General features: G+C 62.4%; 50 protein-coding genes (2 of these 50 running past the window's edge). 26 read left to right on the top strand and 24 right to left on the bottom strand.

The features are described 5' to 3' along the window. Positions 1–394, bottom strand: partial view of an SDR family oxidoreductase gene (locus tag RAS12_RS25410; protein WP_306942594.1) — the 5' portion only. The gene continues 377 nt to the left of window position 1, outside the view; only the first 394 of its 771 coding nucleotides appear in the window; it begins with the start codon at positions 392–394; the stop codon falls past the left edge of the window. A gap of 190 nt (positions 395–584) precedes the next feature. Here RAS12_RS25410 and RAS12_RS25405 point away from each other — a divergent pair, with 190 nt between their 5' ends. Then, positions 585–1688 carry a mandelate racemase/muconate lactonizing enzyme family protein gene (locus tag RAS12_RS25405; RefSeq protein ID WP_306942592.1) on the top strand — a complete coding sequence of 368 codons (1104 nt, stop codon included), beginning with the start codon at positions 585–587 and terminating at the stop codon, positions 1686–1688. Here RAS12_RS25405 and RAS12_RS25400 read toward each other — a convergent pair whose 3' ends face one another. The 3 genes from RAS12_RS25400 to RAS12_RS25390 all read right to left on the bottom strand — a co-directional run bounded on the left by RAS12_RS25400 (position 1689) and on the right by RAS12_RS25390 (position 3156). Beyond that, positions 1689–2258, bottom strand: a complete 570-nt coding sequence (locus RAS12_RS25400) for an ureidoglycolate lyase (protein WP_306942590.1) — start codon at positions 2256–2258, stop codon at positions 1689–1691. Next, entirely contained in the window at positions 2255–2494 is a 240-nt protein-coding gene (locus RAS12_RS25395) for an Arm DNA-binding domain-containing protein (protein ID WP_306942589.1), read from the bottom strand. Before RAS12_RS25395 ends, RAS12_RS25400 begins: the two co-directional genes overlap by 4 nt. 143 nt (positions 2495–2637) lie before the next feature. Next, on the bottom strand, positions 2638–3156 hold the full coding sequence (locus tag RAS12_RS25390) for an Hcp family type VI secretion system effector (RefSeq protein ID WP_306942587.1): 519 nt from the start codon (positions 3154–3156) through the stop codon (positions 2638–2640). Positions 3157–3502: 346 nt separating this feature from the next. Here RAS12_RS25390 and RAS12_RS25385 point away from each other — a divergent pair, with 346 nt between their 5' ends. The 3 genes from RAS12_RS25385 (at position 3503) to RAS12_RS25375 (ending at position 10109) form a co-directional block, all read left to right on the top strand. Continuing rightward, on the top strand, positions 3503–3883 hold the full coding sequence (locus tag RAS12_RS25385) for a cupin domain-containing protein (protein ID WP_306942585.1): 381 nt from the start codon (positions 3503–3505) through the stop codon (positions 3881–3883). Between the two features lie 233 nt (positions 3884–4116). Beyond that, positions 4117–7212, top strand: coding sequence for a WG repeat-containing protein (locus tag RAS12_RS25380; protein WP_306942583.1), 3096 nt, complete (start codon positions 4117–4119; stop codon positions 7210–7212). A 2-nt stretch (positions 7213–7214) separates the two neighbouring features. After that, complete coding sequence (locus RAS12_RS25375) at positions 7215–10109, top strand: WG repeat-containing protein (RefSeq protein WP_306942582.1); 2895 nt, start codon at positions 7215–7217, stop codon at positions 10107–10109. 57 nt (positions 10110–10166) lie between these two features. Here the strand turns inward: RAS12_RS25375 and RAS12_RS25370 are convergent, their stop codons facing one another. Beyond that, complete coding sequence (locus RAS12_RS25370) at positions 10167–11027, bottom strand: isocitrate lyase/PEP mutase family protein (RefSeq protein ID WP_306942580.1); 861 nt, start codon at positions 11025–11027, stop codon at positions 10167–10169. Positions 11028–11131: 104 nt separating this feature from the next. Here RAS12_RS25370 and RAS12_RS25365 point away from each other — a divergent pair, with 104 nt between their 5' ends. Then, positions 11132–12016: a LysR family transcriptional regulator gene (locus RAS12_RS25365; RefSeq protein WP_306942577.1), complete on the top strand. Its 885-nt coding sequence runs from the start codon at positions 11132–11134 to the stop codon at positions 12014–12016. A 9-nt stretch (positions 12017–12025) separates the two neighbouring features. Here the strand turns inward: RAS12_RS25365 and RAS12_RS25360 are convergent, their stop codons facing one another. The 4 genes from RAS12_RS25360 to RAS12_RS25345 form a co-directional block, all read right to left on the bottom strand. Then, complete coding sequence (locus RAS12_RS25360; protein ID WP_306942575.1) at positions 12026–12841, bottom strand: siderophore-interacting protein; 816 nt, start codon at positions 12839–12841, stop codon at positions 12026–12028. A gap of 28 nt (positions 12842–12869) precedes the next feature. Beyond that, on the bottom strand, positions 12870–13619 hold the full coding sequence (locus tag RAS12_RS25355) for a PadR family transcriptional regulator (RefSeq protein WP_306942573.1): 750 nt from the start codon (positions 13617–13619) through the stop codon (positions 12870–12872). Between the two features lie 64 nt (positions 13620–13683). Then, entirely contained in the window at positions 13684–14577 is an 894-nt protein-coding gene (locus tag RAS12_RS25350; RefSeq protein ID WP_306942571.1) for a DMT family transporter, read from the bottom strand. A gap of 141 nt (positions 14578–14718) precedes the next feature. Continuing rightward, a complete protein-coding gene (locus RAS12_RS25345) occupies positions 14719–15567 on the bottom strand; it encodes a helix-turn-helix transcriptional regulator (protein ID WP_306942569.1) in 849 nt (282 codons plus the stop codon). Between the two features lie 107 nt (positions 15568–15674). Between RAS12_RS25345 and RAS12_RS25340 the strand changes: the two genes are divergently transcribed. Beyond that, the gene (locus RAS12_RS25340) at positions 15675–17120 is read left to right on the top strand and encodes an MFS transporter (protein ID WP_306942568.1); all 1446 of its coding nucleotides are present in this window, start codon (positions 15675–15677) and stop codon (positions 17118–17120) included. A 34-nt stretch (positions 17121–17154) separates the two neighbouring features. Here RAS12_RS25340 and proC read toward each other — a convergent pair whose 3' ends face one another. Together proC and RAS12_RS25330 are read right to left on the bottom strand one after the other, a co-directional pair. Then, positions 17155–17961, bottom strand: coding sequence for a pyrroline-5-carboxylate reductase (proC, locus tag RAS12_RS25335; protein ID WP_306942566.1), 807 nt, complete (start codon positions 17959–17961; stop codon positions 17155–17157). Positions 17962–17998: 37 nt separating this feature from the next. After that, positions 17999–19132: an alpha-hydroxy acid oxidase gene (locus RAS12_RS25330; protein ID WP_306942564.1), complete on the bottom strand. Its 1134-nt coding sequence runs from the start codon at positions 19130–19132 to the stop codon at positions 17999–18001. A 358-nt stretch (positions 19133–19490) separates the two neighbouring features. Between RAS12_RS25330 and RAS12_RS25325 the strand changes: the two genes are divergently transcribed. The 5 genes from RAS12_RS25325 (at position 19491) to dapA (ending at position 25951) form a co-directional block, all read left to right on the top strand. After that, entirely contained in the window at positions 19491–20918 is a 1428-nt protein-coding gene (locus RAS12_RS25325) for an FAD-binding oxidoreductase (RefSeq protein ID WP_306942563.1), read from the top strand. A 44-nt stretch (positions 20919–20962) separates the two neighbouring features. Continuing rightward, on the top strand, positions 20963–22045 hold the full coding sequence (locus RAS12_RS25320) for an ABC transporter substrate-binding protein (protein ID WP_306942561.1): 1083 nt from the start codon (positions 20963–20965) through the stop codon (positions 22043–22045). Between the two features lie 102 nt (positions 22046–22147). Further along, complete coding sequence (locus tag RAS12_RS25315; protein WP_306942559.1) at positions 22148–23227, top strand: ABC transporter ATP-binding protein; 1080 nt, start codon at positions 22148–22150, stop codon at positions 23225–23227. A gap of 4 nt (positions 23228–23231) precedes the next feature. Continuing rightward, positions 23232–25007 carry an ABC transporter permease subunit gene (locus RAS12_RS25310; RefSeq protein ID WP_306942558.1) on the top strand — a complete coding sequence of 592 codons (1776 nt, stop codon included), beginning with the start codon at positions 23232–23234 and terminating at the stop codon, positions 25005–25007. A 38-nt stretch (positions 25008–25045) separates the two neighbouring features. Next, positions 25046–25951, top strand: a complete 906-nt coding sequence (dapA, locus tag RAS12_RS25305) for a 4-hydroxy-tetrahydrodipicolinate synthase (protein ID WP_306942556.1) — start codon at positions 25046–25048, stop codon at positions 25949–25951. A 610-nt stretch (positions 25952–26561) separates the two neighbouring features. On the opposite strand, the gene RAS12_RS25300 is transcribed toward dapA, so the two are convergent. From RAS12_RS25300 to RAS12_RS25285, 4 genes are all read right to left on the bottom strand, one after another. Continuing rightward, entirely contained in the window at positions 26562–27389 is an 828-nt protein-coding gene (locus tag RAS12_RS25300; RefSeq protein ID WP_306942554.1) for an IclR family transcriptional regulator, read from the bottom strand. 120 nt (positions 27390–27509) lie between these two features. After that, positions 27510–28304 (bottom strand): phytanoyl-CoA dioxygenase family protein, encoded by a 795-nt coding sequence (locus RAS12_RS25295; RefSeq protein WP_306942552.1) that lies wholly within the window; start codon positions 28302–28304, stop codon positions 27510–27512. A gap of 119 nt (positions 28305–28423) precedes the next feature. Continuing rightward, positions 28424–29551, bottom strand: a complete 1128-nt coding sequence (locus tag RAS12_RS25290) for an AI-2E family transporter (RefSeq protein WP_306942550.1) — start codon at positions 29549–29551, stop codon at positions 28424–28426. A gap of 150 nt (positions 29552–29701) precedes the next feature. Continuing rightward, complete coding sequence (locus RAS12_RS25285; RefSeq protein WP_306942548.1) at positions 29702–30775, bottom strand: LysR family transcriptional regulator; 1074 nt, start codon at positions 30773–30775, stop codon at positions 29702–29704. Positions 30776–31156: 381 nt separating this feature from the next. Here RAS12_RS25285 and RAS12_RS25280 point away from each other — a divergent pair, with 381 nt between their 5' ends. From RAS12_RS25280 to RAS12_RS25270, 3 genes are all read left to right on the top strand, one after another. After that, positions 31157–32353: an efflux RND transporter periplasmic adaptor subunit gene (locus RAS12_RS25280; protein WP_306942545.1), complete on the top strand. Its 1197-nt coding sequence runs from the start codon at positions 31157–31159 to the stop codon at positions 32351–32353. Between the two features lie 26 nt (positions 32354–32379). Next, on the top strand, positions 32380–35595 hold the full coding sequence (locus RAS12_RS25275; RefSeq protein ID WP_306942543.1) for an efflux RND transporter permease subunit: 3216 nt from the start codon (positions 32380–32382) through the stop codon (positions 35593–35595). A 71-nt stretch (positions 35596–35666) separates the two neighbouring features. Then, positions 35667–37145 (top strand): efflux transporter outer membrane subunit, encoded by a 1479-nt coding sequence (locus tag RAS12_RS25270; protein ID WP_306942541.1) that lies wholly within the window; start codon positions 35667–35669, stop codon positions 37143–37145. A gap of 106 nt (positions 37146–37251) precedes the next feature. On the opposite strand, the gene relB is transcribed toward RAS12_RS25270, so the two are convergent. From relB to RAS12_RS25255, 3 genes are all read right to left on the bottom strand, one after another. Then, positions 37252–37461 (bottom strand): type II toxin-antitoxin system RelB family antitoxin, encoded by a 210-nt coding sequence (relB, locus tag RAS12_RS25265; protein WP_306942539.1) that lies wholly within the window; start codon positions 37459–37461, stop codon positions 37252–37254. 156 nt (positions 37462–37617) lie between these two features. After that, on the bottom strand, positions 37618–38160 hold the full coding sequence (locus tag RAS12_RS25260; protein ID WP_306942537.1) for a hypothetical protein: 543 nt from the start codon (positions 38158–38160) through the stop codon (positions 37618–37620). Then, positions 38160–39095: a LysR substrate-binding domain-containing protein gene (locus tag RAS12_RS25255; protein WP_306942536.1), complete on the bottom strand. Its 936-nt coding sequence runs from the start codon at positions 39093–39095 to the stop codon at positions 38160–38162. The genes RAS12_RS25260 and RAS12_RS25255 overlap by 1 nt, the downstream gene beginning before the upstream one ends. A 179-nt stretch (positions 39096–39274) precedes the next feature. Between RAS12_RS25255 and gtdA the strand changes: the two genes are divergently transcribed. The 8 genes from gtdA to RAS12_RS25215 are packed head-to-tail and all read left to right on the top strand — an operon-like array spanning position 39275 to position 46974. Continuing rightward, the gene (gtdA, locus tag RAS12_RS25250; RefSeq protein ID WP_306942534.1) at positions 39275–40327 is read left to right on the top strand and encodes a gentisate 1,2-dioxygenase; all 1053 of its coding nucleotides are present in this window, start codon (positions 39275–39277) and stop codon (positions 40325–40327) included. Between the two features lie 45 nt (positions 40328–40372). Beyond that, on the top strand, positions 40373–41071 hold the full coding sequence (locus RAS12_RS25245) for a fumarylacetoacetate hydrolase family protein (RefSeq protein ID WP_306942531.1): 699 nt from the start codon (positions 40373–40375) through the stop codon (positions 41069–41071). A gap of 19 nt (positions 41072–41090) precedes the next feature. After that, positions 41091–41729: a maleylacetoacetate isomerase gene (gene maiA / locus RAS12_RS25240; RefSeq protein WP_306942529.1), complete on the top strand. Its 639-nt coding sequence runs from the start codon at positions 41091–41093 to the stop codon at positions 41727–41729. Positions 41730–41743: 14 nt separating this feature from the next. Continuing rightward, a complete protein-coding gene (locus RAS12_RS25235) occupies positions 41744–42121 on the top strand; it encodes a chorismate mutase (RefSeq protein WP_306951612.1) in 378 nt (125 codons plus the stop codon). Then, the gene (locus RAS12_RS25230) at positions 42114–43115 is read left to right on the top strand and encodes a Bug family tripartite tricarboxylate transporter substrate binding protein (RefSeq protein ID WP_306942528.1); all 1002 of its coding nucleotides are present in this window, start codon (positions 42114–42116) and stop codon (positions 43113–43115) included. The genes RAS12_RS25235 and RAS12_RS25230 overlap by 8 nt, the downstream gene beginning before the upstream one ends. Before the next feature lie 54 nt (positions 43116–43169). Then, entirely contained in the window at positions 43170–44522 is a 1353-nt protein-coding gene (locus tag RAS12_RS25225; RefSeq protein ID WP_306942526.1) for an FAD-dependent oxidoreductase, read from the top strand. Positions 44523–44538: 16 nt separating this feature from the next. Beyond that, positions 44539–45762: a 3-hydroxybenzoate 6-monooxygenase gene (locus RAS12_RS25220; RefSeq protein WP_306942524.1), complete on the top strand. Its 1224-nt coding sequence runs from the start codon at positions 44539–44541 to the stop codon at positions 45760–45762. Between the two features lie 27 nt (positions 45763–45789). Then, positions 45790–46974, top strand: coding sequence for an ABC transporter substrate-binding protein (locus RAS12_RS25215; protein WP_306942522.1), 1185 nt, complete (start codon positions 45790–45792; stop codon positions 46972–46974). Between the two features lie 59 nt (positions 46975–47033). Here RAS12_RS25215 and RAS12_RS25210 read toward each other — a convergent pair whose 3' ends face one another. The 5 genes from RAS12_RS25210 to RAS12_RS25190 form a co-directional block, all read right to left on the bottom strand. Next, a complete protein-coding gene (locus tag RAS12_RS25210) occupies positions 47034–48050 on the bottom strand; it encodes a Bug family tripartite tricarboxylate transporter substrate binding protein (protein ID WP_306942520.1) in 1017 nt (338 codons plus the stop codon). 136 nt (positions 48051–48186) lie between these two features. Beyond that, positions 48187–48927 (bottom strand): amino acid ABC transporter ATP-binding protein, encoded by a 741-nt coding sequence (locus RAS12_RS25205; RefSeq protein ID WP_306942518.1) that lies wholly within the window; start codon positions 48925–48927, stop codon positions 48187–48189. A gap of 60 nt (positions 48928–48987) precedes the next feature. Next, the gene (locus tag RAS12_RS25200; RefSeq protein ID WP_306942516.1) at positions 48988–50088 is read right to left on the bottom strand and encodes an amino acid ABC transporter permease; all 1101 of its coding nucleotides are present in this window, start codon (positions 50086–50088) and stop codon (positions 48988–48990) included. A gap of 1 nt (position 50089) precedes the next feature. Beyond that, complete coding sequence (locus RAS12_RS25195; protein WP_306942514.1) at positions 50090–51280, bottom strand: amino acid ABC transporter permease; 1191 nt, start codon at positions 51278–51280, stop codon at positions 50090–50092. Between the two features lie 129 nt (positions 51281–51409). Next, positions 51410–52426, bottom strand: coding sequence for an amino acid ABC transporter substrate-binding protein (locus tag RAS12_RS25190; RefSeq protein ID WP_306942511.1), 1017 nt, complete (start codon positions 52424–52426; stop codon positions 51410–51412). Between the two features lie 324 nt (positions 52427–52750). Here RAS12_RS25190 and RAS12_RS25185 point away from each other — a divergent pair, with 324 nt between their 5' ends. The 3 genes from RAS12_RS25185 to cheD all read left to right on the top strand — a co-directional run bounded on the left by RAS12_RS25185 (position 52751) and on the right by cheD (position 55594). Beyond that, positions 52751–53527, top strand: coding sequence for a cell division ATP-binding protein FtsE (locus RAS12_RS25185; RefSeq protein ID WP_306942509.1), 777 nt, complete (start codon positions 52751–52753; stop codon positions 53525–53527). Next, positions 53524–54432 (top strand): cell division protein FtsX, encoded by a 909-nt coding sequence (locus tag RAS12_RS25180; protein WP_306942507.1) that lies wholly within the window; start codon positions 53524–53526, stop codon positions 54430–54432. The genes RAS12_RS25185 and RAS12_RS25180 overlap by 4 nt, the downstream gene beginning before the upstream one ends. A 400-nt stretch (positions 54433–54832) precedes the next feature. Beyond that, on the top strand, positions 54833–55594 hold the full coding sequence (cheD, locus tag RAS12_RS25175; RefSeq protein ID WP_306942505.1) for a chemoreceptor glutamine deamidase CheD: 762 nt from the start codon (positions 54833–54835) through the stop codon (positions 55592–55594). A 15-nt stretch (positions 55595–55609) separates the two neighbouring features. Here cheD and RAS12_RS25170 read toward each other — a convergent pair whose 3' ends face one another. Further along, a complete protein-coding gene (locus RAS12_RS25170) occupies positions 55610–56566 on the bottom strand; it encodes a GlxA family transcriptional regulator (RefSeq protein WP_306942502.1) in 957 nt (318 codons plus the stop codon). A gap of 254 nt (positions 56567–56820) precedes the next feature. Between RAS12_RS25170 and RAS12_RS25165 the strand changes: the two genes are divergently transcribed. Further along, positions 56821–57454: the 5' portion of a M24 family metallopeptidase gene (locus RAS12_RS25165; RefSeq protein WP_306942501.1), read on the top strand. The gene runs 53 nt beyond the window's last position; only the first 634 of its 687 coding nucleotides appear in the window; its start codon is at positions 56821–56823; the stop codon falls past the right edge of the window.

Here is a 57454-nt window from a genome sequence, read left to right as displayed (position 1 = left end):
CGCCGTCTTCCAGCATCGCTGGCAGGAAGGCGCGGATGGTGCGGTACATGGCCTTGGCGTTCAGGTCCATGCTGAAGTCCCATTCGTCTTCGGGGCAATTCAGGATGGTGCCGTCATGCACATACCCTGCGCAGTTGAACAACACATCAATGGGTCCGATCTGGCTGGCGCACGCGTTGACCGCGGCACCGTCGCGCACGTTCAACCTGCGCGTGTGCAGGCTCAGAATGCCGCTGGCTGCGGCGTCGCGAGCCAGGTCGGCCAGCGCTGCCTCGTTCACATCGGTAGCCCACACCTGGGCGCCTTCTCGCGCCAGGGCTAGCGCGCTGGCGCGGCCGATGCCATTGGCGGCGGCCGTGACCAGCGCGCGCTTGTCATGCAAACGCAGGGTCATATTTGCTCTCTGGAAGGGTCTGTTGATGGCCTTAGGGGAAATCCCGGGGCTATCAGAAAACTGGCTTGTACTTAAGGGTGAAAATTGATTTCATACCTAAAGCAACTACACCAGACATCACATCCCGAGACAACCCTGAAACCGTCTGATCCCTAACCATCGCGGGTCACCCGCGCCCCCAGGAGCCGACATGGCCCGCATCGCCTCTGTTGAAATTCTTCAAGCCGACTTGGTGCCCAAGGTCGTCCGCACCGACGCGGTACAAAGCTTTGAACGGCAAGAAACCCCCATCGTGCGCATCACCGATGCCGACGGCGCTGTGGGTGTTGGCTACAGCTACACGATCGGCACGGGCGGCTCATCTGTCATCCGTCTGCTGGACGACCATCTGGCGCCGCTGTTAATCGGGCGCGATGCCGAAGACATCGAGCGGATCTGGCGCGACCTGATGTACCGCGTGCATGCCACCACCGTGGGCGCGCTGACATCCATTGCACTCGCTGCCATTGATATCGCGCTGTGGGACTTGCGGGCCCAGCGCGCCCGCCTGCCGCTGCATCGTCTGGCCGGTGGCGCAAAGCCTGATATCCCGCTCTACTCAACCGAAGGCGGTTGGCTGCACTTGACACCATCGCAGCTGGTCGAAGAAGCGCTAAAGGCCAAAGAAGCGGGCTTTGGCGGGACGAAGCTCAAGGTTGGCAAGCCGCATGTGGCCGAAGATGTGCAGCGCATCGCCGCAGTGCGCGATGCCGTCGGCCCGGGATGGGACATCATGACGGACGCCAATCAAGGCCTGACGTTGCCGGAAGCCATCCGGCGGGCGCGCTGCTTTGAACCGCTGGATATCGCCTGGTTTGAAGAACCGGTTCACGCGGATGATGTCGCGGCGCACCAGCGGCTGTCGGCATCCACGACGGTGCCCATTGCAGTTGGCGAGTCTCTATACAGCCTTGCGCAGTTCAAAGACTACCTGCATAGCGGCGCCTGCTCGGTCGTGCAGGTAGACGTAGCGCGCATCGGCGGCATCACGCCCTGGCTGAAGGTCGCCCATATGGCCGAAGCCTACAACGTGCCGGTCTGCCCGCATTTTCTGATGGAGATCCACGTGGCATTGTGCTGCGCCGTGCCGAATAGCCAGTGGCTGGAATTCATCCCGCAGCTCGATCTGATCACACATAGCGGCATGCGCATCGAGAACGGACGCGCCATCCCGTCGGATCAGCCCGGGTCTGGGATCGACTGGGACTGGCAGCGTATCAACGCGATGACGCTGCACAAGACCTTGCATCGGTGATTACTGCGCCGCCTCTGCCTGCTCGCGTGCATCCACCCGGTTTTCCAGGCGCTGTACAGGAATCTCGGCAATGGCGCTTTCCGTGGCGCTGGCCGAGGTGGTCAGGTGCTGGATCAGGTCCAACGTTGTGGAACGGCGGGTCAGCATCAGGCAGGTCACTTCCGCATCAACAACTCGCGTTGCGTGCCAGCAACCCGGCCGCATGCAAATGCCCTGCCCCTGCGGCACGCGAAACGCGGTCAGGGTGCCAAGGTTGGGGCTGCCATCGGCGGCGCTTTGCGCAACCACCTGAATAATTTCGCCCGTCAGCGGCACGATTGCCTGCTGGGTCAGCAAGTGCTTTTCAAGGTTGGAAATTTCCGGCGATTGGCTACGGTAGTTGACCCACAGCAGTTCGGCGTCGCCGCCTGCGCCCGTATTGAACAAATGTTCCTGCCAGAAATCGGTGGCCGGGTTCGAGAACAGCGGAATGCCATTGCCGTCCGGCATAGGCTTGCCCAGCATCCAGCCATAAACCGCAAACGCCTGCGGCGTCAGGTCATTGATGTCCAACTGCGAATTGCTCGTCATGCAGATCCCTGTGATGGCTTGGGCGGCGCGCCGCGTTTGGGGAATTCGGCGTCATAGTCAAAATCGCCACGCGCGATGGCCTCCAGAATGCCCGCCCTCCGGTCGGCCGCGCGCTTCAGATTGGCGGCGGTAGGCTTGACCCGGATGCGTTCCACACAATGCCGGCCGTCAAAAAAGAAGCCGATCTCGATGGATGATTCGGAAGCGGGTCTGACCCCATCGAACCCCTGACTCATCGCCTACCCCGTTTTGTTTCTGATGAGCGACATGATATCGCTTTGGTATGACGGGGTTGATCGGCGAGTCTCGCCTTTGATCGGATGTGGGCGAATCCGACGAACGCCGCAGCCGTTGCCCAATCAACGGCCGCAGCAACCGCTTAACTTTCCAGCGGTTTGCGCCAGTCGTCGGAAGCTTCCGTTCCGGCGATTTCATGCGTCCACGTGATCTTGCGGTAGGCCATGGCCACCTTGATCAGCTGCGTGAACTCGGCCTTGCTGGGATCTTGCGCGTGCGGCAGGACGCTGGTGATGTCCACAATCGTCGCGTCCTCCAATGCGGTCGTGAAAAAGTGCTCTTGCTTGCCGTCGACCGACGTGCGGTACCACTTCACTTCCACTTCCGGCAGCATCTCGCCCGATGCCAGCGCCTGATACAGCAACGGCGTGGCCTTGTTCAGCGCGCTGGTGAAGGTGAAAGGCTTGTGTACACGCTGGCCTGACGGCTGGCCGCTTTGCGGATCGGTCGGGGTGTTGACGCGATGCTCGATTTCTTGGACCAGGATCTGGTCTTCGTGCCCTTCAACGTAAACGTTGCCGACAGAATCGGCAGTGAAAGCGCCTTCAGTGATGTTGCCCTGGGTTTTGCCAGAAATGCTGATATACGCGGGTGTAGGCATGACAGACTCCGTTGTCGTCGTTGGTGGTGGCCATTACGGCCGAATGGCTGCCCGAAGGAGCCCCTGCCACCCTTAACGCAACATCCGTGCCAACTTTGAAAAAACCAGAAATAAGACAATGAAATCAATGCTTTATCGCGGCACTGGACCACTATTGCGATATCGCCCGGCTGGGCGTCTGATGAAAAGGCCGGTTTTCCCCCAACAATCGGGCCAGAAGTGGCTCGCGCATAAATTAGTCACTTCAAATCAACGACTTAGATCGGGTCAAATTTGACTCAGGCAGGTCAAATCTGGCCCGCTTCGTTAATATGGCTTCCCGTCCCCCCACGCAAGGATGCGCACTATGGCTACCGATCTGTCGTCGCACTATGTCTTGCTGGAGGCCTCCGGCGCCGCAGCCACCGTCGCAGGCGGTGACGCCTTCTGGTCGCAATCGCCCGAGGAACTGGATCGTTATGGACGCGGATGGCTGGTGTCCGAATACATTTTTGCGGCGGACTGGCCTCAATGGGAAATGCATCCCGAAGCGGACGAGATCGTCCGGCTGATGTCGGGTGCAGCCGAGCTGCACTTGGAATGGCCCACGGGCATCCAAGTCGTGAAGCTCTTGGCCGATGACGCTCATGTGATTCCCAAAGGCGCGTGGCACACCGTCAAAGTGATGGAGCCCTGTCGCATGCTGCACATCACCATGGGCGCCGGAACGCAGCACCGGCCGCTATAGGCGCGGGGCAGCCCCGCGCCGGGCTGCCCCGCGCGAGTATCCAAACAGGGGATCGCGCCGGCGGCGGGAATGCGGCATTAACGCTTCGTCCGTTCTGGTTACATTTACCGTTTCATTCGCTGCTACTGCTAGTTACAGTGCTGCCTTCCCATCTTTCTTGGCAGGCAATCGACCATGTGGCACGTCCGGTTTGGTTTTTCCGCTTTTACGCTTCAACCCGGCGCCGCCGCACGATGAGCACTCAAACGCTTAAACCTTTGGTGCTGGCCATCGCGATGGCCGCCCTGCCCGGTTTCCACGGCGCAGCGCAGGCCGATTCGTGGATCGACCGTTGTACCGCCAGCTACTACGGCCAGGGGTCTGATACTTACTGCCATCAGTCCTACCAGGAAGGCCTTGCAGCCGTGCTGACAGGAACGGGCACCAACGATACCGGCGCATGGGGTTATCTGGACAAGCAAGGCCGCATGGCCATCACGCCCGCGTACACGGATGTCACACCGTTTCAGAATGGGTTGGCGGCGGTCGCCCAGGGTGAGCGCTGGGGCTACATCGACACCAAGGGAAATTGGGTCATCCCGCCACGCTTTGCCAGCGCCACAAGCTTTAACGCCGAGGGCACGGCATTGGCAGAGGAAGACGATCACGATGTGCTGATCGACCGCCAAGGCAAAGTCGTCAAAGTATTTGAGCTTGGCACGCGCACTTGGGGTTTTCAGCCGGGACAAAAATTGGCGGCGATGGAAACTCCCGCGCCGCCAAGCCTGTTCAATACGGCAACGGGCAAGGCCGTCGCCCTGCCCGCAGGCGTGATGGCGCTGGCCGCCCCCACTGGCGGCTACCTTCCCGCCCAGCTGCGCGAATCGCGATACAGCGGATGGTGGGGCTTGTTGGACACCGCCCGAGGCGGCTGGGCAATCGCGCCCGATGTCCTGCGGTCCAGAGATGCCCCCAAGCGCGACGGCAATGTGCTGGCCGTGCTGCGCGACCGCGAGTGGGAATTCGTGAACCCGAGCGGCGAACCGATATCAGCCACGCGCTACGAACAAATTGACTGGGTCGCGCCCGGCGTCTGGCTGGTCAAGCCTGCTCGCGGCAAGACGGCGCTATTGGACGGCCAGTTCAACACGCTGCATCAATTCTCGGCGCAGTATGTGAACGTGCAAGAACAGGGCGGTTGGCGTTTTATCGCCGACACCGCCATGGCGATGCTGATCAACACAGAGGGCGATATTGCCTGGCTTCCGCTGCACGAAGGCCGGCTTGAGATCAACCGCGGGCTGGCCTGGGTGTATGGCGTGCCGGCCAGGTCTGCGGGGTCTGCCGGGTCTGCGTCAGGTATGGCCATGGATGCCGCCGCCGACGCCACGACAGCAACCGATGGCGCCTCCGACGCCGTGAAAGAAATGTCTGCCACCGAGGCGCAGGCTGGCGACGCAGCTGTCGCGGCAGATACCGCCATAGCAGTGGATGCTGCGGCGGATACCGCAATGGCAACGGATACCGCCGTCGCGGACGCAGCAGCAGATACCGCGATGACAACGGAGGTGACCGTAGCGGAGGTCGCGACGCCGGCAACCAGCGTTGACGAGGATGATCAGGCTGCGGAGATTCCCGTGTCTGGCAACGAATCGCTGTACCAGATCTATGCGCCCGATGGCAGCGGCCTGCTTGACACATCAACCGTGGCGCGTTTGCGGGAATATCAGCTCAACGCCTTCACCGTGTCCAAGACGGCTCTGCGCGGCAAAGACGCCAAAGATGTCCCGTTGATTCTGCTGCGTCCGAATGACTACCAGCAACCTTTGGCCATTCTGACGGCAGCTGGCAAGATCGTATCGAATGCGGATTGGAGCAACATCGATAGCAATGACGTGACGATGCCGCTGGTTGTCTACAACCACGACAGCAAGGCCGGTGCGATTGACGGCCAAGGCAACTGGATCATTACGCCCCAATACACCAATATGCGCGCGTTCGCCGGAGCCTACGCCTGGGCGCTCTCCGACGACATGCAGGAAGGCAAGTCCCTGCTCGTCGATGCGCAAGGCAAGGCCGTGACGCCGCCCGCAGACGTGTCGGCCGCCTCCTCGAAACTGGATGGCGACCTGCTTGTCTACCGCGCGCCCGATGACAATCGCGAACGTCTCTGGGGTATCTGGAACATCCGCAAACGGGCAACCGTTTTGAAACCGGCTTACGAGCGCATCGAAGAATTCGAAGATGATTGGGCCCGCGTGGAAGACAAAGGCCGCTGGGGCGCCGTCAACCGCGAAGGCAAATGGGTCATTCCCGCTACGCATGACAGCGCCTACAAGATGGAATACTTGGGCGACGGGTTCATGCTGGTCGACGACGCTGCGGCCGAAGACAAAGCCAGCCGCTACGGAGAAAGCGCTTACCGCTTGGTGAACCTGCGCACTGGCAAGTCCAGCGATACGTTGTACGGCAAACCGGACAAGCTCAAGGACGGACGCTTCGTGGGTCAACTTGCCGACGCCAGCGCGGTGCTGTTCGACGCGCAAGGCGGCGTCACGCGCATCTCGGAAGGCCGGCCTGAAAGCAAGGAGCAATACCAGGACTGGATCTACGTCCGTAATGGCGAACGTGAAGGCGCCATCGACGCCCGCGGCAATATGAAAGTGCCGGCCATCTATGGCGAGTTCAATCCGTTCTTTGCTCAACCCGAGGGGTTGGCGCGCGTGAACCTGGGATCGGGCTACCGCGTCATCGACCAGAACGGCAAGACCGTGCTGGAAAAAATGGGCGATGGTTCGCCGCTGGCATCAATGCAACGCATCGTCTTCAGTGACAGCCGGTCCGCCAACAGCATCATGACTGACTTGCAAGGCCGGGAGATCACGCGTGTCGCGGGCCAGTATTCCGTAGAGGACCGCAACGCCAGCGAAGGCGTGGTTCCCTACAGCGTTCAAGGCGGAAAATCCGGCTTTCTTGACGCAAGCGGCAAGCGCGTTGTGGGCCCGCACTTTGATCAGCTGGGACCGTTGAAAAATGGACTGGCGAAAGCGCGCCGCCTGGACCGCACAGGCAAGCTCTATGGCTACATCGATTTAAGCGGACGTTATGCCATCGCGCCTGATTTCATCTGGGCGGAAAGTTTCAACGATGAACGCGCGATGGTCCGCCGAGGCAGCCAGATTCAGTTCATCGACACCAAGGGGCAGGTCTCCACATCGTTCGGTGTGGTGTGCAACACCGTGGTGATCCTGGACCCGCAAGGCAAACAGACCTGGCCGCGCCAGAAGCTGACCTGCCCTGAAGCCGCTGAATTGCAGCTGGCCGCCTTAGACAACGCCAAAGCAGAATAATCATGACGTCACGCGTGTTCCACATTACCCGCATCGCCCTCGCCCTTGCCGCCCTGGGCGCATCGCTGTCCGCCCAAGCGCAATCCGGCCATCTGTACTGCCTGGACGAAGGCAACTATCTCTCGTACCCCGAAGCCGACGACATTGCCGGCCGCAACCCATTTGCCAACGGCTGCATCCGTGATCTCGCGGACGACCGGGCCGCCGTTCTGCTGCCGTCGGCGCTGGAGCACATCAATCGCGTGCCGGTTGATGCGTCACTGCGCCGTCACGCCTGGGGCTTTCTGGATCAGAACGGCCGCCTGGCGATTCGGCCCATCTTCGAGTCCGTGCGCAACTTCCATCACGGCTTGGCTGCGGTGCAATGGAAGGGCAAATGGGGCTATATCGACAAGAAAGGCCGCATGGCCGTGGCGCCGCGCTTCGATGAGGCGCAGGACTACGTTGAAGCTGGCCTGGCCGTGGTCGTTCAGGACGGCCAGCCGCTGCTGATCGACCGGCTAGGCAAGCCAGTGGGCGAGCCCCTGGATGCCTCCATACAGTCCTTGACGCTGAATGACGGCTTGCCCGCGCGAGCCACCGTGCAATATAAGGCGGAGTATCGTTCTGCCACCGGCGAACGCCGCTTTGCCGTAGCGGGCGTCACGCTGTTCCAGCCCTACACACAAGGTCTCATCATTGCCACCAACGCTGACGGCAAATATGGCGTGCTGGACCGCGACTGGAAATGGCTGATTGAACCCACTTACGAAGACATCCAGGTAGAGCGCAAAGGCGGACTGGCGGTGGCTCAAGGACGCGACGGCGCGGTCCTGATTTCCCACCAGGGCGCCGTGATCGGCGCGGACCAGCAATACGACAACATCAACCCCATCGGCCGCGTGTTCTGGAGCGCCCGATTGGCCCGCGATGGTTTTGCCGTTCTGGACGCGGCTGGCGCGCTGGTCGTCAAAATGAGTGGCCAGGAGGCCCGCAGCTCCGAGCTCTTCAACGACACCATCGTCTACGCCACCGACAAAACACGCATGGCCCTCGTGCCGGGACAAGCCGCGCCGATCACATTGGGCCGGAGTCTCAGGCCATCGCAGAACGATGAAGGCTTCATCATGTTCTCCGACGGCGAAACGCCCAACGCCGGACTGTTGACCCCGACAGGCGTCTGGCTGCATGGCGACACCGCCCCCGCTTGGCTTGCGAACAGCGGTCAGATGGAAGTGCGGCAAGGCAAGCTGTGGATCATGAAGCCGGAAGGCGGTTTGCTGAACGTGGTGGACACGGATGGCCGCGCACTGCTGAAACCGGAAACCGTGGAAGCCGCGCAGACCATGCAGCTCAATCCCTTGCCGCTGAACGTGCCGGGCGGCCCGCTGGCCGTTCTGGCCCAAGGCCATTGCCAATGCGGACCTTCAGGCGCGGCGCTGCTGCTGGCGGACGGCAGTTTGGTGAGCGATGCCTCGTGGACGGAACTGACACCGCTTGAGGAAGGTGCGGATCAAGGCCAATACAACGATGCTGAGTCCAACGCGTCGCGACCCGATCCACTCAAGCCCGATCAACTGCGCTTTGCCGCAGAGACCCCGGACGGCATGCAATTGCTGGACGCCCGCGGAAAACCGATGGACTTGCCCTTGCAGCAACACATCGGCAAATTCCACTACGGTTATGCGCAGATCTACGCCAAGGGCGTCAGCCGCATGATCGACCGCAACGGAAAAACCTACGACTTGCCTGACGTGTTCGAGGCCCAGGTGGTGGCGCCGGGCGTGGTGCGTTTCTTGAAAGCCGCCGCCGAAGACGAACCTTGGGGTTTGTACGATTTCGTCGCCGGCAAGCAACTCGCCGCGCCCGCCTTCCGCGGCATCTCCGACTTCCATGACGGTCAGGCCGTGGCCACGCTGGGCCCCGATCGCGAGGGCGTGATTGATCTGCAGGGAAACTGGATCGTGCCTCCCAAGCACTACGCCGTTCAGGGCATCAACGACAAGCTCTGGAAGGTATTGCAGGCTGGCAAGCAGGAAGACGACTACAGCCGCCCAGCCGCCGTGTTCAACGACAAGGGCCGCGCACTGACCGCGTTTCTGCCAAGGCTGCAAGTGGCTGAGGACAGCGACGGCTCTATCAAGGCTGGCACCGATACCAACCGCTGGATCATCTCGCCCGACGGCAATGATGCACTGGACATGCAAGACGCCCGCTATGTGCGCATGGGCGACTGGATGCAAATTGACCGCCCCCCCCGTCAGGGTTATCTGAACAGCCAGGGCAAGTGGCAGATCGAAGCCAGTGTGGCGAACGGCTCGCTGTTCCAAGGCGTGCCCGCCCGCGCGCTGTCGACAGATGGCACGGTCACTCGAGTCATCGACGCGCAAGGCAAGGCCGTGGCGACACTGCCCGCAGGCAGTTGGAGCTGGGGCCTTGGGTCAAACACGCTGCAAAAACACTACTCCGTGCGCGGCAAGACAATGACGGACTACACCGATCTCACCGGCAAGACCCGGTTGACGGTAGCAGGCTTTGCCTCCGCCTATTCCGAGGGACGCGCGGTAGTCGAATTGTCTTCCAACAGCATGCGTGCGGCCGATGACAAGGGTGCGCTCATCGGCCCCGCCTTTGACGCCCTGGGCACCATGAGCAATGGTCTCGCGCCCGCCAGCGTGGGGCGCGACTATGGCTATGTGGATCGCAACGGCAAGTTCGCCATTGCGGCGGAGTTCAAGGCGGTCACACCGTTCCTGAACCAGCGCGCGGTGGCATCCAGCACGGAAGATTCGCGCATCATCACGCCCGACGGCACGCGTTTGGCTTATGTGGAATTGGTATGCGGCATTCGAACGCTGTACGGTGCGTCCGGCCAGCGGCTGTGGCCGGTAAACATGCCGAAGCGCTGCATGCGGTAAGCGCATGGGCCAGCGCGCCGGCCGGTTTGATGTCGGCCGTCGCGCGCGCCTTGTGGCTTATTGCGTGTCCAACGCCAGATATCGTTTGGTCTGCACGATTTCCTCGCGCTCCTTGAAACTGGTCAATTGGTCTGCCAGCGCGCTGCTGTCGCCCGTCTGCTTGATGGCGGCCAGCGTCGCTTGCATGGCGTGGATGGCGGCGCGCTGCAAGTCGGACGGAATGATGGCCAGGCGATAGCCCATGGCGGCAAGATCGGGCAGCGGTACGAGCGGCGTCTTGCCGCCGTAGAACATATTGATCAGCTTCAGACCGGGCAGACGGTCGGCAATGGCGCGGATCTGTTCCAGGGTTTCAGGCGCTTCGACGAAGATCATGTCGGCGCCTGCTTTTAAATAACGTTCAGCACGCGCGATCGCCGCGTCAAAGCCTTCGACCGCGATCGCATCGGTGCGCGCAATGACCAAGGTGTCGGCGTCGGCCAGCGTCTGGCGCGCGATGTGCACTTTGCGGCACATCTCTTCGGCGTCCACCAAGCTCTTATCGTCCAGATGGCCGCAGCGCTTGGGGAACGACTGGTCTTCAATGTGAAACGCGGCCACGCCGGCGCGTTCCATGATGCGCACGGTGCGTTCCACATTAGCCGATCCGCCAAACCCGGTGTCCGCATCCGCCACGACAGGCAAACCGCTGGCGTCGACGATTTTTTCCACGCGATCCATGACCTCCGTGAAACTGAGCAGCCCGATGTCGGGATAACCCGCCGCGCGCGCGATAGCGCCGCCGCTTGCGTAAACGGCAGAGAACCCGGCCGCCGCCACGAGCCGCGCGGACAGGCCGTCGTAGGCGCCAGGCGCCACGACGATGTCATTGGCCAACTGCTGACGCAGCAATGCGCCGGGTTTGACTGGGGTATTCATGCGAATTCCTTGGAGCGAATGAGGGGATGCGTTCATCATCGGCCTGACGCAATAGAATGTCCAATATATGGAATATAGATAATCAGTACTTTTAAGGTATCGATATGGAACTGCGTCATTTGCGCTATTTCGTCGTCACAGCCGAAGCGCAGCATTTCACACGTGCGGCTGAACAGCTGGGCATGGCACAGCCGCCGCTTAGTCAGCAGATCCGTCAGCTGGAAGAAGAAGTCGGCACGCCGCTGTTTGATCGCACCGGACGCGGCGTGGCGTTGAACGACGCGGGGCGCGCATTCCTCGCGTGCGCGCAAGACATTCTGCAACGCGCCGATGCCGCGGTGCGAACCGCGCAACGGGCCGCGCGCGGTGAAGTCGGTGAATTGAATCTGGGATTCACCGAGTCCGCGTCATTTAGCGAAGTCGTGACGGCGCTGATCCGGCAGTACCGGCAACAGTATCCCGACGTGGAAATGACGCTGTCGCAAGGCGATAGCGAAACGCTGGTGGCGCAGCTGCGCGACGGCGTGATTGACGCCGCGTTTGTGCGGCCGCCCTTCGCACTGGACGGCGGCCTGACGTTTACGCAGTTGGCAGAAGAGCCATTGGTGGTGGCGCTGCCGCTGGGCCACGCGCTGGCGCGGCGCAAACGGCTGGCGCCGGAAGATCTGACGCAGGAGCGCTTCATCCTCTATTCGCGGCGCTCAGGCTATGGCTTGAGCGCGGACATCATGGCGGCGTGCCGGCAGCACGGCGTGAACCCATTGATCGGCCAGCGCGCGCCACAGTTGTCATCGGCGGTGAATTTGGTGGCGGCCGGCATGGGCGTGGCGATTGTGCCCGCATCACTGCGCCACCTGCGCCCGGACGGCGTGGTCTACCGCCCCTTCGCGCTGGACTGGCCACGCGCGGTATTGGGGTTGGCTGTGCGTCAGGATGCTGCGGGGGGAAGGGTGGGAAATTTGCTGGCGTTGGCAGAGGGTTCGATTTGATCGATGCTCTCAATCCTCGTGCGATTCATGCACGGCGATAGCGCCGCGCTTCCAATAGCTGGCGGCGCGAATCCGGGCCTTGTCTATGTGGTGCTGCGACACCATGATTTCGCGCACGGCCTTGGCCACGGCAGATTCGGCTGCGACCCACACATACCCCTCGCCCGCAGGCAACGTCAGCTCGCGCGCGGCTTCCAGCAGCAAAGTGCTGTAGCCCGGCGCAGTGCCATCGCGATGCAGCCACCGCACTGACGCTTGTGCTTGCGTGGACAACGGGATTTCGTTGGCGGCGGACGGCACTTCCACCAACACCAGAGCCTGCGCAGCGGCCGGCAGTTCTTCCAGGCGGCGGGCAATGGCGGGCAACGCGGTTTCGTCACCAATCAGCACATGCCAGTCGAACGCCGTGGGCACCACGAAGGAGCCGCGCGGGCCGCCGATGCCTAGCGTCTGACCGGGTTCTGCCTGCTCGGCCCACGTGGATGCGGGGCCGTCGCCGTGCAGCACAAATTCAATATCCAGTTCGCGCGTGGCCGCATCAAAGCGGCGCGGTGTGTAGTCGCGCGCGGCGGGCTTGGGCGCGCCTTCGGGGAACTTGACGCCGTCGGGGCCAACCGTGGGCAGCGCCAGCGGCTGAGCCGGGTCGGTTGGGAAGAAGAGCTTCACGTGGTCATCGAAGGATGCGGAGACAAAGTCTTGCAGGTCTTCGCCAGTGAAGGTGATGCGGGCCAACAGGCCCGCGATGCGCTCAATGCGCACAACGGTCAACACGCGCATCTTCAGGTTATGGCGCACGCGTTCTACGTTCAGGTCGCTACGGGTCATCAATACTCCAGAAATAGGGGGGACAAGATCAGGCACAGGGCTTGGCGTTGATCTCGTCGATCGCACGCGTCAGGATGGCGGCAATGCGTCGTTGTTCGGCGGGGGACGCGTCTGTGCGTTCCAGCAGCGCTTGGCGTATGCCATGACGCGCTTGCACGAGTTCCGGCAACCAGCCGGTGCGCACGTCTTCGCCTTCAGGACCCAGCGTTCGCGGTTCGCCGCTCCAGGCCTGGCGCATCCAGTCCATCTTGCGGGCGATGTGCTTGAACCGGTTGAACATCAGATTCAGACGGTCTCGATTGGCTTGCAGGTATTCCCGGCCCGGTTCGGCCAAGTGATAGCGCTTTTTCGCGCCTTCCTGTTCGACGGTGGCGTAGCCCAGTTCTTCCAGATAGGTCAGCGCCGGATACACCATGCCCGGGCTGGGCGTGTAGAAGCCATTGCTGAGGGTGCCCAGCGCCTTGATCAGCTCGTAGCCGTGACTGGGATTCTGTTCCAGCAACCCCAGCAACATCAGTTGCAGATCATCCGCGGATACGCGGCGGCCGCGCGTGAAACCTCGGCCGCCTCCGCCAAAGCCATCCGCATCGCCCCGTCCATCGGACGGCCCGGAGAACCAGTCGCCGCCCGCACTGGCGTGGCGCTGGTGGTGATCGCGATGGTGATGGTGGTGATCCGAATGCCAGCCATGATGGCCGTGATGGGAATGGCCGTGACGTTGGTGGAAATCGTGTTCGCCCGGCTGATGGTCCGCGGCGCAAAAATTGGAATGGCGCATGATTTAGCTCTTACGATGTATCTTAAGATATATATCTTACGATACTCCTGCTGAAATCCGCTCGTCAAGCCCGGCGTTCCACAACCCCTGCGGCAATGCCGGCAATGATCAACCCCATACCCGCCAGCAGAGAGCCGTTGAGCGGCTCATGCAGGATCACCGCGGAACACAACAGGCCGAAGACCGGCACGCCCAGCAAACCGATGGCGGTAACGCCCGCCGGCAGCGAACGGTTCACGTTCACGGCCGCCCAGTACGCGACAGCGATGCCGAACACGCCGCCATATCCGAGCAGCCAGACCAGATCCGCACTCCACGTGAACACCGGCTTGCCCTCCGCCGCAAACGCCACGCCTGACAGCACTATCGAGGCCAGCAATGCCTGCCAGAACGCCAATTCAAACGGCGGCGTCACCCACCGGTGCGCACGCACGTAGACGATGTTGATGGCCCAGCACAGCGCCGCCAGCAATATCAGGCCGTTGCCCAGCAATGCGTCTTGATGGCTCCAATCGAATGCAAGCGGGTTGAAGATGACGGCCAGCCCCGCCACGCCCAAGGCCAATCCCCATTGCCGCCCCCGGCCGATCGGCTCCCCCAGGAACAGCCACGCAGCCGGAATCACCCACAGCGGCGTGGTGTAGGCCAAGACCACCGAACGGCCTGCGGGCACGTATTGCAGACCCAGGCTGACCAGCGCGGCAAAGGCGCCCATGTGCAGCAGGCCCACGCTCAGAATCACCGGTATATCTGCCTTGACCGGCCACGCAACTCGGCGCAACGCCAGGCCCAGCGCCAGCAGCGCGATGGTGCCGGTCATGCTGCGTGCGGCGACTGCCCAGATGGGCGTCATGTGTTGCAGCAGCAGCTTGCTGACCACCCACGTGAAACCCCAGGCCAGCACCACGACGCCCAACAACAACAAGGCATTGCGGCGGGAAAGCGCGGTGCTGGACATGGTTGGCGTAGCGGGCCGGGGTCGCGGCGCGCTGAATCTGATGTGGAAGAATCCGACTATATGGGCCGCATGCTGCGGCCCCTAGAACCACCCCGCGCCTATTCCCTGGAGCCACGAATCGCGGCAGATGCGCGATGCGGACTACGTTTGCAACCAGTGCGCGAATTCGGCGGCAAGAGGTTCATCGGGCGCAGGCGCGTAGACGACCAGCCGCAGATGCCGGCTTTCATCGACGGATAAGGTGGAGTGTTCGAACGTGAGTTCGCCCAAGGACTCGATCCACAGTTTGCGCAAACCCATGCAGTTGCCATGCACGTCGTGCTCGCGCCACCATGCTTTGAAGTCGGGTGACACGGCTTGCAGTTCGTCGACCAGTTCAGCAATGTCCGGCACGCCAGTGGCGCTGGCGAAATCGCGCCGGAACGTGGACAGCATCGCGGGCGCTTGCGCCTGCCAGTCCACAAAGACTTGGCGCATTGCCGGGTCGACAAACAGCATCCACAACAAATTGCGCCGGCCTGGCGCTTGCGCCGCGAAATTGAACACGCGGTCCGCAGCCGCGTTCCACACCACCACATCCCAGCGCAAGTTCAGGATATAGGCGGGCCGTGCGGGCAAATCATCCATCAAGCGGCGCACTTGCGGCGGCACGGTGCACCACGTGCGGCCAGCTTCCGCGGGCGGACGCTGGTGGGCCAGCAGATACAGGTGGCGGCGTTCGGCAGCGTCCAGCTTCAGGACGCGCGCCAGGTTTTCCAGAAATGTGGCCGACACGCTGATGTTGCGGCCTTGTTCAAACCACGTGTACCAAGCCAGCCCGACACCCGCCAGTGCAGCCACTTCTTCGCGGCGCAGACCCGGCGTGCGGCGGCGGCCGCCGGCCGGCAGCCCCAGATCTGTGGGACTAAGCCGTTCGCGGCGCAGCCGCAGAAATTCGGAGAGATCGGCGCGGGTGCGGTCCAGTCGCTGGGGGATCGGGGATTCAGACATAGGGAATGGGCGAGGCTATTGCAGGCAGTAATAGCATAAACAGCTAAATTGTATAAGGCTAAAAGCCTGTTCAGAATAGCGCCAATCTTGTTTTGATGGCGCTATTCATGACCTCAACCACCCTGCCCGCCGCGGCCCCCACCGCAGCATCACCGCCACCCGTTCCAGGCCGCATGGGCCTGGCCGTGCTGTTGTCCGGCGGCTTCATTACGATCTTCGACCTGTTCGTCGTGAACGTCGCGATCCCCAGCATGCAGGCCACGTTGCCTGCCAATTTTGCGCAGATCAATTTCATCATCGCAGCATACGAATTGGCCTATGGCGTACTGCTGATCGCGGGCAGCCGCTTGGGTGATCGCCACGGACGGCGGCGCTTGTTCATGCTGGGGATGGCGGGGTTTGCGCTGGCCTCCGCGCTCTGCGGGCTGGCGCCCACCGCCAACACGCTGATCGCCGCGCGCATCTTGCAAGGCATGGCGGCGGCGATGCTGTTCCCGCAGGTTTATGCGCTGATCCGCGTCAGTTACGACGGTCATGCCCGGCGGCGCGCTTTTGGTCTGCTGGGCATGACGCTCGGGCTGGCAGCCATCGCTGGCCAGGTGCTGGGCGGCTGGATTGTGCATGCTGACGTGTTTGGCCTGGCGTGGCGCACCATCTTTCTGATCAACGTCCCCGTGGGGCTCTTGGCGTGGCGGCTGGCGCGCCATATTCCAGAGTCGCGTGACGCCTCCGGCGCGGGCATGGACTGGCCCGGCGCGTTGCTCGTGGGCACGGGTCTGGCGCTGTTGCTGCTGGCGCTGATTGAAGGCCCGGCGCAGCATTGGCCGGTATGGACGATTGCTTGCGGCGTAGCGTCGGCCGGTGCGCTGGCCTGGTTCGTCCACATGCAACGGCGCATCGGTGCGGCCGGCGGATCACCCTTGGTGGACATCGCGTTGCTGACGCAGCCGCGCTTTGCGGCGGGCTGCCTGCTGGTGATGCTGGTGTTTTCCACCGCCAGCGCCATGTTTCTTTGCTATGCCCTGCTGGTGCAAACCGGCTTCGGTCTGGACGCGCTGACAGCAGGCCTGATCTTTGCGCCAGCCAGCGTGGGTTTCGTAGCCGGGTCGATGGCGGCACCTGGGCTGGTGGCGCGCTTTGGAACCCGCGCCATTGCGCTGGCTGCGCTGCTCTACGGCGGCGCGACCGCAGCGCTGATGGCACATGTGGAAATAGCGGGCGCGGCGCTTTCCCCTTGGTCGCTTGTCCCTGCGCTGGTGTGGCTGGGCGCCGCGCAAGGCGCTGTCAACACGCCGCTGGTGAACTTGGCGCTGGGGCTGGTCGAAGACCGGCAAGCTGGCATGGCGGCGGGCGTGATTTCCACCTTGCAGCAAGTGGGCGCGGCGCTTGGCGTGTCGGCAGCCGGGATGCTGTTTGGCGGCACGCTGCAAACCTATTCCGACACCGACGCGCCCGAGCGTTATGCACGCGCGTTCGCCTCGGCGTTGCAGTTCAACGTGGCGGCAATAGCGGCTTCGGTCGTGCTGCTGTGGTGGCTGGGCCGCAAACGCTAAGGGGTTCGGACAGCCGCCACTTGAAAACGCGCAACTACCCCGCTGACAACTCGCGAGCGCGCTGTTCGGCTTTGTGCACCGCCTGCGTAATCGCCACGGCAACGCCAGCGTCTTGCATGTGCGACAGCGCGGCATAGGTGGTGCCGCCCTTGGACGTCACGCGGTTTTGCAATTCGGTCAGCGGCACATCTTCACTGGCAGCCAGCCCGGCTGCGCCGCGGAAAGCAGACACCGCCAGACGACGTGCATCAGCAGCGGAAAAGCCCAGCTCCAACGCCCCTTTTTCCAATGCCGCCATGAAGTGAAAGACGTAGCCCGGGCCGCTGCCCGTCACGGCCGTGACAGCGTCGATCATCGCTTCGTTTTCGGTCCAGATGCGCTCGCCCACCGCAGCAAACAGCGCATCGACTTGTTCGCGTTGCTCAGGCCCGCAAGCGGGTGTTGCATACAGACCCGTCATGCCCAGCCCCACCTTGGCAGGCGTGTTGGGCATGGCGCGCACAATGCGAGTGTGCCCGCCCAGCCAAGCAGACAACGAAGCCAGCTCGACGCCAGCCGCGATGCTGACGACGGTGGCATTTGCGGGCAGATGCTGTTGGATTTGCCCGCAGGCTTCTTGCAGCACTTGCGGCTTGGTGGCCAGCACGCACAGCGCGGCATCGGCGATGTCAGCGCTGACGCTTGCCAGGCAGGTCAGACCGCGCGCGGTCAAGGCGTCGCGTGTGGGCGCATAAGGTTCAATCACCAGAAAATCGGCCAATTCACGGCCCTGGCCCAGCAGCCCGTCGATGATGGCGGAAGCCATATTCCCGCCGCCGACAAAAACAATTTTTTCACGCATATTGCTCTGATTCCACAAGGTTGGATTGCTAGGCGGATCAGCGCTTGCCGACCGCGCGGGCGTCCAGCGCGCCGATGCGGTTGCGGCCCAGCAGCCGAAGCGTATTTTCAAGTTCGGTACGCAGAATGGCCAGTACCTCGTGCGCGCCCGCCGGCCCCCGGCCCGCCAGCCCGTACAACGGTGCGCGGCCCAGCAACACAGCGCGCGCCCCAAGCGCCACCGCCTTGGCGATATCGCTGCCGCGCCGCACGCCGCCATCCACCAGAATTTCCAGCGACTGGCCCAATTCCGACGCCACTTCGGGTAACACCTCCAACGGACATGGCGCGCTTTCCAGCTGGCGTCCGCCATGATTGGACAGCACGATGCCGTCAACCCCATGCGCCTGCGCGCGGCGTGCGTCTGCCAACCCTTGAATGCCCTTGATCACAATCCGCCCGCGCCAGTGCCGCCGCAGCCAGGCGATGTCATTCCAACTCAGCGCCAGATCCATCTGGCGGCTCAGGGCCGAGGCTTGTTCGGTGATGTTCTCGCGCGCATTGGAGCTGACCGCCAGATTTTTCAGTTGCGGTCCGCCATGGCGCAGCATGCGCCAGCACCAGCCCGGATGCGCGGCCAAGTCCAGCAGCATGCGTCCAGACGGACGCAACGGTAGCTTGAAGCCGTTGCGTTTGTCGTGATCGCGATTGCCGTGAACCGGCACATCCACCGTCAGAAACAGCACCGTGTAGCCGTTCTGCCAGGCGCGGTCCATCAGGTGTTCAGCAATGCGCCGGTCGCGTTGCACATACAACTGCAACCAGAGTTCGCCGGGCGATGCTGCGCGCACGTCTTCCAGTAACGAGGTGGATGCGGTAGACAGCACGAACGGCACGCCCGCCTGATGCGCGGCACGCGCAAGATGCACATCGGCCTCGGGCCAGAACAAGCCGTTCAGGCCGGTTGGGCCCACGATGGCCGGCATGGCGGCCGTGGCCCCGAGCACCGGCACGTCCAGCTGGCAATCCGTGACGTCCACCAGCACGTCGGGACGAAATTGCACGTCGGCAAACGCTGCCGTATTGCGCGCCAGCGACAAGCCGCCTTCCGCCCCACCCTCCAGGTAGTCGAATGCCAGCCGGGGCAGCCGCTTTTGCGCCTGCCGCCGGTACTCCATCACGCTGGGAAGCATGTCCCTTCCTTGATTCGCGAGGTGAATGCAAGAATTGCATCACGCACGATATGATTGTATTTCGATTATTTTGTAGACTGCAATCAGGGAGACCCATTACGCCCTGTTTTCCGTTGCATGCGTTGGACGCAAAACCAGTCTGACCCGGCAAAGCCAGTCAAAATGCGGGTCTGCGGGGATAGGTCTGATTCAGCCCCCCGCCCGCTGCCGTGGGATCAGACCGTTTCACCCCTAGGATATACCCTAGAATCAATTGAAATACGATTAATCAAATCGAAAAGCGATTTAAGTAATCGTATGCTGTGCCCTAATGAACTCGGGGTTCTGACAACCCCAAGATCCATTCAGGACCACAGACATGACCAACGGCATCACCCTGCTAGACGCGTTGACCCAAGCCCTGGGCGCGGACGCCATCCTTCATTCCGAGGCCGACACGGCGGGCTACGTCGAAGATTGGCGCGGCCGGTACAAGGGGCCGGCGCTATGCGTCGCCCTGCCGGGCAATACGCAGCAGGTCGCCGACATCGTGCGCCTTTGCAACGCGCACGCAACGCCAGTGCTGCCGCAGGGCGGCAACACCAGCTTGTGCGGCGGCTCCGTACCAGCCGCGACGGGTGTGCCGCCTGTCATCGTCAACTTGTCCCGTATGCGCCGTGTGCGCCGGGTCGACGCCGCCAACAATTCCATGGAAGTCGAAGCGGGCTGCGTGCTGGCCACGGTGCAAAACGCTGCCGCTGCCGAAGGCCGCTTGTACCCGATCAGCTTGGGCGCCGAAGGCTCATGCCAAATCGGCGGCACCATCGCCACCAACGCTGGCGGCACCGGCGTGCTGCGTTACGGCAACACGCGCGACAACATCCTGGGCCTGGAAGTCGTGCTGCCAGATGGCGCCATCTGGAACGGCCTGACCGCCCTGCGCAAGAACAACACCGGCTTTGACCTTAAACATCTGTTCATTGGCGCCGAAGGCACGATGGGCATCGTCACGGCCGCGGTATTGAAGCTGCATCCGCTGCCCACGGCTCACGCCGTGGCGTGGCTGGCGCCAGACAGCCCCCAAGCCGCGCTGGACATTCTTGGCCTGTTCCAGCGCGCTTGCGGTTCGCGTCTGTCGGCCTTTGAAATGATCGACATCAATCAGCTGGACATCGTGATGGAGCACGTGCCGGGCCGCAAGAATCCGCTGGCGGGCAAGCATCCCTGGCATGTGCTGGTTGAACTGTCCGACACCGGCAATAGCGCTGAACTGCAAGACCTGCTGCAACAGATCCTTGAGCAAGCGTCGGAACAAGGCCTGCTGCACGACGCGGTGGTTGCAAGCAACGACACGCAGCGCGCCGCCCTGTGGGAAGTGCGCCACAGCGTGTCCGAAGGCAATAAGAAAGCCGGCGTGGGTCTGACCACGGACAGCGCCGTGCCCGTGTCCTGCGTGCCGCGCTTCATTGAAGACGCGACGCAAGCCGTGCGGCGCCTGGTTCCCGGCCTGCCCGTGCTGATCGTGGCTCACCTGGGCGACGGCAATGTCCATTTCATTCCCTTCTTCACGTTCGACGCCTGGAACGCGCTGCCCGAACGCGACGCCATGGCCGCGGCCATCCGCCGCGCCGTCAACGATGTGTCCGATGCACTGGGCGGCACGTTCAGCGCCGAACACGGCGTGGGCCGCACGTCCCTGGCAGAAATGGCGCACTACAAATCGCCCGTTGAACTGGCCATGATGCATGCGCTGAAAAACACGTTTGATCCCGCCAATCTCTTCAATCCCGGCCGCTTGCTGCCTTGAGCCGTCGTTCTTGATCCGTAGTCCCTGACCCGCAGGAGTCTTCCATGAAATCGACCTCCCCCAACACATCGCGCCGCAATGCGCTGAAAACCGTGGCCGCTGGCGCCGCCGCGCTGGCCATGCCCATGATCTGGACGCCATCACGCGCTGCTGCCAAGCGCATCGTCGTGCGCGACGACGGCGGCATCTACAGCAAGGCTTATGGCGCCGTGTTCTACAAACCGTTCACGGAAACCACCGGCATTCAGGTGGTAGGCGTGCAGGCCAATGCCGAACCTACTGCGCAGATCCGCAGCATGGTTGAAACCGGCAACTACACCTGGGACATGGCCAAGATCAGCCAGCCCGCCATCTTGATGCTGACCGAAGGCGGCAAGGTCTATCTGGAAAAGCACGGCCTGGAATCTGACCCGGTCATCGCCACCATTCCCAAGCAATACATGTCGCCGTATGGCGTGGGCAATAACGTCTACACCACCGTGCTGGCGTATCGTACCGACGCGTTCAAGGGCCGCCGCGCGCCCGCGTCGTGGGCCGACTTCTGGAACGTGAAAGACATCCCCGGCCGCCGCGGTCTGCGCAAGCATCCGTTCGACACCATCGAAGAAGCGCTGATGGCAGACGGCGTTGCAACCGACAAGGTCTACCCCTGCGACATCGACCGCGCGCTGGCCAGCCTGGACAAGGTCAAGCCGTCGGTAGACGTGTGGTGGAACACCGGCGCGCAGGTGGAACAGATGCTGGGCTCGGGCGAAGTCGACATGATCGCCACCTGGGTGTCGCGCGCGCAATCCGCGATTGCCAACGGCGCGCCTGTGCAGATCGTGTGGGACCAGAACATCTGGGGCTGCGACAACTGGTCCATCTTGAAGGGCACGCCCAATGCCGACGCTTGCCGCGAATTCATCAAGTTCGCATCCGACCCCAAGCGCCAGGCCGCGCTGGTCGAGTACTTTGCCGCTGGCGTGACGCAGCCCGCCGCCTTTGATTACATCAAGGCCGACATCGCCCGCAACTGCCCGACCCACCCCGACAACATCAAAACCGGGCTGCACATCAACGCCGCGTACTGGCTGGACAAGCAGCGCGATGTGCTTGAGCGCTTCAACGGCTGGGTCCTGAAGTAAGCCTTTTATTGACGGGTGCCCCGCGCAACCTGCTCTGACTCGGCAGCCCGCTCACCTCGGTGAGCGCGGCGCCGGGGCCCTTTCTCTCTTGTGTTGAACACCATGTCTTCTTCCAATCTGCAAATCTCGGGCCTGGGCAAACGCTACGGCGACTTTGTCGCCCTGGCGCCCACGCACCTGGACGTCGCCCGCGGCGAATTCCTGACCCTGCTGGGTCCGTCGGGCTCGGGCAAGACCACCTTGCTAAGCCTGATCGCTGGCCTGGCCCAGCCCGACGAAGGCCGCGTGCTGATCGACGGCGCCGATGTGACTTACGGCGCGCCGTATGAACGCGACATAGGCATGGTGTTCCAGAACTACGCGCTGTTTCCGCACATGAGCATCGAAGAGAACATCGCGTTCCCGCTGAAGATGCGCAAAGTGCCTGCCGCCGAAGCCCGCCGCCGCGCGCTTGAGGCCCTGGAAATGGTGCGCCTGCCGCACGTAGCGGCACGTCTGCCGCGTGAACTGTCCGGCGGCCAGCAGCAGCGCATCGCGCTGGCACGCTGCATGGTCTACCGCCCCGCGATCATCCTGATGGACGAACCGCTGGGCGCGCTGGACAAGAAACTGCGCGACCAGATGCAGCTTGAAATCAAACGCATCCACCGCGAGCTGGGCACCACCATCGTGTACGTGACGCACGACCAGGAAGAAGCCATGACCATGTCTGACCGCATCTGCCTGATGAACGGCGGCGCGATCGAACAGCTGGGCTCGCCTGCCGATCTGTATTTCCGCCCCCGCACGTTGTTCGTCGCAGACTTTCTGGGTGAGTCCAATCTGTTGCAAGCGGAAGTCACATCGGTCGATGGCGACACCTTGTCGGTCAAACTGGCCCATCAGGGCGTGACCGGTCAAGCCTTGTCCAACGGCGCCCCCATCAAGGCCGGCCAGAAAGTCACGGTCATGCTGCGCCCGCAGAACCTGCGCGTGAGCACGGCAGGGCCGGGCCTGACCGGCAAGCTGCTGGACGTCATGGTGACCGGCAGCCTGACCAAGCTGTACCTGGACAGCGGCGTGCCGGATGCCGCGCCCATCGTCGTGGCCTATCCCACTCAGCGCCAGGCCGAACAATACGCCATCGGCCAAGCGCTGACCGTCAGCTGGCAAGCCGCAGACGCGGTGGCTATTGCGGAGTGATGGCATGACTTCCCTTGCTACTCCTCGTAAGCGCATGAGCCAGGGCCGCCGCCATTTCCTGATGGCGGCCCCGCTGGTCGTGCTGCTGCTGGTGCTGCTGATCTATCCGGTCGGCCAGTTGCTGCTGTTGAGCGTCTTCGGCGAAAAGGGTTTCAGCCTGGCGCAGTACCACCGGCTGTTTGAATCGTCTGTCTACGTGAATGTGCTGCTGATCACATTGAAGATATCGTTGTGGACAACGTTCTTCGCCGTGGTGGCGGGCTACCCCGTGGCCTACCTGATCTCCAGCCTGACAGCCAAGCGCAAGACATCGCTGCTGTTCTGGGTGCTGCTGTCTTTCTGGACCAGCTTTTTGGTACGCACTTTCGCCTGGGTGGTTCTGCTGGGCCGCAACGGCGTCGTCAATCAGTTGCTGCAAGCGCTGGGCATTCTGGATGCGCCTGCCAACCTGCTCTACAACTTCGGCAGCGTGCTGGTAGGCATGGTGCATGCGCTGATGCCGCTCGCCGTGCTGACGATGCTGTCCGTCATGGAGAACATCGACCGCAACCTGCCGCGCGCCGCCTCCACCCTGGGCGCGCGTCCAGGAACTGCGTTCTGGAAGATCTACTTTCCCTTGTCGATGCCCGGCGTCGCTGCCGCCGCCATCATGGTGTTCGTGACCGCCATCGGCTTCTTCATCACGCCCGCGCTGTTGGGCGGACGCAAGGAAACGATGATCACGCAGATCATCATCGACCAGGTTCAGCAGACCATGAACTGGGAGTTCGCCGGCGCGGTGTCGGTGCTGCTGCTGGTAGTGGTGCTGGTGGTGTTTGCCATCTATGACAAGGTGCTGGGCCTGTCCACGATGACAGGCGGCGCATCCACCCGCGTGCGTGCGTCGGGCAAAGAAGGCCTCTCCCGCCGCGCCGGCGACGCCGTGCTGACGGTGCTGGCCAATGTGTCGGACGCCCTGTTCGCGCTGCTGCCCAAACGCTTGCGCCGCTCGGTTTCAGGCACCGGCCAATCGCGCACCTTGTGGTGGATCGTGCTGGGCATTCTGGCATTTTTGAGCGCCCCGGCTTTCCTGATGATCCCGCTGTCGTTCGATTCGGGCTCCGGCCTGACATGGCCGCCCAAGGGCTTCTCGCTGCAATGGTACGAGCAGATGTTCACCTCGCCCGTGTGGATGCAGGCGATCACACGTTCGCTGATTGTGGGCGTAGGCACGGGTTTCCTGGCCATGTTGATCGGCACGCCCGCCGCCTTCCTGCTGGTTCGCGCCAACATGCGGGGCAAGTCAGCCATGCTGGCCTTCGTGCTGTCGCCCATCGTGGTGCCGCGCATGATCATCGCCGTGGGCATGTTCTATTTCTTTGCCCGTGTCGGTCTGGTCGGTTCCACCATCGGCCTGATCCTGGCGCATACCGTCGTAGCGGTGCCCTACGTGGTGATCACCATGATGGCAGTGCTGCGCAACTACGACACGCGCTTGGACCTGGCCGCGCAAAGCCTGGGCGCGGGTCCCTGGTCCACGCTGCGCTTTGTGACCTTCCCGATTCTCAGCGCCGGTCTGATGTCGTCGTTCCTGTTCGCATTCGCGACGTCGTTCGATGAATTAACGATTGCGCTCTTCGCCTCCGGCGGTCTGAACGCCACCTTGCCTAAGCAGTTCTGGGACGAGGTCACGTTGCAAATCTCCCCGGTGATTGCCGCCGTCTCCACGTGCTTGTTCATCTTCATTGCCGCGCTGATCTGGCTGGCTGACCGGCTGCGCCGCCGCAGCCTGGCCAACTGATCTCATGCGCGTTTGTTTCACCTTCTAGGATTCGCAACATGCTGAACGCAACCCACTTGCGCGGTGTCTTCCCCGCCATCCCCACCCCCGTCAACGCCGACGACACCATCAACGTCCCGGCAGCCAAGGCGCTGATCGCCTACCTGCTCAAGCAAGGCATCGACGGCATCGTCCCGCTGGGCGGCACCGGCGAATACGGCGCCCTGGCCCGCGCGGAACGCATCCGCATGTGCAAGCTGACGGTAGAAGCCGTCGAAGGCCGCGTACCCGTAATCCCCGGCGTGCTTGACCCCGGCTTCCACGACGCCCTGCAAGCCGGCAACGAATTCGCCGACGCCGGCGCCGACGCGCTGATGGTGCTGACCCCGTACTACACCACGCCCACGCAAGCCGGCATCCGCGAGTACTTCCTGCGCTACGCAGACGCCTCACCCCTGCCCGTCATGATCTACGAGATCCCGTACCGCACCCGCATCGCCATCGCACCAGAAGTGCTGCACGAGCTGTCGCGCCACGAGAACATCATCGGCATGAAGGCCTGCAATACCGACATGTACCACTTCCTGCGCGTGGTCGCCGGAGTGGACGACTCCTTCGCAGTCTTCAGCGGCGAAGACACCCTACTCCCCGTACACCTGGCCGCAGGCGCCCGCGGCGGCATCGTGGTGACGGCAAGCCTGCTGCCCACCGCGTGGCGCAAGGTCTACGAACTGGCATCCGAAGGCCGCACGAAAGAGTCGATGGAATTGCACCGCCGGCTGATCCCGTTGATGAACCTGGCATTTGCCGAAACCAACCCCGGCCCGATGAAGTCGGTAATGGATCTGATCGGCGTAAACGCGCCAGAAGTCCTGGACCCCCTGGTCGCCCCCGCCGATGGATTGCAGGCAGCTTTGCGCGCCGAATTGAAGCCGCTGCTAAAGGAATTCGAGGGCATCGCCTAAGCGAGCCGCGTTGCGATGAGTAATAAAGGGACCGTCAAAAGACGGTCCTTTTTTACATAAAAAACGAAAGAAAAGTCCGCCCCAAACCCATCGATGAATTACGAACGATCCTCATCAGAACCGATGGGCGGCGCGCGAACCGATCAGCATACGAGCGCAAATACCCAACGCGCGCCGCCCATCGCTTTTCCCCAAAAAAAACGTCGGCACCACTAGCAAACGCCTCAACGCATTCGCGAAGCGTCCACCGCCCGACGCACAACAACGCGTAAGCCGATAGCGCGCCGCCCGGGCGGCCGCAGAGGCGGGCAACGCAAATCTCGTCAGTAAACGCGAACCTAGCAGCGCGGCGGCTTAAGACAGCGAGAGCCCCTCGACGCGGGCGACGTGGCTGCGAGCAACCTCGATGCGCCCGAGGGAATCTGAAGGGAGCCGAAGGCGGACGAAGATGACGAAGGGGCAGTCCGGAGCGAAGGCTCCGGACCGCAATCGTGGGCGCGAGCAGTCACGGCGCCCGCGGCGAGGGGCGGCCTACGAAGCCCCCCAGCCGCCCTCAAAAGCGAAAATCACCTACGTAGCAATAAAAAACCACACAAGCAATAAACCCCACCTACCGAGAATAAGCCGAAAACTTAGACTTAGAAATCGACGTAGCCGCCACCTGCACATGCGGCGCCAACTCCGCCTCAACCCTCGCCACTGTCCACCGCGTCGTAGGCACCGAGATATTGATAGCCGCCACCGCCAGCCCCCGATGATCAATCACCGGCGCCGCCACCGAAATATCCCCCAGCACCGTCTCGTTCACGATAATCGCGTAACCCTTCTCAGCCACGCGTTGCACCCGTTCCAGCAGCTTGTCCGGGCTGACCTCGGTATAAGGCGTAATCGCCTCCAATCGCGTCTGCGCCAGAATCTCCGCGCGATGCTCATCCGACAGGCGCGACAGAATCGCATTGCCTGACGCCGTGAAAAACGCCGGCAGGCGGCTGCCCACAGCAATATCGACATTCACCAAGTGGTGCCCAGGAAACCGCGCCACGAAAACAATCTCGTGGCCATCCAGCTCTTGCAGATTCGTCGTCTCGCCCAGCGTGCGGCTGATGTCCAGCAAATAGGGCGACGCCTTGTCGATCAGCTCGTTGGCTCGCACATAGTTGTACGAGAACTGCAGCACCTTGGGCGTCAGACCGTAATTGCGGGTGTCAGGTATGCGGCGCAGATAACCCAGCGTTTCCAGCGTATAGACCAGCCGCTGCGTGGCGCTGCGGTCCAGGCCCGAAGCGCGGGCAATATCGGCCAGCGTCATGTGGCGCTTCGAACCGTCGAACGCGTGCAGCACCTGAAAGGCTTTTTCAGTGGAACCGACAAAAAGCGAAGACCGGGTCTCGGTCGGCGCCTGCGGTTTTTCCGTGTCGTCGATGGGTGATGTGCGCACAGGGAACAGCCTATTGAGTTCTTGGGATGCCACGCAAGAAACAACGTGATGCGGGAGTTGCCGGCCCCAGACCGCGTATTGCGCTTAATTTAATTGTAATTCAATTATTAATAGCAAATTTCAATTACTTCCCGTGTTGTCAGCCGCCCCCGCGTCCATCGGCACGCCGGGCTGCGAGGCCGAGCGAGAACCCGGCAGCGGATGACACGATTGCGGGTGATACGTGTGAACCACAGACAGCTTCACGTGTTCGCTGCGATTGCCTTGGGCGGCGTGCAGCGTGCGGCAATGAAAGAACACGACGTCACCGGCCTGCAAGTCCGGGCAGACTGCCCGGCCGATCCACTCTGCGTTTTGCGGCGCATCGTCACGGAAAAACTTCTTGTCGTCGAATTGCTCGGGCGTGAAAGCGGCCGCGTGCGATCCCGGGATAAAGGACAGGCCGCCGTTAGCGCGGGTTTCCGGCCCCAGGGCCAGCCAACAGGACACCAGGTCCGTGTCGGAAAACGACCAATAGCGTATGTCTTGATGCCAGCCAGTCAGACTGCCATAGGCCGGGTGCTTGGTCATCACGCAGTTGTGATGCACGGTGGACAACACGGCCGGCTCACCGAAATAGCGGGACAGCCATCCGCCGATACGCGGATCTGCCGCCCAGCGGGCGAATAGCGGATCACGCGCGTAGGCGCTCAACAGACGGCGCACCGTCAGGCCGCCTTCGGCGCTGCGTGACTCGGGCGCGCCGGGATAACGCAGATCCGCTTCATATTCGATGGGCGCCACGTGGTCGCGCAAATGGCGTTCGGCGAGCTCACGCAACGCCGCGACCTGCTCGGGGCTTACGAACTGGCGCGCCACCACAAACCCCTGCTGGCGCAGGACGGCTATCTGATCATCAGGCAGTAACCCGGACATCTCAATCCTCACACCCCGCGGCGTATGCGAGGCGTCTGCGTGCGCGGCAGGCGCGTACCGGCAAAGGCGCCGGTGTACGCGGGGATGGCTAGATTACCAAAACCGCCAGCCCATCCGGGTCAGGCGGACGGTGTTTTTTCAGCTGATACCGATGCCGCAGCCGGCACAGGGGGAGGCAGGCGGGCCGCGTCACGTTCTTGCACTTCGTGATGCACCCATTCGCGCCACACCGCCACCAGCAGCGCCATCAGCACCGGCCCCACAAAAAGGCCCACAATGCCCATGGTCTTCACGCCCCCGACCAGACCGAAGAAGGTCGGCAGGAAAGGCAGTTTGACGGGGCCGCCCACCAGACGCGGACGCAGCGTCTTGTCGACGATGAACAGCTCCACGCTGCCCCAAACCATCAGCGCAATACCCGCCACCACGTGGCCCGAGCCCACCAGGTACAGCGACACCAGCGTGAACGACAGCGGCGCGCCGCCCGGGATCAGCGCCATAAAACCCGTGACCACGCCCAGCAGTACCGGCGACGGCACACCCGCCACCCAATACGCAACGCCCAGCACAAAGCCTTCGCCCAGAGCGATCAAGCCCATGCCCGTTACGGTGGAATTGATAGTGGCCGGCACTACGCGCGAAAAACGCTGCCAGCGCGCAGGCAGAATGCGTTCGCCCAGCACGTCCAGCTGGGCCGTCATGCGGATGCCGTCCTTGTAGACGAAGAACAGCGTGATCAGCATGAACAGCACGGTCAGCAGCAGCTGAAACACGTTGCCGGTGGCCGCCAGGACCATGCGGTAGATATTGCCCAAATGTTCGCCGCTGACCGCTTCGACCAGCGCGCCCAGCGCATGGGGCTGCCCGATATAGGATTCCCAATATTGGCCCAGGCGTTCGCCAACCGCCGGCATGGAGGTGATCCAGGCCGGCACCGCCACACCGTGACGATTGGCCGCAATGGCCCAGGCGAAGAAGGTGCTGGCTTCCTTGATGGCGTAGGACAGCGCCAATGACAAGGGCACGATCAAGACGACGATCACGACCAGCAGCGCAAGCGACGCCGCAACTGCCGTTCTGCCGCCGCAACGCACCACCAGGCGCTGATACAGGGGCCAGCTGGCCAGGCCGATAATCAGCGCTGCCAGCACGGGCACCAGAAAGCCGCTAAGAAAATAAACCCCTGCCAAAAGCACGAGCAGCAGCAGCCAACGGGCGATCAGGTAAGCGGGTAGAACAGGCTGCATAGAGCGGATCGACAGTAAGGGCGTTGTAGGCTTTGACTGTCGGACTATACAGACGTTTCATGAAATACGAGGGACGCAAGGGCTGTATTTACTACGGGGTTTCCCGTGTTTTCCGGCATGGCGGGCAGATCTGCCCGCCATGCGGGGCCCTTATAAGGCGTACTCGGCCGCTTCTTCCCGGGCCGTGCGGCGGCGCGCAGGCGGCGCCTCGGCCAGTACGGGCTGCTGCTGGGGCGCTGCCATTGTCATCGCGCTGGGCATGCCGAGCTGGCGTTGATAGACGCCGCAGGTACCGGCGGCCGGATCGGTTTCGTCGCGGCCACTGAGCAACGGGCAACCCGCGAACAATTCCGCCACCCAGTCGGTGAATGCGCGGACCTTGGGCGACAACTGACGGCTTTGCGGATACAGCACCGAGATCGCCGTGGGGCTGGGTTTCCATTGGGGCAGCACTTCAATCAGTTCGCCCGTTTGCAGGTGCGGCAAAGCCATATAACGGGCGACCTGAATCAAACCAAAGCCCTTCAACCCGCAATCCAGGTAGGCGCCCGCTTCGTTCACGGATACCGTGCCCTTCATGTCCACTTCCTGGTGCTTGCCGTCCACCTTGAAGTCCCACGCGCAGTTGCGGCCGCTGCGGCTGGAAAAATAATGCACGGCGTGGTGGTCGCGCAGGGCTTCAATGGTTTGCGGCATGCCGTGGCGCGCCACATAGGTGGGCGATGCGCAGGTGACGGTCTGCAGGGTGCCGATGCGGCGCGCAACCAGGCTGGAATCTTCCAGGTCGCCTGCGCGGATCACGCAGTCGACGGCCTCTTGCACCATATCCACAGGCCGGTCGCCCAAGCCCAGCACCAGCTCGACATCGGGGTACTTGTCGTGGAAATCGCACAACGACGGAATCAGGATCAGGCGGCCGATACAGGTCGGCACGTCGATGCGCAGCCGCCCCTTCAGGCGCAAAGCCGCTTCCTGGAAGCAGGCCTCGGTTTCTTCAACGTCGGCAAGAATGCGCACGCAATGTTGGTAATAGCCCGCGCCGTCTGGCGTCAGGCCAATACGGCGAGTGGTGCGATTGAGCAAACGTACGCCTAGAAGGCGTTCAAGATTCTGGATGATGGTCGTGACGGTGGTGCGCGGAAGCGAGAGGCTGTCGGCTGCCCGGGTGAAGCTATTGGCATCCACGACGCGCACAAACACCTGCATAGCCTGAAAACGGTCCATGGCGTCGGTGTCCTTTTGGGCAAATAAGTCGGGGTGAACGGAGCATAACCTGAATTCATCGCTGATTAGTCAAATCTGCCGAACAGTGTTGCCGGATAACAAGTGTTTATCCGCCCCCGTAAAACACTCAGAATGCGATACATCTTGAAGTGCCCTTGCCTCTCGGCGCCTCCACAGGGCATGTCAATCCTCAGCTTCCGACGTTGCAAAGCACCGCCCCGCCAAGGCGGCTTTGACTGGGACCCGCAACACTGTTGCATGTTGCATCGCAACAACTCCAGGGAAGTTAAGGACTGCCATACCCCGGAACGCCGCTGCCGCCTGCCGCCCCCAGGCCCCATGCAAGCGCGCTTTCGCACCTACTCTCCTCAAGGAAACATCATGGTTTCGCGTAATCGTATTGCTATGCTCGTCGTCTTTGCAGCCGTGCTTGCGGCCGGAGGCGGCTACGCCCTCACACACGGGCCTGCCCGCGGCAACGCCGCAATGGCCCAAGGCGCCCCCACCGCCGCGCCCGTCGAAGTAGCCGAAGTCGTCACCAAAACCATCGTGGACTGGCAGCGCTACTCGGGCCGCCTGGAAGCCATCGACCGCGTTGATATTCGCCCGCTGGTTTCCGGCACCCTCACCGCCGTGCACTTCCAAGACGGCAGCATCGTCAAAAAGGGCGACGTGCTCTTCACCATCGACCCGCGTCCGTATGCGGCCGAGGTGGATCGCGCTGCCGCGGCGCTGACCGCCGCGAAAGCGCGCGCCTCTTACACCGCGACCGATCTGGCCCGCGGCCAACGCCTGCTGACGGACAACGCCATCGCCCGCCGCGACTTTGAAGAAAAGCAGAACGCGTCGCGCGAAGCGGCCGCCAACCTGCAAGGCGCGCAAGCCGCTCTGGACTTTGCCAAGCTGAACCTGGGTTACACGCGGATCGAAGCCCCCGTGGATGGCCGCGTCTCGCGCGCCGAAGTCACCGTGGGCAACGTGGTGGCCGCTGGCGCGACCTCGGTGCCGCTGACGACCTTGGTGTCGGTGTCGAAGATGTACGCATCGTTCGATGTGGACGAACAAACCTTCCTGAAGTACGTCAACCCAGCGCGCAACGGCAAGGCGGGCTCGGTGCCGGTCGAATTGGGCCTGGCCAACGAAGATGGGTATTCGCGCACGGGCTTTGTGCAATCGGTGGATAACCGCCTGGACGCAACGTCAGGCACGATCCGCGTGCGCGCAGAGTTCAACAACGCCGACGGCGCGCTGCTTCCGGGCTTGTACGCCCGAGTCCGCCTGGGCGGCAGCGACCCGCGTTCTGCCGTGCTGATCGATGAAAAGGCCATTGGCACCGATCAGGACAAGCGTTATGTGCTGGTGCTGGATGACAAGAACCACGCCGTCTACCGCCAAGTGAAGCTGGGCGCCAATCAGGAAGGACTGCGCGTCGTTGATTCCGGCCTTGCCGCCGGTGAACGCATCGTGGTCAACGGCCTGCAACGCATCCGTCCCGGCGATGCCGTGACCCCGACCGTCGTGCCCATGGTTGCTGCCAAAGGCGCAACCGTCAAGACCGCCGCGGCTGAGCTGAAGTAAGGCCGGCGCGTCTACAGAGAACGTCCATGAATATCTCAAAATTCTTCATCGACCGGCCGATTTTTGCCGGCGTGTTGTCCATTCTGGTGCTGCTGGCTGGCCTGTTGGCCATGTTCCAGCTGCCCATTTCCGAATACCCGGAAGTCGTGCCGCCCTCCGTGGTGGTGCGCGCGCAGTATCCGGGCGCCAACCCCAAGGTCATCGCCGAGACCGTCGCATCGCCGCTGGAAGAATCCATCAACGGCGTCGAAGACATGCTGTACATGCAGTCGCAGGCCAACAGCGACGGCAACCTGACGCTGACGGTCAACTTCAAGCTGGGCGTGGACCCGGACAAGGCCCAGCAGCTGGTGCAAAACCGCGTATCGCAAGCGCTGCCGCGTCTGCCGCCTGACGTGCAGCGTCTGGGCGTGACCACGGCCAAGAGCTCGCCCACGCTGACGCTGGTTGTGCACTTGATCTCGCCAAACGACCGCTACGACATCACCTACCTGCGCAACTACGCGATCCTGAACGTCAAGGACCGCCTGGCCCGCATTACTGGCGTGGGTGAAGTGACGGTATGGGGTTCGGGCAACTACTCGATGCGCGTCTGGCTGGACCCGCAAAAGGTGGCCCAGCGCGGCATGACCGCGTCTGAAGTGGTCGCTGCCATCCGCGAACAAAACGTGCAGGTGGCTGCTGGCGTGATCGGCGCGTCGCCGACGCAAGGCGACGTGCCGCTGCAATTGAACGTGAATGCGCGCGGCCGTCTGCAAAGCGAAGAAGAGTTCCGCGACATCATCCTGAAGACCTCGCCTGATGGCGCCGTGACGCATCTGTCGGATGTGGCCCGCGTGGAACTGGATGCGCAGGAATACGGCTTGCGTTCGCTGCTGGACAACAAGCCCGCCGTCGGTATGGGCATCATGCAATCGCCGGGCGCCAACGCGCTGGATGTGTCCAGCAAGGTGCGCGCCGCCATGGCCGAGCTGTCGCAAGACTTCCCGCCGGGCGTGGAATACCGCATTGAATACGACCCCACGCAATTCGTGCGCTCCAGTATTGAAGCCGTGGTGCATACCCTGCTGGAAGCCATCGCGCTGGTCGTGCTGGTGGTGATTCTGTTCCTGCAAACGTGGCGCGCGTCCATCATTCCGCTGCTGGCGGTGCCCGTGTCCATCGTGGGTACGTTCGCGCTGCTGCTGGTGTTCGGCTATTCCATCAACGCCCTGTCGCTATTCGGGATGGTGCTTGCCATCGGGATTGTGGTGGACGATGCGATCGTGGTGGTCGAAAACGTCGAGCGCAACATTGCGGCGGGATTGAGTCCACGGGATGCGACCTATCGCGCCATGCGCGAAGTCAGCGGCCCCATCATCGCCATTGCGCTGACCTTGTGCGCCGTGTTCGTGCCGCTGGCGTTCATGACGGGCCTGACTGGCCAGTTCTACAAGCAGTTCGCCATGACCATCGCCATCTCGACGGTGATCTCGGCCTTTAACTCGCTGACCTTGTCGCCCGCGCTGTCGGCGCTGCTGCTCAAGGGCCATCATGACAAGCAGGATTGGCTGACCCGTGGCATGAACCGCGTCTTTGGCCGCTTCTTCAACTGGTTCAACAATATGTTTGGCCGCGCATCCGAGTCCTATGGCTCGGGCGTGTCCGGCGTGATCCGCCGCAAGGCAAGCGCCATGGGCGTGTACGCGGTGCTGGTTGCCGCAACGGTCGGCGTGTCGTATCTGGTGCCCGGCGGTTTTGTGCCCGCGCAGGACAAGCAGTATCTGATCGGTTTTACGCAGCTGCCCAACGGCGCGTCGCTGGACCGCACGGAAGCGGTAATCCGCCGCATGAGCGACATCGCCTTGAAGGAACCCGGCGTGCAGTCCGCCATCGCCTTCCCCGGCCTGTCGATTAACGGCTTTACCAACAGTTCCAGCGCAGGGATTGTGTTCGTGGCCTTGAAGCCATTCGACGAACGCAAGGGCGCGGCGCTGTCCGGCAATGCCATCGCGGCGTCGTTGAACCAGAAGTTTGCCGCCATCCAGGATTCCTTTATTGCGGTGTTCCCGCCCCCGCCTGTGATGGGTCTGGGCACGCTCGGCGGCTTCAAGCTGCAACTGGAAGACCGCGCGGCGCTCGGCTATGCCGAACTGGACAAGGCCAAGCAGGCGTTCCTGGAAAAAGCGCGTCAAACACCCGAGCTCGGCCCCGCGTTCTCAAGCTATGAGATCAACGTGCCGCAGCTGGATGTGGATCTGGATCGCGTGAAGGCCAAGCAGTTGGGCGTGCCGGTGACGGAAGTCTTCGACACCATGCAGATCTATCTGGGTTCGATGTACGTCAACGACTTCAACCGTTTCGGCCGCGTGTTCCAGGTGCGGGCCCAAGCCGATGCGCAATTCCGCGCGCATGCGGATGACATCCTGCAACTGAAGACCCGCAATGCCGCGGGAGACATGGTGCCGCTGTCGTCGCTGGTGAAGGTGAACCAGACCTTTGGTCCGGAAATGGTGGTGCGCTACAACGGCTACACCGCCGCCGACATCAACGGGGGTCCTGCGCCCGGTTACTCGTCCGACCAGGCGCAAGCCGCAGCCGAACGCGTCGCCGCCGAAACGCTGCCACGTGGCGTGAAGTTTGAGTGGACCGACCTGACGTATCAGCAGATTCTGGCGGGCAATGCCGGCTTGTGGGTGTTCCCGATCAGTGTGCTGCTGGTGTTCCTGGTGCTGGCCGCCTTGTATGAAAGCCTGACCTTGCCGTTGGCCGTGATTCTGATCGTGCCGATGAGCATCCTGGCCGCGCTGACAGGCGTCTACCTGACGGGCAACGACAACAACATCTTCACGCAGATTGGTCTGATGGTGCTCGTGGCGTTGTCAGCGAAGAACGCGATTCTTATCGTGGAGTTCGCCCGCGAGCTGGAAATGAATGGCCGTACTCCGCTGGAAGCCGCGATTGAAGCCAGCCGCCTGCGTCTGCGCCCGATTCTGATGACGTCGATTGCCTTCATCATGGGTGTGGTGCCGCTGGTGCTGTCCTCGGGCGCCGGCTCTGAAATGCGCCACGCCATGGGGGTCGCGGTGTTCTTCGGGATGTTGGGCGTGACCTTGTTCGGCCTGTTCCTGACGCCAGTGTTCTATGTGCTGCTGCGTTCGCTGGGCAGCAAGACGCTGCACTCCGCCGCGCCGCATGAAGCGCCGGTGTGCGTGCCGCACATCGACCCGAACGCGCCGCCCGCGACGCAACCCCACGCGTAACGCCGCAGACCAGAAGAGAAGCCAGCGCGCCTTGCCATGACAGGCGGGGCGCGCGCCAAAGAGAATTCATCATGATCCAAAGACTGAGCCGCGGTTCCGCCCTGCTTGCCATCCTGCTTGTGCTGGCTGGCTGCGCGGTGGGCCCCACTTACGAAAAGCCTTCCTCAGCCGCGCCTGCGGCATTCAAGGAAGCCGCATTGCCCGCCGCTGAAGCCGGCACCTGGAAACCCGCCGAGCCGTCGGAAGACGCGCTGCGCGGCGCCTGGTGGAAGGTATTCGGCGACGAAGGTTTGAACCAGCTGGAAGACGAAGCCCATCAGGCCAACCAGAACCTGCAAGCCGCTGCGGCCCGTTTGACGCAATCGCGCGCGTTGCAGCGGGAAGCCCGCGCCGGTTTCTTCCCCAGCCTGGATGCGGCCTTCGGCCCGAACCGCCAGCGGCCCTCCGCCGTGTCGCAAGGCCTGCCTGATGGCACGTCCACAACGCCGGTCACCACGTGGCGCGCGCAAGGCGCGGTGTCGTACGAAGCGGATCTGTTCGGCCGCGTTGCGTCCACGGCTGATGCTGCCACGGCGGATGCCCAACAAAGCGAAGCGCTGTACCGTTCGGTGCTGCTGGCTTTGCAGGCCGATGTAGCCACCACGTATTTCCTGGTGCGTGAGCAAGACGCCGAATCGCAGCTGTATCGTCAGACGGTAAAACTGCGCACCGACACGTTGCAATTGATCCAGCGCCGTTATGACGCCGGAGATATCAGCGAACTGGACCTGGCGCGCGCCAAGGCCGAACTGGCTTCCGCGCAATCCGAAGCCTTGGGCATCGACCGCCGCCGCGCCGTGACCGAACATGCACTGGCCGTACTGCTGGGCCGTGCTCCGTCCGAGTTCACGATGCCGCCGCAACCGATCCAGAAGGTCGCGCTGTCCGTCCCGGCCGGCCTGCCGTCGACGTTGCTGGAACGCCGCCCTGACATTGCCGCAGCGGAACGCGCCATGGCCGCCGCCAACTCTCGCGTGGGCGCAGCCAAGTCCGCCTTCTTCCCGCGTTTGGACATCACCGGCGCGTTCGGCTATGAGTCGTCTGACCTGGGCAACCTGTTCCAGTGGTCCAGCCGCACCTTCCTGCTTGGTCCGCTGGTGGGCGCCGCGCTGTCCATGCCCATCTTCGACGGCGGCCGCCGTCAGGCAGGACTGGACCGCGCCCGCGCCGTCTACGAAGAAGATGTGGCCGTGTACCGTCAAACCGTGCTGAACGCCTTCCGCGAAGTGGAAGACAACCTGGCCAACCTGCGCATTCTGGCGGATCAGACCAAGGCCCAAGACGCCGCCGTCGACGCATCAGCCCGCGCCGCCAAGCTGTCCCACACGCAGTACCGTGAGGGGTCCATCAGCTACCTGGACGTCATCGAAGCTGACCGCAGCGTGCTGCTGCAACAGCGAGTGGCCGTCCAACTGAGCGGCGAACAAGCCCGCTCAACGGTAGACCTGATCCGCGCGATTGGCGGAGGCTGGGACAACCCCGTGCCGCCGGAATCGGTAGCGGCGAAGTAAGGCCGCAGCACTGGAAAGAAATGCGCGATGAACGCCGGTGGAGGAGCCGGCGTCATCGCGTTATAGCCATGATGTGAAAGAACGAACTGTGTCCAAAGGCCCACGTTTATCGGCCGAGTCTCTTTTCCGCCTCATCCAGCGTGTAGACCTTGGACGAGCCTGTTCTAACGGCGTCAAGCTCACGTTCGGCCGACTGCAGATCCTCCAGGTCTTCCAGAGCACTCATCATCAATTCGCTCGGGTAAAACGACTTGCTGCGCCCCGCAACTTCTGCCAGATGCTCAAGCCGCAGGATGAGCCGGATGGATGTAGGCATAGCCACTCCGTGAATACATATGTTCAATTCGGACATGATGATCGGCCATACGCAATGAACGCCGAGACAGAATCAGACTAAATCAAGCGTTTCAAGCGGTGCTCTGCGCCAGGTCACTTCAACGCACTTTGCCGCGTCACACCCCCCAGCCACCCACTATCGACACGCCATAAACCGCCGAGCCACCCTGTATCCCGCGAACACATAAAAACCGCTGCTGTTCAACACCAGCCACGCCCCCAGGCCGGCCAACAACGCCACGACAGGCCCGACTGCTCTGACATCCCCCTGCGTCCAGGCCACCAAGCCCAAGACGCCCACTGTCACCCATCCCACCACCAGCCACTTCACCACCACGACGCCCAACACGCGTCCCGCCATCAGCAGCACGATCCCGATGGCCAGGCACAAGGCGGTCGCGGCACAGATAAGCACCAGCGAAAATGCCGCCATCGCCGCGCCAACGGCGGGCAGCAGCAGACTCAGCACCTCTATCCCCACGCCCAGCCCGCCTGCCATGACCAGCACGGACAGCGCCAACGGCGACCACATCCCGGGCGGCGTGCCTTTGGCATCCATGTCCGCCACAAACCGGTGCATGGCCACGGACGCGGACGGATCGGCCTCTGCGGCAAGCGCCGCCTCCAGCTTGCGGCACTGCGCGATCAACCCGTTCACGCCGGCGCCGGATTCAGCCATCACAGCCTCGTGACGCCGGGCGCGTGTTCCGCCACCGTATTGCGTAGTGCCGCCATCGCTTCTTGCACCGCGATCGGGCGGAACGCATCTTCGCGCCAATACATGGCCACTGACCCGAACCCCGACAGGCGCACGGGAATAATGCGCATCGCCCGCATTTGAGAAAAACGCAGCGCCGCCCGATGGGAAGCTACGCCAATCATGTCGCTGTTGTTAAGCAGGGTGAGATTGATCGTGACCGAATTCGATTCCACGTGATCCGCAGGCGGCGCCTGCCCCGCAGCCGCCAACGCCGCGTCCACGGCATTGCGGATCGGCGTGCCCTTGGGCCACAAGATCCAGCGGTAAGACAGCAGGTCCTGCCAACTGGGTTGCTCATTGGCGAACAAAGGATGCTTGGGCCGCGCCACCAGATGAATCGGTTCCAGGTAGAGCGCCTCGAAGCGGATCGCGGGATCATGGTGTTCTGGCGCGGACCGCCCCACCACAATATCCAAATCCCCTTGCGCCAATTGCGCCAGCAACCGGTCGGTCGTGCCTTCAACCAGCTTCACGCGAGCCTGCGGCATGCGCGCCAGCAGCTTCATGACCGCAAGCGGCACCGTGTCGGACGCCGACGCGCCCGACGCGCCGATGACCACCCGGCCTCCGCCGCCCTCGCGCAGCGCGGCCATGTCGGCGCTGGCGCGGTCCAGTTGCGCTTCCATGCGCTGGGCGTGCGCGATCAGCACGTCGCCATGCGGCGTCGTGCGCAAACCCCGCGCATGCCGTTCAAACAGCGGCAGGCCGATATCGTCTTCCAGGTCCTTCAACCACTTGGATAAGCCAGGCTGCGTTGTGTTGAGCATCGCGGCCGAATGGCTGATGTTGCGAGTCTGCGCCAGGCTGAGCAGCATTTTCAGATTGCGAAGGCGCAATCGGTGGGTCCAATCCATGGAGGCCCTCGTCTTGGATTTGTCTCGTAGATATATAGTTATTGGTATGGATAATAAGATAATTTCATTATCAAACACATAGCTGCTTACGCATAATCGTCTCCATTACTGGACCAGCCGCGAACCACGCGGCGGCCACCCGTAGAAGCCGGCATCAGCCGGACATACAGGAGACAAACATGCCCGACGGTCATCCCCCTGGCGCGGATCGCGCTGCCTATTACGCGCGTATCGCCAAAAAGCACATGGCTCCCCTGTGGGAGTCGCTGCATAACCTGGTGCCGCGTCAACCAGCCCCGCGTTGCGTCCCCGCCCTTTGGAAGTACGAGGACGTGCGGGACGACGTCATGGCATCCGGCACGCTGATTACCGCCGAGGAAGCCGTGCGGCGCGTGCTGATTCTGGAGAACCCGGGCCTGCCCGGCCAGGCCAGCATCACGCAAAGCCTGTATGCCGGGCTGCAACTGATTCTGCCCGGCGAGATCGCGCCCAGCCACCGGCACACGCAATCGGCGCTGCGCTTTATCGTGGAAGGCCGCGGCGCCTATACCGCCGTCAATGGTGAACGCACCACGATGCACCCCGGCGACTTCATCATTACGCCGTCATGGACCTGGCACGATCATGGCAACGCGGAAACAGTCGAAGGCGGCGAACCCGTCGTCTGGCTGGATGGCCTGGACATTCCGCTGATGCGTTTTCTGGACGCGGGATTTGCCGAGAACTATCCGTCGGCCACGCAGCCCGTCACGCGGCCGGAAGGCGACAGCATGGCGCGCTTTGGCCACAACATGGCGCCGGTGCGCCATCAGCCGGCAAGCGGAACCTCGCCCATCTTCAACTACCCCTATGAACGCAGCCGCGAAGCGTTGGACGAGCTCTACCGCCACGGCGAGCTTGACCCCTGGGACGGCGTAAAGCTGCGCTACGTGAACCCGGCAACCGGCGGCTACCCCATGCCGACCATGGGGACTTTTATGCAGTTCCTGCCGGCCGGATTCCAAGGCAAGACGTTCCGCACCACCGACTCCACGGTTTACAGCGTTGTTGAAGGACGCGGCACCGCCCGCATCGGCGACCAGGAATTCCACTTTGAACCGCGTGATGTCTTCGTGGCGCCTTCGTGGTTGCCGGTGCAATTGGCCGCTCTGGAAGACGCGACGCTGTTCAGCTATTCAGACCGCCCCGTGCAAGCCGCGCTAGGCGTGTGGCGCGAAGAGCGCGTCGACTGATTCCCCCTGCTTCCATTTCCCCCTCACGCCTTCAAAGGGTGACCCATGCCGTTTGTGTTTGCTCCCGCTGCTCCCGCCGCCGTGCCCATCGTGGGCACTCAGGACACCTTTCCCGTGCGCCGCGTCTACTGCGTGGGCCGCAACTATGCCGCCCACGCACGCGAAATGGGTTTCGACCCTGACCGCGAACCGCCGTTCTTCTTTTGCAAGCCCGCCGATGCCGTGGTGCCTGTAGCAGAAGGCTCCACGCTGGCGCTGCCCTATCCGCCTGAAACATCCAATCTGCATTATGAAATCGAGCTGGTCGCGGCCATCGGCAAGGCCGGTTCCAATATCGCCGTAGAAGCTGCGCTGGAACATGTGTGGGGTTACGCCGTCGGCCTGGATATGACGCGCCGCGACCTGCAAATGAAACTGCGCGAAGCCGGCCGGCCCTGGGAATTGGGCAAGGCCTTCGATCAGAGCGCGCCCATCGGTCCGCTGCATCCCGCAAACACGGTGCGCGGCATAGATCAGGCTGCTATCTGGTTGCAGGTCAATGGCGCGGACAAGCAGCGCAGCGACACAGGTCAGCTCATCTGGTCCGTCGCCGAAACCATCGCCTACCTGTCCAGGTACTTCCGCCTGGAAGCCGGCGACCTGATCTACACCGGCACGCCAGAAGGCGTAGGCCCTGTCGTGCGTGGTGACACGATGAAGGGCGGCGTGGATGGCCTGGGCACCCTTAGCGTCCAGATGGTCTGAGTCTTTGCGGAACCCCCAGATGAAACTCCACACCTTTTTCAACAGCTCCACGTCTTACCGCGTGCGCATTGCGTTGGCACTTAAGAACGTGCCCTACGACACGCTGCCCGTGAATCTGCGCAAGCAGGAACAACGCGCCGCCGGCTATGTGGCCAAGAATCCATCGGCCGGGGTTCCCTTGCTGATTGATGAAGACGTGCAGCTGTCGCAGTCGCTTGCCATCATCGACTATCTGGACGCCACACACCCCGAGCCGCGCCTGATCCCCGCCGACACGCTAGCCCGCGCCCGGGTGCTGGAATTGTCAGATGCCATTGCCTGCGACATCCACCCCGTGAACAACATGCGGGTTCTGCGCTATTTGCAGGATGTGCTGGGTGCGACTGACGATCAGAAAAACGCCTGGTATCAGCATTGGATACGCGAAGGGCTGACCGCCGTGGAAGCCCTGCTGGCCCGTTACGGCCACGGCGTCAATTGCTTTGGCGACGCGCCGACGCTTGCCGATTGCTGCCTGGTTCCGCAGGTGGCCAACGCACAACGCATGGGCTGCGATCTTTCGCCCTATCCCCGCGTTATGCGCATCTTTGAACACTGCAATACGCAGCCCGCCTTCCAGCAGGCCGCGCCTGCCCAGCAACCGGATTACAGCTTGTGAGCACGCCTACCCCCATGCAAGAACCCGACACCCAAGGCGCCCCGCTGCGCGAATACACCGATCCCGCCTACCGCCCGCTGTGCGCCAATCTGGCCGACGTGCGCGCCAACATCGACCGGCTGGATGACGAGATCGTCCGGCTGATTGCCGAGCGCGCCATGTACGTAAAAGACGCCGCGCGCTTCAAGCGCGACGCCTTCCAGGTCAGCGCGCCTGCGCGCCAGGCCCAGGTCTTCGAGAAGGTCCAAGCCCTGGCCATGCGGCACAACCCGGGTTTTTCCAACCTGGAACAAGTGGTGGACGCGACGTATCGAGCGATGGTCGCCGCCTTCATCGCCAACGAACAAACCTATTTCGAAAAAATGAAAAACGTGGGAGACACAAATGCATAAGTCCTTGCCATTGGCGCTTGTTCGCAAACTGGCCCTGTGTCTGCCCGTTTGCGCAGCTGCGCTTGCGCCCTACGCTGCGGCTCAGGCTGCGGATGCCTGGCCCGCGCAACCGCTGAAGGCCGTTGTGCCCTTCGGCCCGGGGTCCAGCCCCGACCAGGTTGCGCGCATCGTCGGAGAAAAGGCTGGCGCGATTCTGGGCCAAACCATCGTCATTGAGAACAAGCCCGGCGCCAGCGGCAATATCGGCACGTTCGCCATTGCCAACGCCAAACCCGACGGCTATACCTTCGGCGTCTCTATCACTGGCCCGCTGGTGAACAACACGCTGCTGTTCGACAAACTGCCCTACGCACCTGCAACCGATCTGTCGCCACTGACCCTGGCCGTGCACCAGCCCAACGTGCTGGTCGTGCCCGCCAGCGCCGGCATCGCCAATGTGAGCCAACTGCTGGACGCGCTGAAGAAAAATCCTGACAAATACAACTTCCCGTCGCCGGGCGCGGGCACGGTGTCGCACCTGGCGGTGGAATTGCTGCTGCAACAGATAGGCGCCCGCGCCACGCACGTACCGTATCCCTCTTCACCCGCGGCGCTCACGTCGCTGTTGTCCGGCGATACGCAGTTCGCGGCGTTGCCGCCCATTGCCGTCATGCCGATGGTCAAAGATGGACGGTTGAAGGCACTGGCCGTCACCTCGTCCAAGCGCTCGGCCTTGCTGCCAGACATCCCCACACTGGCCGAAGTGGGCGTGCCCGGTATTGAAGGCTCGGCGTGGATCGGATTTGTGGTGTCGTTCAAAGTGCCCGCCGACATTCAGAAGAAGCTGTCCGACGCGTTGATCCAGGCCATACGCGATCCCGAAGTCACCAAGCGGCTGCAAGCGCAGTTCATGGACCCGGTAGCCAGCACGCCTGCCGAATTCCGCAGCTATATGGATGAAGAACTGACGCGCTGGGAACCGCTGATCAAGAAGCTGGGCATCAAAGGCCAATAGTTCAGGCCCAATACGGCAACACCGCAACACCGCAACACACGCAAGGAGCATTGCATGGTCATCACCGAACCCGCCCGCCAGATTCCTCTGTATGGCGAATATGACATCGTCGTACTGGGCGGCGGCCCGGCAGGCATCCTTGCCGCCGCCAGCGCGGCACGCAATGGCGCTCGCGTGCTGCTGGTGGAACGCTACGGATTCCTGGGCGGCATGGGCACCGCGGCGGGCGTGTCCAATTTCTGCGGGCTGCACGCCAACATTCATGGCGATATCCAGCAAGTCGTGCATGGCATGACGGACGACTTGCTGGACCGCATGCGGGCGCTGGATGGCCTGAACGAACCGCACCTGATCCTGGGCAAGATCCACGCACAGGCTTACGACATCTCGGCCTTCAAATGCGCTGCCGACGGCCTGGTGCAAGACAGCGGCGCGCAGGTGCTGTTCCATGCCTTGGCCACCGGCCTGACTCGAAACGAACAGGGCAATGTGGACGCCCTGTTCCTTGAGACCAAGTCGGGCCGATGCGCCGTGCGCGCCAAGATATTCATCGATTGCTCGGGCGACGCCGACATCGCGCAATGGGGCGGACTGCCTTTTGAAAAAGGCGATGCGCAGGGCCACATGCTGTACCCCACGCTGATGTTCAAGGTGGGCAATGTGGATGGCGTCCGCGCGCAGGAAGCCTGGAAAACCATACCTCAGCTGATGGACCAGGCAGCGGCCAGCGGCGAGTTCACTTTTCCAAGGCGCGGCGCGATTGTCCGCCCGCAAAAACATGACTACGAATGGCGCGTCAACGTCACCCAGCTGGCCAACGCGGATGGCAGCGCTGCCGATGGCACCGACGCCGGATCGCTATCCGCCGGCGAACTGGAAGGCCGGCGCCAGATCGTGCAGTACCTCGCCTTTCTACGCGCCAAGGTGCCTGGTTTTGAACAGGCATATGTATTGGACATTGCACCGCAACTGGGCATACGCGAAACGCGCCGTATTGTGGGCGAAGTGATGCTGACGAAGGAAGACGTGCTGGGTTGCGCCGACTTCACCGACAGCATCGGCGTTAATGGCTGGCCGCTGGAGATGCATACGGCAGGCGATGTGCAATGGATATGGCCGCCCATTCCCGAGTCGCGCGGCTACAACCAGTTGCCCTTTCGCATGATGGTGCCGCAACGCGGACCGGAGGTAGCCGGGAATGTGCTGGTGGCAGGACGCTGCGCGTCCATGACGCACGAAGGCCAATCCGCCGCGCGCGTCAGCGGCAGTTGTTTTGTCATGGGTGAAGCCGCGGGCACGGCATCGGCGATGGCCTTGCGCGCAGGCATTGCGCCCGCCGACGTTTCCATTCCTGCCTTACAAGCGCAACTCAAGCAGCAAGGCGCCTTCCTGGGCGGCCAGGACTGAACGGACGGGAACAGAGATGAATGGCACCTTGGAAACCAAGCAGACGGGGCAATCCGTCATCGTGGTGGGCGGCGGCATCGGCGGTCTGGCCGCCGCACTGGCGTTGACGCGGCAAGGCATTGCCGTGCAGTTGTTGGAGCAGGCCGCGCACATCGGCGAAATTGGCGCCGGCATTCAGCTGGGGCCCAATGCGTTCGCGGCGCTGGATGCGCTGGGCGTGGGCCAGACGGCACGCACGCGCGCAGTGTTCACGGACCACATCATCATGATGGACGCTGTTGATGCCCGCGAAGTCGTGCGCATCGACACGGGCGAGGCATTCCGCGACCGGTTCGGCGGCCCCTACGCCGTGATCCATCGTGCGGACATACACCTGGCTATTCTTGAAGCCGTGCAGCAGAACCCGCTGATCCGCTTTCGCACATCTACCCAGATCGCCAGCATGTCGCAAGACGAGCACGGCGTGGAAGTGGTGGACACGCAAGGGAACCGCTATCGGGCAGATGCCGTAGTGGGCGCGGATGGCGTCAAGTCCGTGATCCGCGAACGCATGGTGGGTGACCCTGCGCGGGTGACCGGGCACGTCGTCTACCGCGCGGTGGTCGAGCGCGAGCACATGCCCGAAGAGCTGCGCATCAATGCGCCAGTCTTGTGGGCGGGTCCGCATTGCCATCTGGTCCACTATCCGTTGCGCGGCGGCCAGCAATACAACCTGGTCGTCACCTTTCACAGCCGCGAACAAGAAGAATGGGGCGTGCGCGAAGGCAGCAAAGAAGAGGTGCTGTCGTATTTCCAGGGCATCCACCCGCGCCCGCATCAAATGCTGGACCGCCCGACATCCTGGAAGCGCTGGGCCACTGCCGACCGCGAGCCGGTGGAACATTGGGGCCAAGGCCGCGTCACCATCCTGGGCGATGCTGCGCATCCCATGACGCAATACATGGCCCAAGGCGCATGTATGGCGCTGGAAGATGCCGTGACCCTGGGTGTCGCGATCAAGCATTGCGATCACGACCTTGCAGCCGCTTTCCGGCTGTATGAGTCGGTCCGCATTCCGCGTAGCGCGCGTGTGGTCTGGTCCACGCGAGAGATGGGCAGGCTCTATCACGCACAAGGCGTAGAACGCACCGTGCGCAACATGCTGTGGACCGGCCGCAGCCAGTCCCAGTTCTACGACGCGTTGCAGTGGCTCTACGGCTGGAAGGTGGAGAACTGTCTCGCGGGGCAGGTTCCGCAGTAAGCCAACCAGGGCACAGGAGGAGACACCATGAAAAAAATCAGAATCCAGAGCGCCGCCGCTATCTCGCTGACACTGGCCGCACTTGCGGCGTCCACAGCGATCGCACAACAGAAACCCGTGGACATCGGATTTATCGGCACGCTATCCACGCCTGCCGGCTACATCGGCGAAGACGAGCGCGACGCCTTTCTGCTGGCGGTCAAAGAAGGCGGCGGAAAACTGGGCGGCGTTCCGGTGAATGTGCGCGTCGAGGACGATGCATTGAAACCCGCCAACGCCAAACAGATTGCAGACAAGATGGTGCAGGATGGCGTGCGGTTATTTACCGGCGTCAATTTTTCGAATGTGATGGCGGCAGTGGGCCCTACCGTGCTGAATGCTGGCGGCTTCTACGTCAGCCTGAACGCGGGGCCATCAAACTACGCGGGCAAGGCCTGCAATCCCAACTATTTCTCGGTGGCTTTCCAGAACGACTCTTACGCCGACACGGCGGGCATGGCGGCCAACGAGCTGGGAGCCAAACGCGTCGTCATCATGGCGCCGAACTACCAGGCGGGACGCGATGCCGTCGCCGGATTCAAGCGCGCATACAAAGGCGAGATCGCGGAAGAGATCTACACCAAGCTGGAACAAGCGGACTTCTCGGTGGAACTGGCGCGCATCCGGTCGCTGAACCCCGACGCCATCTTCCAGTTTCATCCGGGCGGTGCAGGCATCAACCTGACCAAGCAATTCGCCAATTCCGGGCTGTCCGACAAGATCAAAATGATCACGCCCATTTATTCAATGGACGACCGCATGCTGGCGGCCACAGGGACGGCGAGCAAAGGGTTCTACTTGAGTTCATTGTGGAGCGCCGATCTGGACAACGCGCAGAGCAAGCACTTTGTTGAAGCGTTCACCAAGGCCTACAAGCGTCCGCCCACGGCCTACGCAGCGCAAGCCTACGACACTGCCAACCTGATTGCCTCGGGCCTGAAGGCCGTCAATGGCGACGTGACCGGCCGCGCCGATGATTTCCGCAATGCGCTACGCAAGGCAGATTTCGCGAGTGTGCGAGGCAAGTTCAAATTCGGCCCGAACCAGCATCCGATTCAGGACTGGTATCTGCTGCACATCGAGGCAGGCCCGGACGGCAAGCTGATCTACAAGAACATGAAGGTACTGGCGCGCGACCATACGGATGTGCACGCTGTGGACTGCAAGATGTAGGCAGTGGCTAGCTCGTTCGGGTGAAACGCAACTCCTGCGCTTCACCCGAACCGGTCCTATCAGTTCAAGCTGGCGCCCGAGATCTTCACGATCTCCTGATACTTCGCCTTTTCACCCTTTACGAACTCGGCAAACGCCTCGGACGTCATCGGCGGCGCTTCCGAACCCATCGTCAACAGACGCTGCTTCACGTCTGCCTGTTGCATGGCATCCGAATACGCTTTGTTCAGCTTGGCCACTACCGGCGCAGGCGTGCCGCCCGTCGTGAACACGCCAAACCACGTGCCCAGATCAAAGCCCTTGACGCCCGACTCTTCAACCGTCGGCACGTCCGCCAGCAACGACGAACGCTTGGCGGTCGTCACGGCCAAAGCCTTGACCTTGCCATCCTTGATCAACGGGGCCGATGCCGCCAGATTGTCGAACATGAAATCCGATTGGCCCGACAACAGCGCCAACTGCGCAGGCGCAGCACCCTGATACGGAATGTGCTCAACATTGATGCCGGCACGCGCCTTCAACAGTTCGCCCGACAAATGGCCCGCGCTGCCGTTGCCGCCCGAACCGTAGTTCAGCTTGCCCGGGTTCTTCTTTGCGTAGTCGATCAGATCTGCCAGCGTGGCGATCTTGTTCTTTTCCGCGAACTCAACGTTCATCACCAACACGTTCGGCACCGACGCCACGATCGTGACCGGCGCAAAATCCTTCACCGGGTCGTACGGCAGGTTGGCGAACAGCCAGGGATTGATCGCGTGCGTGGCAACCGCGCCCATCACCAGCGTGTAGCCATCGGCCGGGGCCTTGGCCACCAGGTCAGCGCCAATATTGCCACCCGCGCCCGAACGGTTTTCCACAATCACGGGCTGACCCAAGGAACCGCGAACCTTCTCGGCCAGCATGCGGGCCATGGTGTCCAGCGGGCCGCCAGGCGGGTAAGGCACGACAAAGCGGATCGGCTTGGTCGGAAAATCAGTAGCCTGAGCCAGCGCAGGCGCGCCGAAAGGCAGGGTTGCGGCCAGCGCAACAGCGCCTTGCAACAAGGTGCGGCGCAGAGCGCTGCGGGGGGCTTTCGTCATGATGTTGTTCTCCTCACTCCGGATCTATGGCGGTCAGTAGCATACCGCAGCGGGATGAACGGCGTAACAAAGGGATACGGCAGCGGCCGGCACGGCACCCACAAAAAAGAAACCGCCCGAAGGCGGTTTCTGTAGATCAGTGCAAGATCTGGCTCAGGAACAGCTTGGTCCGTTCGTTCTGCGGGTTATCGAAGAACTCATCCGGGCTGTTCTGTTCGATGATCTCGCCGCGGTCCATGAAAATCACACGGTTGGCGACCTTGCGCGCGAAACCCATTTCGTGGGTCACGCAGATCATCGTCATGCCGCTTTCCTGGGCCAGGCTCACCATCACGTCCAGCACTTCCTTGACCATTTCCGGGTCCAGGGCCGAGGTGGGCTCATCAAACAGCATGATCTTGGGGTTCATGCACAACGACCGCGCAATCGCCACGCGCTGTTGCTGGCCGCCCGACAACTGGCCGGGAAACTTCTTGGCCTGTTCGGGAATGCGCACACGCTCCAGATACTTCATGGCCGTGGCTTCGGCTTCCGCGCGCGGCTTCTTCAGCACCCACATGGGGCCCAAGGTCAGGTTCTCCAGCACGGTCAGGTGCGGGAACAGGTTGAAGTGCTGAAACACCATGCCCACGTCCTTGCGGATCGTCTCGATGTGCTTCAAGTCATTGGTGAGCTCCGTGCCGTCCACGATGATGTGGCCTTTCTGGTGCTCTTCCAGACGATTGATGCAACGGATCATCGTGGACTTGCCCGAACCCGAAGGCCCGCACACCACGATGCGCTCACCTGGCGCCACGTCCAGGTTGATGTTGCGCAACACGTGGAACTGGCCGTACCACTTGTTCACGTCCTGCAAACGAATAATGGCATCCGACATGCCTGTACTCCCGTAAATATCTCTGTGCGCGCCCGCGTTTCGGCGGGCGCACGGCAGTGGCTAGCGTTTGTGATCAGTCGCAAGACGTTTTTCAAGCGCCTGACTGTACTTGGACATGGAAAAGCAGAACACGAAGTAGATGAGCGAGATGAACAGATACGCCTCTACGCCGAAGCCGCGCCATGCCGCGTCGGACAAGGCCGCCTTGGCTGCCAAAGTCAGGTCGAAAATACCGATGATCACCACCAGCGACGTGTCCTTGAACAAGGCGATGAAAATGCTGACCAGCGGCGGAATCACGATCTTCAATGCTTGCGGCAGGATGATCTTGCGCATCTGTTGCCAGTAGTTCAGGCCCAGCGAATCCGCGCCTTCGTACTGCCCTTTCGGGATCGCCTGCAAACCGCCGCGCACCGTTTCGGCAATATAGGCCGCGGCGAACAGGATGATCGCGATTTGTGCGCGCAACAGCTTGTCGATCGAGAAGCCTTCGGGCAGGAACAAGGGCAGCATCACCGACGACATGAACAGCAGGCTGATCAGCGGCACGCCGCGAATCAGCTCAATGTACACAACGCACAGCGCTTTGATGGCGGGCATCTTCGAGCGCCGGCCCAGAGCCAGCAACACACCGATCGGGAACGCAAAGGCAATGCCGAACGTGGACAGGATGAGCGTCAGCGGCAGACCGCCCCAACGCGCATTTTCCACATACGACAGGCCAAACACGCCGCCCCACATCAAGAGCGCGACGGCGGTCAGGCCCACGGTCCAGATGACGGCAAGCTTCCAGTTCCAGAAACGGCGGATACCGCTGCAAATGATCACTGCCACCAGAATGAGCGTGGCGATCAGCGGACGCCATTGCTCATCGAAGGGGTAGGTACCGAACAGGATCAGCCGGTGCTTCTCGATGATGAACGCCCAGCAGGCGCCGCCAGAAGCGCGGCATTCCTGGGCATTGGCTGCGTTGAAATCGGCTTTGATGAAAGCCCATTCCACCAGCGCCGGCACCGCCATCAACAAGAACCACGCGAGCAGAACCGTGATGAGGATGTTCAGCGGCGACGAGAACAGGCGCGTCTTGAACCATGGCCATACGCCCACATGCGTGCTGGGCGGCGGCAGGGCTTCGCTTGGAGTATGCGTAGTGCTGCTCATCTCAACGCTCCACCAGCGCGATGCGCTTGTTGTACCAGTTCATGAATATCGAGATCGACAGGCTGACCGTCAGGTACGCGCCCATGATGATAAGAATGCCCTCGATGGCTTGGCCCGTCTGGTTCAACGTGGTGTTCACAACCGACACGATATCGGGGTAGCCGATAGCGACCGCCAGCGAACTGTTCTTGGTCAGGTTCAGATACTGGCTCGTCATCGGGGGAATGATCACGCGCAGCGCTTGCGGCAAGATCACCAGACGCAGCACCTGCTTTCTGCGCAGGCCCAGCGAACCCGCGGCTTCCCACTGGCCGTTGTTGACGGCTTGAATACCCGAGCGCACCACTTCGGCGATGAACGCCGACGTGTAGATCACCAGACCCGCCAGCAAGGCAGCGAATTCCGGCGACAAGGTCAGACCGCCCGAGAAGTTAAAGCCCTTGAGTTCCGGCATGTCCAATGTCAGCGACGCGCCGCTGACCAGCCAGCCCACAAACGGCAAACCAATCAGCAGACCGATGGCGACGCGGCCCAGCGGGAACATGTGGCCGGTGGCCTCATGGCGCTTCTTGCCGTAGTGTCCCAGGTAGATGATGGCGACGATGGCCAATCCCAGGCCAGCCAGCATCCAGTCCAGAGAATTGCCTTCCAGCCCAGGCACTTTCAGGCCGCGGTTGGAAATGAACACGCCCGGCAGCGGATTGTGCGCCTGACGCGGACCCGGCATGTTTTCCGTGATCAGCGCGTACCAGAAGAACAATTGCAGCAACAGCGGCACGTTGCGCATCACCTCGACGTAGAACGAGGTGATCTTTGCGACCAGCCAGTTCTTGGACAGGCGGCCGATGCCGATCAAGGTGCCAAGGATTGTCGCCAGCACGATGCCGATAACGGCGACGCGCAGCGTATTGAGCAGACCGACCAGGATGGCGCGGCCGTAATCATTTGCGGGGGTGTAGGCGATAGGCGTTTCGCCAATCGCGAACCCGGCCTCACGGCTTAGAAAACCGAAACCCGTGGCGATGTTGCGCACGGACAGGTTGTGTAGCGTGTTGGAAACCAGGAACCACACGGCCCAGGCTACCGTCGCCAGCGCGAGCACCTGGTAGACCACGGAGCGTACGCCGGGGTCATTCCAGTTGAGCCGCCGGCGAGGCGCCGAAATCGGGGGGGTTTTATTGGAAGTCGTCATGATGAATCTACAGAAGTCGTACACCGGGTGGCAACGCCGGCAAGGCCACGCCCCCCACTCCTGCCGCCCGCTCTGTGGCGGGCTAGGCAAAACGGAGCCCGAGGCTCCGTTTTGCCAGGCAGCCGTGTGTTAACGCACCGGCCAGCCGTACATCAAACCGCCTTGCTTGTACGACGCATTCAAGCCACGCTCCAGCTTCATCGCGCTGTTCTTGCCCAGCGTGTTTTCGAAGCTTTCACCGTAGTTGCCCACGTTCTTGATGATGTTGAATGCCCACTTGTCGTCAACGCCCAGGTTCTTGCCCATGCCCGGGGTCACGCCCAGGATGCGCTGAATGTTGGGGTTGGGGCTCTTGGTCATTTCTTCGACGTTAGCCTTGGTGATGCCGTATTCCTCGGCTTCGAGCATGGCGTTCAGCGACCAGCGGACCACGTTGAACCATTGCTCGTCGCCCTGGCGGACCAAGGGACCCAACGGCTCTTTGGAGAAGTCTTCCGGCAGGATGACGAACTTGTCCGGATTTTCCAGCGTCGTGCGGGTCGAGGCCAATTGCGACTTGTCGGTCGTGAAGGCGTCGCAGCGGCCGGCCGAGAAGGCGCGGATGATTTCGTCGTACTTGTCGATCACGACGGGCTTGAATTCAATCTTTTGGCCACGGAACCAGTCAGCCAGGTTCAGCTCGGTGGTGGTGCCCGGCTGCACGCAGATGGTGGCGCCGTTCAGCTCCTTGGCGCTCTTGACGTTCAGGTCCTTGGAGACCATGACGCCTTGGCTGTCGTAGTAGTTCACGCCCACGCCGATCAGGCCCAGCGTCGTGTCGCGCGTGAGCGTGACAGTGGTGTTGCGGGTCAGCACGTCCACTTCGCCGGATTGCAGCGCGGTGAAACGTTGTTGCGTGTTCAACGGGGTGAACTTGACCTTGGTGGCATCGCCAAACATGGTGGACGCGATAGCGCGGCACAGGTCCACGTCGATGCCCTTGTACTCACCCTTGCTATCCGCAATGGAGAAACCCGGAATGCCGGTCGAAACCCCGCATTGGACAAACCCTTTCTTCTTGACGTTATCGAAGGTCGCGCCCGCATTGGCTGCCGAGGAGGCAGCAAACAATGCAGCGCCAATAGCAGCGAGTTTCAGTACTTTCATCGTGATCTCCGTGTGGGATAAAGCGAGCCTTACGCGGGCCGGGTTGGGCCGACGCATGGGGCGGATGGTAGCGTCCGCGCAGCAGGCGGCGCATCCGGGAATTCCCTTGAAATATAGGGACACTGGCGAAATCAAACGCTGTTTTCGTTCAAAAACGGGGACGCTTTTTGGGGGCTTAGGACGGGTCCGAAAAAGCGCCTGGGCATCATTCAAAAACGTGGCCGGGTGGTCACACAGATACGCTTTTTCACAGGACTGCCTGAAACGGGCTTCGCTTACCTTACTGTCCCCGAGTTACTATGGCGGCTTCATCTGACAGCCGCCATGATCGAATTCCAACACGTATTCAAATCATATGGTCGCGGCCGCAATATCCTGGCCGACATCAACTTCCGCGTAAGCGCGGGAGAATTCGTTTTCGTCTCCGGGCCGTCCGGCGCCGGTAAATCCACGCTGCTCAAGCTGATCGGCGGGCTCGAGCCCGCCAGTCGCGGGTCCATCCAGGTCAACGGCCAGCGGCTGGACAAGCTGCCGCCTCGCGCCCGGCCGTATCTGCGCCGCGCGGTCGGCGTCATCTTGCAAGACACCCATTTATTGTTCGATCGAAGCGCATTCGAAAACGTGATGCTGCCGCTTGCCGTCCAGGGACACCCCTGGGATGCGGCGGCGTCCCGGGCACGCGCCGCGTTGGACAAGGTGGGATTGTCTGGCAAAGAAGACATGAACCCGATCGAACTGTCAGGCGGCGAACAGCAGCGTCTGGCGATTGCGCGCGCCATCGTGAACCGGCCCGCCATCCTGATTGCGGACGAACCCACCGCCAACCTTGACCACGACAACGCGCAACGCATCATGAATGTGTTTCGCGACTTCAATCGCGTCGGCGTGACCACGCTGATCGCTTCGCACGACCAGGACCTCATGGCGCGTTACGCCACCCGCACCTTGCGCATCGATCCAGGCAAGTTTGCCGATTCCAAGGGCAGCGACACGCCGCCCGATGCCGGTCCAGCGCAAGCAGTTCAAAGCCATACCGGCCAGCAGCGGTCCGGCTCCGGCCGTGCCGAACCGGGCTTTGGCCATCCCGGAGAATCCGCATGAACGCCTGGCTGCGGCAACACCGCTATGCGCTTCTGGGCACGTTGCGCCGGCTGATCAAGCAACCGTTTTCGTCACTGGCCAACCTGTTGGTGATGGCCCTGGCTTTGGCCCTGCCGCTATTGGGCAGCGCCATCCTGGTCTCCGTGCAGCCGGTGGCGCGCGAAATGTCCGTCACCCCCGAAGTAACGGTCTTTATGCGCGTGGATGCCCCAGCGGGCGCCGCCGCGGACGTGGCCAAACGAATTCAGGACGAACACCAGCAGGACGTTCGTGCGGTCCGCGTCGTGGGGCGTGAAGCCGCCTTGGCGGATCTGCGGGCCAATCCGGCGTGGCAGCAGGCGCTGGCCGTACTGCCGGGCAACCCGCTGCCCGACGCAGTGGTGGTCACGCTGGCCGACGGCGACGACTTGGCCGGACGCGCCGGAAAGCTCGCGCAAACGTGGAAGCAATGGAACCACGTTGATCTGGTGCAACTGGACAGCGCCTGGGTGCAACGCCTGGAAGCCATTCTGCGTTTTGCCCGCATCGGTCTCGGATTTTTGGCTGCCTGCGTCGCGGTTGTCGTGCTGGCCACGGTGTTCAACACCGTGCGCATGCAGGCGCTTTCGCAACGGGAAGAAATCGCCGTCGCCCGTCTGGTGGGCGCCACCGAGTCTTTCGTACGCCGCCCTTTCCTGTACTTGGGCGCGCTGTCTGGCGCCGTGGCCTCGCTGCTGGCAATCGGGGTGGCAGCCATTGCGCTGTCTCCGCTGAATGACGCGCTGCTGGGGCTGGCCCGAAGCTACGGCGCGGAATTCGCGCTGCACCTGCCCGGCGCATCGGTGCTGATCAGCGCCGTCGTGGCCTCTGCCGCCCTGGGCGCGCTGTCGGCCAGGTGGTCCGTCACGCGCAGCACCCGCTTCTAATCTGCTTTTTCTGCGGGCAAGCCCAGGCCGGGCGTCCCCGCAGATCCCTCTAACGGCGTGTTGCAGGCGTGTTTAAACGCACGTATAGCGCACGTTCGTCCCCGTACTCAGGGGAAAGAACCTCTTGCTGGCTGTGTAGGATGATTAAACCCATCCTAGCTGGACGCATGCGCGCCATCGGGCGCCGCAAGGCGTAAAGCCACCGGTTCCAATCCGGCCAGAAAGGAAAGAACGTTACAAATCAGGGACGTATCGTGGCGCCGTTACACAGCATTTCCCCGCTATGCGCGGGGATATGCAAGAATAAAGCGACATTTTTATACACTTTTTGAAACATTCACTGTTTTACCGAGCATCGTCCTTCGTGTCCAAATCGCCGTTCTTGCCCTTTATCTAGTCCATGGCCGCCCGTCTTGAAGCCCGTGCAACGCGCCACTATTTCGATAGCGCGTTCCAATGTCAGGCGGTGAAAGTGCTCCCCAACGAGTACTACGTCACCAATGAAGACCTGATGATCTCGACCGTACTCGGGTCGTGTGTCGCCGCCTGCATCCACGATCCCGTGACCGGTGTGGGTGGCATGAACCATTTCATGTTGCCCGAAGGCGACATGCAGTCGCCGGCCTCGGCCACGATGCGCTACGGCGCATTTGCGATGGAAGTCCTGATCAACGAATTGCTGAAGGCGGGCGCCGTGCGCGAACGCCTGGTCGCCAAGGTGTTCGGCGGCGGCGCGGTATTGAGCGCCATGCAGCAGATGAACATCGGCGAACGCAACGGCGAATTCGTCCTGAACTACCTGAAGACCGAAGGCATTCCGGTCAAGGGGCAGGACCTGGGCGACGTGCATGCGCGCCGCATCAACTATTTTCCGCGCGACGGCCGGGTAATGGTCCGCAAGATGGCCCCGCACCATCAGCGCGCTGAAGAAATCATTGCCAAGCGTGAACAGGCCGCTGCGCAAAGCGTGCAGGCTAAAACGCAAAGCCCGCCGCGCGTCGAACGGTTCAACCGGCCCGGGGTGGAACGCTTTGACCGCCCCGGCGTGGAGCGGCTTGACCGGCCGGGCGTAGAACGCTTTGATCGTCCTGCGCGTCCCGGCGTGGAACGCTTTGACACCGCGCTCAGCCGCCTGCGCAAGTCGGAAAACGCCGGCAGCTGATTACCCGGCGCCGCGTCAGAAACCAAAACTGGCGCGGTACTGGCTGGGCGATACGCCCAGCCGGCGGGTAAAGACTTCGCGCAGATGACGCGCGTCACGAAAACCGCACTCGTAAGCCACGGTCTTTAGGGGCCGCGCCTCGCGTTCCAGACGCGCGCGCGCCGCGTCCACTCTTGCGCTTTCCACGAATTCGGCCGGCGTCACGCCCGCATCGCGCAGAAAGACACGCGAAAAATTGCGCAGGCTCATGTTGGCCACCGCTGCCAGCCCGGCCAAGCCCAAGTCTGCGTCCAGGTGGGCCAGCACATATTGCTGCACCAGAGCAACGGGCGACGTTTCTTCTACAAAAGGCGTCAGAAACGGACTGAACTGAGACTGCCCCCCAGCGCGCTGCGTAAACACAACCAAGCGTTTGGCGACATTCAGGGCGACCTCCGGACCATGGTCCTGCGCCAGCAGATACAGTGCCAGATCGATGCCCGCCGTTACCCCGGCAGAGGTATGCAGCCGGCCATCCTGAATGTAGAGCCGGTCGGCCTCAATGTGCAGAGACGGATACCGCGCCGCCAGCGCTGGCGCGTCATTCCAATGCGTCGTCACCGTGGCGCCTTGCAGCAAGCCGGCACGCGCAAGCAGGAAGGTACCGTTGCAGATCGAGCCGTAACGCGGCGCCCGGGCGCACATGCCGCGCAACCACGCCAAGGTCTCGTTCGATTCATCATGCCCCGGCAATGCCGGCCCGCCCGCCGCAAGCAGCAGATCGGGCGTGTCCGCCACGTCGGCGTAGTAGCGTTGCGGCACCAGGACCATACCGTTGGAACAGGCAACCGCCCCCCGCGTCAGGCCTATCAGTTCCAGCCGGTAGTGTTGCGCGGGCAGCAAAAAACGGTTGGCTTCGGCGAACACATCCAGCGGTCCGCTGACGTCCAGGGACTGCACTCCGGGAAACACAACAATGGCGACGGTTTTCATGGCAAGACGATGTGGGCCGCAAGGAAACGCTACCTTAGCTCGCCGTCCGTGCGGCTGCCTGTCCATCGCCACACACTTGGCCTGAAATCGCGGCAAGATGGCCGCAAAGCGTCTTTGCACTGACGACTGGCCGCCAACCGCGCCATGCTGGCGCGATTCGCTCCCTGGGCGCACTGGCCGCTGGCCCCGGCGCCGTCCAGAATTTTCCTGTCTGGCGCGGCATGCCGCCGCGCCGCTCTTACAGGATTACCGCCATGACGATGCTTCCTACCCCTGCCAGCGAGCGCGTGGGCCCCGCCTTTTCCGTGGATGGGATGCTTACCGCCCGCAACAAGACACGGCAGGCCATCGCTGATGTCGCCGCACAGATCCGGCCAGGCATGGTCGAAGAGGATGCAGTTCAATTGGCCAAGCAAACCCTGATCGACTCGGGCATGGCACTCAGCTGGCATCCTACCCGCGTGCGATTTGGCGCCAACACCATGAAACCCATGCGCCAGCCGTCAGAACCAGGCGTGGTGCTGGGCGAACATGACATCTTCTTTTTGGATATCGCACCCCGGCTGGACGCCTGGGAAGGCGACGGAGGTAAATCCTTTACCGTGGGCGCCAACGAGGACCACGCTCGCTGTGCGCGCGACGCGGAAGCCTTGTTTCACGACGTGCGGGGCGTATGGCAGCGCGAGGGGTTAAGCGGCCAGGCGCTTTACGCCTATGCCGACCGTCAGGCCCGCGCATTGGGCTGGGAACTGAACTTCGACTTGCCCGGCCATCGCGTGTCGGACTTTCCCCATGCGGCCATCCACACAGGTTCACTGGCCGACCTGCAAACCCGGCCATCCGAAATGCGCTGGATTCTGGAAATTCACCTGCGCGACCCGCAAGGCC

Origin of the sequence: Achromobacter seleniivolatilans, from assembly GCF_030864005.1 — a bacterium.
Taxonomy (GTDB): Bacteria; Pseudomonadota; Gammaproteobacteria; order Burkholderiales; family Burkholderiaceae_B; genus Achromobacter; species Achromobacter seleniivolatilans.
The sequence above is the reverse complement of the archived record's forward strand: the minus strand, read 5'-3'. Positions and strand labels throughout refer to the sequence as shown.

What these genes read in the sequence shown, in the direction of transcription:
- RAS12_RS25320 (WP_306942561.1), top strand. Translation starts at nt 20,963, where the DNA reads ATGAAATCGACCTCCCCCAACACATCGCGCCGCAATGCGCTGAAAACC.
- RAS12_RS25225 (WP_306942526.1), top strand. Translation starts at nt 43,170, where the DNA reads ATGGTCATCACCGAACCCGCCCGCCAGATTCCTCTGTATGGCGAATAT.
- RAS12_RS25315 (WP_306942559.1), top strand. Translation starts at nt 22,148, where the DNA reads ATGTCTTCTTCCAATCTGCAAATCTCGGGCCTGGGCAAACGCTACGGC.
- RAS12_RS25285 (WP_306942548.1), bottom strand. Translation starts at nt 30,775, where the DNA reads ATGGACCGTTTTCAGGCTATGCAGGTGTTTGTGCGCGTCGTGGATGCC.
- RAS12_RS25400 (WP_306942590.1), bottom strand. Translation starts at nt 2,258, where the DNA reads ATGACGAGCAATTCGCAGTTGGACATCAATGACCTGACGCCGCAGGCG.
- RAS12_RS25360 (WP_306942575.1), bottom strand. Translation starts at nt 12,841, where the DNA reads ATGACCCGTAGCGACCTGAACGTAGAACGCGTGCGCCATAACCTGAAG.
- RAS12_RS25390 (WP_306942587.1), bottom strand. Translation starts at nt 3,156, where the DNA reads ATGCCTACACCCGCGTATATCAGCATTTCTGGCAAAACCCAGGGCAAC.
- RAS12_RS25205 (WP_306942518.1), bottom strand. Translation starts at nt 48,927, where the DNA reads ATGTCGGATGCCATTATTCGTTTGCAGGACGTGAACAAGTGGTACGGC.
- RAS12_RS25200 (WP_306942516.1), bottom strand. Translation starts at nt 50,088, where the DNA reads ATGAGCAGCACTACGCATACTCCAAGCGAAGCCCTGCCGCCGCCCAGC.
- RAS12_RS25340 (WP_306942568.1), top strand. Translation starts at nt 15,675, where the DNA reads ATGACCTCAACCACCCTGCCCGCCGCGGCCCCCACCGCAGCATCACCG.
- RAS12_RS25235 (WP_306951612.1), top strand. Translation starts at nt 41,744, where the DNA reads ATGCAAGAACCCGACACCCAAGGCGCCCCGCTGCGCGAATACACCGAT.
- maiA (WP_306942529.1), top strand. Translation starts at nt 41,091, where the DNA reads ATGAAACTCCACACCTTTTTCAACAGCTCCACGTCTTACCGCGTGCGC.
- RAS12_RS25405 (WP_306942592.1), top strand. Translation starts at nt 585, where the DNA reads ATGGCCCGCATCGCCTCTGTTGAAATTCTTCAAGCCGACTTGGTGCCC.
- gtdA (WP_306942534.1), top strand. Translation starts at nt 39,275, where the DNA reads ATGCCCGACGGTCATCCCCCTGGCGCGGATCGCGCTGCCTATTACGCG.
- RAS12_RS25385 (WP_306942585.1), top strand. Translation starts at nt 3,503, where the DNA reads ATGGCTACCGATCTGTCGTCGCACTATGTCTTGCTGGAGGCCTCCGGC.
- RAS12_RS25220 (WP_306942524.1), top strand. Translation starts at nt 44,539, where the DNA reads ATGAATGGCACCTTGGAAACCAAGCAGACGGGGCAATCCGTCATCGTG.
- cheD (WP_306942505.1), top strand. Translation starts at nt 54,833, where the DNA reads ATGGCCGCCCGTCTTGAAGCCCGTGCAACGCGCCACTATTTCGATAGC.
- RAS12_RS25210 (WP_306942520.1), bottom strand. Translation starts at nt 48,050, where the DNA reads ATGACGAAAGCCCCCCGCAGCGCTCTGCGCCGCACCTTGTTGCAAGGC.
- RAS12_RS25195 (WP_306942514.1), bottom strand. Translation starts at nt 51,280, where the DNA reads ATGACGACTTCCAATAAAACCCCCCCGATTTCGGCGCCTCGCCGGCGG.
- RAS12_RS25365 (WP_306942577.1), top strand. Translation starts at nt 11,132, where the DNA reads ATGGAACTGCGTCATTTGCGCTATTTCGTCGTCACAGCCGAAGCGCAG.
- RAS12_RS25370 (WP_306942580.1), bottom strand. Translation starts at nt 11,027, where the DNA reads ATGAATACCCCAGTCAAACCCGGCGCATTGCTGCGTCAGCAGTTGGCC.
- RAS12_RS25350 (WP_306942571.1), bottom strand. Translation starts at nt 14,577, where the DNA reads ATGTCCAGCACCGCGCTTTCCCGCCGCAATGCCTTGTTGTTGTTGGGC.
- RAS12_RS25255 (WP_306942536.1), bottom strand. Translation starts at nt 39,095, where the DNA reads ATGGATTGGACCCACCGATTGCGCCTTCGCAATCTGAAAATGCTGCTC.
- RAS12_RS25180 (WP_306942507.1), top strand. Translation starts at nt 53,524, where the DNA reads ATGAACGCCTGGCTGCGGCAACACCGCTATGCGCTTCTGGGCACGTTG.
- relB (WP_306942539.1), bottom strand. Translation starts at nt 37,461, where the DNA reads ATGCCTACATCCATCCGGCTCATCCTGCGGCTTGAGCATCTGGCAGAA.
- RAS12_RS25330 (WP_306942564.1), bottom strand. Translation starts at nt 19,132, where the DNA reads ATGCTTCCCAGCGTGATGGAGTACCGGCGGCAGGCGCAAAAGCGGCTG.
- RAS12_RS25310 (WP_306942558.1), top strand. Translation starts at nt 23,232, where the DNA reads ATGACTTCCCTTGCTACTCCTCGTAAGCGCATGAGCCAGGGCCGCCGC.
- RAS12_RS25295 (WP_306942552.1), bottom strand. Translation starts at nt 28,304, where the DNA reads ATGTCCGGGTTACTGCCTGATGATCAGATAGCCGTCCTGCGCCAGCAG.
- dapA (WP_306942556.1), top strand. Translation starts at nt 25,046, where the DNA reads ATGCTGAACGCAACCCACTTGCGCGGTGTCTTCCCCGCCATCCCCACC.
- RAS12_RS25275 (WP_306942543.1), top strand. Translation starts at nt 32,380, where the DNA reads ATGAATATCTCAAAATTCTTCATCGACCGGCCGATTTTTGCCGGCGTG.
- proC (WP_306942566.1), bottom strand. Translation starts at nt 17,961, where the DNA reads ATGCGTGAAAAAATTGTTTTTGTCGGCGGCGGGAATATGGCTTCCGCC.
- RAS12_RS25245 (WP_306942531.1), top strand. Translation starts at nt 40,373, where the DNA reads ATGCCGTTTGTGTTTGCTCCCGCTGCTCCCGCCGCCGTGCCCATCGTG.
- RAS12_RS25290 (WP_306942550.1), bottom strand. Translation starts at nt 29,551, where the DNA reads ATGCAGCCTGTTCTACCCGCTTACCTGATCGCCCGTTGGCTGCTGCTG.
- RAS12_RS25345 (WP_306942569.1), bottom strand. Translation starts at nt 15,567, where the DNA reads ATGTCTGAATCCCCGATCCCCCAGCGACTGGACCGCACCCGCGCCGAT.
- RAS12_RS25380 (WP_306942583.1), top strand. Translation starts at nt 4,117, where the DNA reads ATGAGCACTCAAACGCTTAAACCTTTGGTGCTGGCCATCGCGATGGCC.
- RAS12_RS25270 (WP_306942541.1), top strand. Translation starts at nt 35,667, where the DNA reads ATGATCCAAAGACTGAGCCGCGGTTCCGCCCTGCTTGCCATCCTGCTT.
- RAS12_RS25375 (WP_306942582.1), top strand. Translation starts at nt 7,215, where the DNA reads ATGACGTCACGCGTGTTCCACATTACCCGCATCGCCCTCGCCCTTGCC.
- RAS12_RS25355 (WP_306942573.1), bottom strand. Translation starts at nt 13,619, where the DNA reads ATGCGCCATTCCAATTTTTGCGCCGCGGACCATCAGCCGGGCGAACAC.
- RAS12_RS25325 (WP_306942563.1), top strand. Translation starts at nt 19,491, where the DNA reads ATGACCAACGGCATCACCCTGCTAGACGCGTTGACCCAAGCCCTGGGC.
- RAS12_RS25170 (WP_306942502.1), bottom strand. Translation starts at nt 56,566, where the DNA reads ATGAAAACCGTCGCCATTGTTGTGTTTCCCGGAGTGCAGTCCCTGGAC.
- RAS12_RS25190 (WP_306942511.1), bottom strand. Translation starts at nt 52,426, where the DNA reads ATGAAAGTACTGAAACTCGCTGCTATTGGCGCTGCATTGTTTGCTGCC.
- RAS12_RS25280 (WP_306942545.1), top strand. Translation starts at nt 31,157, where the DNA reads ATGGTTTCGCGTAATCGTATTGCTATGCTCGTCGTCTTTGCAGCCGTG.
- RAS12_RS25260 (WP_306942537.1), bottom strand. Translation starts at nt 38,160, where the DNA reads ATGGCTGAATCCGGCGCCGGCGTGAACGGGTTGATCGCGCAGTGCCGC.
- RAS12_RS25185 (WP_306942509.1), top strand. Translation starts at nt 52,751, where the DNA reads ATGATCGAATTCCAACACGTATTCAAATCATATGGTCGCGGCCGCAAT.
- RAS12_RS25215 (WP_306942522.1), top strand. Translation starts at nt 45,790, where the DNA reads ATGAAAAAAATCAGAATCCAGAGCGCCGCCGCTATCTCGCTGACACTG.
- RAS12_RS25230 (WP_306942528.1), top strand. Translation starts at nt 42,114, where the DNA reads ATGCATAAGTCCTTGCCATTGGCGCTTGTTCGCAAACTGGCCCTGTGT.
- RAS12_RS25395 (WP_306942589.1), bottom strand. Translation starts at nt 2,494, where the DNA reads ATGAGTCAGGGGTTCGATGGGGTCAGACCCGCTTCCGAATCATCCATC.